This is a genomic window from Neobacillus sp. plas4, from assembly GCF_057221695.1.
The window spans coordinates 660686-718356 of sequence record NZ_CM170152.1 but is presented as its reverse complement, the minus strand read 5'-3'; the positions used below and the strand labels follow the sequence as shown (position 1 = coordinate 718356).

Genomic DNA, 57671 nt, shown 5'->3' with positions numbered 1-57671 from the left:
ATAACAACAAGGAGTTTTTTACATAAATAATATTTATTATTTTACTTTTCAGAAAATATATAATAAAATCCAGAACTACAATGAGAAATTACATTTAATAAAGATATATACATTTTCATTGCACGAATATCATTAAATTGCACAACCTTTTGAATACGATTAAATGCATCTTCTTTTTCATATCCGCAATTTTCTAAGTATTTATTAAAAATAGTAACGACCCAAGTTTCATTATCTTGATAATAAGAAATTAAGACATCTTCCTTATCTAATGGAGAAAATATTATTTGATTTGCAGCATTATCCTTTAATTCATCAACAACAAATTCTGGGTCATTATCTTTCAATTGATTTTCTACATAATATAAAATATCTTTTTTAATCATTAACGGAACCTGATATAAACTATCCATACTTGCCTCAAACATTTCTATCGAAAATTCCATATAGGTTCCCGATTGTGGTTTTGCTGAAAATAAATTTTTTATTGCTTTAAAAATAGACATTATTTATCACAACCTTTTAATTTAAATTACTTGATTATATCACTTTTTATATAATATAAAACAAAAAAGGATTTACATTATGGTGATAGATATAAAGATGAAAAAACGCTTGGTTTATCCAAGCGTTTTTGTATATGATTTAGTGTAATAATATTTATGTGTTTTAGTATGAAATCCTATCTGTAATTTCACATTTTACACTAGCAGCTTGCGTTATCCTTTTATATTTGTTTATTTTTTATTTATTTATTCATTTAAGTACGCCCAAGCATATTGCGCATAGAGTTCGGCGCCTGTTTTTAGGGCATCTTCGTCGATGTTGAATTTGCCGTGGTGGTGGGCCCATTCTGTGTCTTTTTCTGGGTTGCCGCTGCCGACGAGGGCAAAGCTGCCTGGTGCCTTTGTGAGATATTCGCTGAAGTCTTCCCCGCCCATCGTTGGTTTTTCGTGATAAATCGCATCTTTACCAAATGATTCAGATGCAACTTTTTGCACCAGGTTTGCACTGTATTCATCGTTAATGACCGCTTGCGTTCCATGGATGTATTCTACCTTAGCAGTGGCTCCGTATATTGCAGCCACCTGATCAGCGTAATGCTGTAGTTGTGTCTCAATATGATCTCTAGTTTCTGGGTGGAAACAGCGAACGGTTCCTTCTATCACTGCATTTTCCGCTATGACATTGAACCTAGTGCCAACAACCATTTTTCCAATAGTTAGAACAGCTGGATGCTGTGCGTCGATGGTTCGGGATACTACAGTTTGCACATTCATAACAAAGGATGAAGCCACGACTGCCGCATCAATACATGCATGAGGCATAGCCCCGTGGCCGCCCCTTCCTTTAAACGTGACTTTAAATAAATCTGCTGAAGCAAAAGACGGTCCCGGTGGACAAGAAACCTTGTTTGTCGGCATTTGTGACCAAATGTGGATACCAAAGACGTTATCCACGCCTTCCATGGCACCTTGTTTCACCAATGCCTTCGCACCTTCTGCTACTTCTTCCGCCGGCTGGAACAATAACCGTACATTACCCGGCAGTTCTTCTTTTATTTCATTTAGGGCTTTGGCTGCAATCATGAGCATTGAAGTGTGTGCGTCATGTCCGCACGCATGCATTTTACCTTCTTCTTTGGACGCATATGGTAAATCCTTGTTCAGTTCCTCAACCTGTAAGGCATCCATGTCGCCTCTTAATGCAACGGTTTTCCCCGGCTTTCCACCTTGAATTTCGGCAATAACACCGGTTGGTTCTGTTTTACGATAAGAGATTCCTAGTCTATCCAGATAGTCGCAGACAAACTGCGTGGTTTTGAATTCCTCCCATGATACTTCCGGTTCACTATGAAGCTGTCTGCGTAATTGTGTTAGTTCTTCACTATAGGTTTGAATCGCTTCTTTTATTTTTGTATGAATCATATCTTATTCCGCCTCCGTTAACGTTTTCGCAGCTTCAAATAGAATTTGGACTGCATTTGCAATATGACGTGAATCCGACCATTCTTCCGGACAATGACTTAATCCGTCTTTACTTGGAATAAACAGCATCCCTACATCGGTAAAATCAGAAAAGACCATTGCATCATGACCTGCACCACTGTTTATCGGACAGTTCTGAATCTCAAGCTCATTCGTCGTTTTCTTTAGCAAAGAGACAATTTCCTTGTTCATCTCTTTTGGCTGAATATATAATAGCTGCTCAACACTTATTTCCATTCCGTTGCTACTATATGAAACTGCTAATTCTTTCACTTTCTCGATAACATTCAGAACACGCTCTTCCTTCCCTGAGCGAATATCCACCGTAAACACTGTTTTATCGGGGATTACATTCGCTCCATTCGGAAACACATTCAACCGGCCTGTTGTGACAACCGTACCTTCCCCCTCTGAGCCCGCAAGCTCTGGGAATTGCGCAATCATCTTCGCAGCAGTAACTAACGCATCTGCCCTCCGGTCCATTGGAGTCGTGCCGGCATGTCCTGCTTGCCCCTTAACAGTTACTTCTAATTGAGTCAAACCGACAATCGCTTCCACCACACCAATTGGGATACCTTTTTCTTCAAGGATCGGTCCTTGTTCAATATGCAATTCTAGGTATGCCTTCATCGTTTTTGGATCTCTTTTTTTCGGAAGCGAAGGATCGAGTCCAATACTCTTCATGGCATCGACAGCATGTATTCCATCTTTATCTATTAAAGCATTAAAACCTTCCTCATCTAATAATCCGACGATTCCCCGTGAACCCATCAGTCCGCCGCCAAATCTAGAACCTTCTTCTTCGACTAAGGCAATCACTTCTAAAGGATATTTCGGTGTTAAACCTTTCTCAGCAAACAGTGCTGCTACTTCAAGGCCTGCCACTACACCTGCCGGCCCATCATAGGAGCCGCCATTCGGCACCGAGTCGAAGTGTGAACCGATAAGAACACTTGGAGCATCCTTCAACGTTCCTTCCATCTTTCCAAAAATATTGCCAAATCCATCTTCCCTGACTTGTAAACCGTATTCTTTCATTTTTGCTTTCAGATACTGACGTGCCTTCGAATCCTCATGGCTGTATGTAAGCCGGGTAGTACCTTTACCCGGCGTGGCGGTAAAGGTACTTAAAGTATCAATATGACTTTCAACCTTGGCCTGTATTGCTGCTAGATTACGATCAGTTTTTGCGTTCATTCTATTACACAACCTTTCTTACAAGAAACCTACAAAGATACCTGCTAAAATAACCGACACCATCGTAACGGTGATGAATCCGCCGACAAGCATAGGAGGCAGCATATGGCTCGTTAGCATGTCTCTCTCTTTTTCATCCTCTGTTAGGGATTTAATGACTTCGTTTGTGATAATGTAATCGGCTGGAAATCCATATAAAGCTGTTAGTGAAACAGCAAACGCCATTTCTTTACTTACCTTTAATAGTTTCCCGGCGATGAACGAGAAGATATACATTCCGATTACACCCAGTACAATAACACCTACAAGTGGATAAATGATTTCAAGCATCATACTTGGCGTAGCCTGCTTTAAACCATCAAAGATGAAGAGCATAAGCGCCATGATGGCAAAGCCGAAACCATTTGCTTTTTGTAAAACCTGCTTTTCAAGAAACCCAATACTTGTTGCGATAACCCCGAACAGTAAACATAGAACAAACGGGGAGATAGAAACGATTGGTGCTAATAATGTTGATGTTAGATAGGCAAGGTATGCAACTAATGATAACCTTAAAAACTTAAAAAAGTCTGTGTTGTATTTCTCTGGCATATTTTTAAACAACTTTAGCTCTGGCTTTGTAACTGCTGTCGAAGCTGCAACCTCTGCTGCTGCCGCTTCTTGTGCTTTCATAGCCAGCTTCCCGCCTCGATATTGCTGAAGAAGTCTCTTTCCTTCTTTCTTCAAAACGATAGAGGTAAGCGGATATCCTGCAAATCCCTGCATGACATAAATAACGATGGCAAATACCGATAATGTGGCTAGACCAGCTTCTTTCGCACCCTCTGACATGATCAACGCCGATACGACACCACCAACTAATGGAGGGATGGCAACAACGATGGTTTCAAATCCGAAGAGCAAGGTTCCAACCCCAAATAGAAGTGCGATAATTCCTACAATACCTGAAAGCGCAATGATGATTGTTTTCCACTGATTCTTTAATTCCTGTAGGGAAAGCAACGTTCCCATATTCGTAATGAGTAAGTACATCATCATCGTGGCTACCACTGGCGGTACTCCTGCCAACGCTACGATGTCCTGCGGAAAGAATGTCCAATATCCTAGAAGGAACAGAACAGCACAAACGAAAATGGACGGTACCCAGGCCTTTGTTCGAACGGCAACTAAATCTCCGATAAATAGAATAAGTAATAGAATAACTAAAGCTAACATTTGTGACATAAGGTGTCTTCCCCTCTTGGATGAATTTGGTATTATTTCGTAAATCGAAATATTTGTTATTACTAGAATAATAATATAATTATACTTTTCAGTCAATTTAAATTATTAAAATTTTTCTTGCAACCGATTTCATTACCTTTCCATTAGGATTATGTAAAATTTCCTATATTGAAATAAGGAATATTGTTATACTAGAAACTTAGTTTGACACAAGAATACAGCCAGCGAGAAAGACAAAAACTTTTTACACCATTAGAAAAAGGCACCTTCATGTTGAAGGTACCTCGCTTATAAATTATTGAGGAATGTACGAATAACATCCGCTCCCCCAATAAAGGTTCCAAATGAACCTCCAATGTTAGTAAGGATGATGACTAAAAGAACCCGTGTAAATTTATTTCGCCAAAAGCCTTTGAGTGAGAAAACATCCTCTGATAATGTTTCAAAGTCTGCTACACTTGGACGTTTGATATACGCTTGGACAATACCCGAAACCCAGCCGGCTGCCAATAACGGATGTAAGGTGGTAATCGGCGCTGCCAGGAAGGCCGATAATATCGCGAGCGGGTGCCCCAATGCAACTGCAGCACCAATCGCCGCCGTGATACCGGTCCAAAGGATCCAGCTAATTGCTTGGTCCATACCAGCCGCAGGATTCATGAAAAAGGTAAACGCAATTATGGCCACAATCAGCAATGGAATTGCCCAGCCGATGATTTGCGGTGTTTTAGATTTTGGTTTTGTTTTGGTTAAAGCATGCAAGTCCTGTTCCTTATGAATTTCTCTCGTGATACCAGGAACGTGGGCCGCTCCGAGTACAGCAACAACCTTTTTACCAGGTGCTTCCTTTATCTTTTGAGCTAAGTATTGATCACGCTCATCAATTAATGGTTTCTTTAACTTAGGAAATGCTTCCGAAATTTCAGCAAGCGAAGCATTCAAGGTATCCTGCGTTTTCATTTTCTCAAGCTCTTCTTCTGAAATTGATTCTTTATTGAAAATGCTATAGAAAATAGAAGTTAACAGCTGCCCTTTTCCCCAGATCCCAACATTACTCCAAATCCTCGAAAAAGTAATTTGAATATTTCGGTCTGCTAGTACAAGCTCCGCACCAATTTCCTTTGCCGATTCAATTCCTTGAATCATTTCCTGTCCCGGTTTCGTATCAAATTGCTTAGCCAAACGATTCTGGAAGGACGAGATTGCGAGATTCATGATGAGTAATGTCGCTTTTTTTTCTTTTATCACCTTAAAGATATCTGTTTCTCGCCACTTATTGCCTTCCATAATGGATTTATATCGCTGTTCATCCAATTCGATACAAACAGAATCAGGCTGTTCCCGATCAATAACTTCCTTAACCTGTTCTACACTTTGCTTGGAAACATGAGCGGTACCAATTAATATGATTTCTTTGCCATCCAAATCAATTCGGGTTATATTTTCTTCCGTCATAATCTACTTCCTTCATAAAAATATACTTATTCACAGAAATGTCTCTATCCTTATAATGAAGGACAGCCACCAGAATTTCAACAGAAAGAAAGAATGATGGTGCACAGATTCAAATATAAATTATAATTTATTAAACAATGTTATTTTTCGAGGTGAACCTTATTCAACAGTTACATTTGTTGCAGGAAGTAATCGATTATATTGAAGAACATATTAAGGGTGACATTAACCCTGAAGATCTAGCACAAAAGGCGGGATATTCCCCTTATCATTTTTATCGAGTGTTTCAAAAGCATACAGGTTACACCTTGATGGACTATGTCGTAAAAAGAAAGCTCCAGTATGCATTACATGAATTGGTCCATGGAAAAAAAATCATCCAAATTGCAATGGATTATGGATTTGAAACACATGCCGGCTTTACCAAAGCGTTTAAAAAATGCTTTGGCAGTCCTCCTCGATTGTATAAGATTCATTGTCCCAAATCGCTGCCGCAAAAATTGGATTTAATGAGTATTCATCAAAAACAGACAGGCGGAATCGTGATGCAGCCAATGATTGTGAAGATGCCCTCCTTCACGGTTGCAGGTAAAACCTTTGAAATTAACATGGGAAATGTAGCTTATACAAGAGAGGCGCCCGCGATTTGGGATCAAGAAGGGCTGGCAGACGGTTCTATCGAAAGATTGCTCTATTCGTCGCTTGCCCCAAACAAACATGGGGAGTACTGTATAAATTTAAGTTCTGCAAACGTTGAAGATACATTTATCTATTTGTTCGCAGTAGATTTAGACAATGATACTTCGCTTCCAGATGGCCTGACACCATTAGATATACCAGCAGCTACTTATGCTGTGTTCAGAACCCCTCTGGTAGAAGTGGAGAAGTTTGCCTCCGCGATCAAAGGAACATGGAAGTATATTTTAGAGGACTGGTTCCCACATTCCTCCTATGAAGTGGATGAAGGTGCCTATGACTTTGAATACTATGATGAACATTGCCACTACTGGGACCACGACAGAGTATATATGGAAATTTGTATTCCCATTAAAGAGCGAGGGTGAGTCTCCTCACGGATTCCGTTCCCCTCTTTTGCCAAACGTGTACTTGCGCCACTTTTGCGGTGCTTTTTCATTATAAAAATAGTAGCCCAGCTCATAGGAACCAGGCTAAACAGTAAATTTCGAACATTATTCTTTCTTACATTTCACCATGAGAAAATTTATGGAAGGTTTATTTTTCATTTCTTTATTTGGCTCATCCATTTCAGAAACCTCTACCAGTCCATACTTTCCAAATTCTTGCTTTATGGAGTCGGAATCATAAAAGAACATTTTTATGCCTTCCATAATCTCGTAATAGTCTTTATCCAATTGTCTGCCCTTCCCAAACATCGGGGCTTTTTGTGAAACAGTTGTAAAAATCATATATCCATTTGGCTTTAACTGATTATAGCAATCCATAATAAACTTTTCTCTTTCATGTTTATTTAACAAGTGAATCAGTGCATGAGAAAAAATGCCGTCGTAGAGTTTAGAATCAAAAGGCATGTCCATTACAGAACCATGAAATATAGGCATATTAATCCCATTCTTCCTTGCTAAATCAATCGCAGTTTTTGAAATCTCAATACCCGTAACATTGATTCCATTGTCAATAAAGACCTTTGCATTTCTTCCATATCCGATTCCTGGTACAAGTATGTCCGTAACATTCTTTTCAAGAAAAAATTCATTTGTTAAGATGGCAGAGTCTGTTGGTTCGAATCCCCACATCGTTTGTTTTTCTATAAAGCTTGATTCCCAGAACTCCATTCTTTGCCTCCTAGCCATTTTATAAGAAGAGGAATCTTTACGATTCCTCCCCTCTCGTTTTTCTCATCATTCGGCTATATAAGAATAGTACAGGCGTCAAAATAATTCCACTCACCAGAATCGCTATTTTAATCGTAAAGGTTGAAGCGATCACGCCAATTACCGGACCGCCGCCAATTTGTCCGATTGCATCCACCTGGCCTTTGACTGAAAAAAAGGTAGCTCGTGTAGAAGAATCTGGGATGATTTTATTCAGCCAGACACTCTCCAAAGGATACATAACGCTTCTTGAAATTTGGATGATGATATAAAAAGCGATCAACCCTACAGCGAATGTGGTAAAAGCAAAACCCATTAAGGAACATATAATTAGAATGCTCCCTATAAAAAGGGCCGTGTATATATGGCTTAGACGCTGGTGGATAGAACTATTATCAATAAAATGGAGCGCAGCAAATGTTAAAAAGACGACAATGAATTCAACCCCGCCCATCAGCAAAACTAACTGACTGTCCGACAGATTTGCTAGACCAGATTGTTCTAGAAAGTGGGATAGCCACAATCGATCGAAGCCCTCACTATAAAAACCAAAAAACAACGCAATCAGAAAGAGTATTCTCATTAGATAATTTAGTCGAGAATAATATAGAATTTGGCTCATATTTCCCTTTATGTTCTTCCAAACGGAAACTTGCTCCACCTTTTCAGCAGGTTTAAAATTTTCTTCTTTCATAAAGAAAACTAAAAGGATCGAAAGCAAGACTAACCCTATACCACCTAAAACAATTGGCAGATTGAGCAAATAATACCCTGCCAGCATACTTAATGGAATCGCAAGGACTTTTCCGAGATTGCCTGCCTTGGCACCTTTGACAAATGCTGAAGAAGCACGTTCTTCCCCAATCTCATCAGCAATCCATGCTTGATGGGCCCCACTCGTAAAGGTATAGCCAATCCCCCAAATAATTTGTGCTAAAATCACTGCCGTAAAAAACGGAAACATGCCCTCGATAATAAACCCGATTCCAATTAGGAAAAAGCCAATTATGACAGAAAGCTTTCTGCTTTTTAAATCGGACAGAATTCCAGTAGGAATTTCAAAAATAAAAACAGTCGCCTCCAATACCGTCCCCACTAACACGAGCTGCAATGCATCAAGTTGAACCATTTCCACTTGATATAACAAGTTAACTGTAAAAATAATAGTAAAAAACAATTGTGATACGAAACAAGTATAAATATATACCTGATACGGATCCTTCTTCTTTAACAGATTCATTTTCCTTCCCCCTCACCTTCATCATAAAGGGAGGACGGAATTATTTCTTTTCCTAAATTGCGATAATCTGTACAAAATGATTTATTTTTCTTTTTTCCTATCAACTTCACTTATCGGTACGCCGCCTGCTTTTATTCCCATCGATTCTCGAATCTTTATCAAGTCAGCAATTTGTGAACTATTTAATTCATTCATCTTTTTCAAAATATTAGTAGAGTACATAAGGATAGCAGCGTAATGTTCGAGCGATTCCATCCGGAAGTATGCCTCCATCAGGTCTCTTCCCCATGTAAGGGCTCCGTGATTAGCCAAGAGAACGGCATTATGTGTCTTGCAGTAAGGTGCAATGGAATCGGGAACTTCTTGTGTTCCTGGTAATGCATACGGTGCCACTGGGACATTCCCTAACAGGACAATTGCCTCTGGCAGTACTGGTTGATCCAAACTTATTCCTGCAACTGCAAAAGAAGTGGCTACTTGCGGGTGAGCATGGACCACACCATGGACTTCAGAATTTTCATTGTAAACCCTCAGGTGCATTTTCACCTCAGAAGAATGCTTTAATTTTCCGGATAGAACATTCCCAGAAAGGTCCATTTTCACCATCATGTCTGGAGTCATAAACCCTTTGCTTACCCCTGTTGGTGTCGTCAATATTTCATTGTTACCCACTTTCACGGAGATATTTCCATCATTCGCAGCTACATAACTTCTGTTATACATTCTTCTGCCGATTTCGCAGATCATTTCTCTTGCTTCGAAATCGGAATCGTATTGTTTGTTATCCTGCATAAGTATTGAACTCCTTTTACAGCAACTTTAATCATCCATTAACAATAATCTTATTTTATGTGTTCAGCAGTAAATTTGTATGTAACCTTTTTCTGTTTTTTATGATAAACTATGAACTTTTTAAAAACAAAAATCCGGCCCAATTAATGAGCCGGATTTCTTAAGACTGTTTTAATTCTAACCTTCGCGCAACTAGTGACAAAGCATAATTAACGATAAAGTACATCAACGCCACTATTACAAAAACAGGTATCACATACGATCCCTTTTGCGCGTAAATTATTTGTCCGTTGTGCAATAAATCCGGCAACGCGATGACGACCGCTAATGATGTATCTTTTAGCAGAGAAATAAATTGACTGACAATAGGCGGAACCATTCTTCTCAGTGCTTGGGGCATGATGATATAGCGTAATGTCTGGATGTAGTTCAGACCAGACGCACGTCCTGCTTCAATCTGTCCTTTTTCAATCGAGTTTAAGCCACTTCTGATGATTTCAGACAGCATCGCTGATTCAAAAACGGTCAATGCTGCGATGGCCGCAGTGGTTATTTCCATTTCAATCCCAATTTCAGGCAATGCAAAATAGGTGAAGAAAATGATGAGCAGCAAAGGAAGGTTACGAATCGTCTCGACAATCACGGCTAGTAATTGAGAAACAACGGGAATCCGCGCATATCTGAGAGTTCCAATTAGACCTCCAATAATGAAGCTGAGCACGATTGAAATTGCAGCAACCTTGAGAGTTACCCCAAATCCTTCCAGCAAAAATTTAAAATGTTCAGGTGTATATACTTCAATGAACGGTGCTAGAAAATCCATCTGCGCACCTCCTTAATTACTTCTAGCCAAGCGTTTTTCTAAATATCCTACGCCAAGACTTAAAGGTATAGTTAAAATTAAATAAAATAAGGCAACGAAAACATATGTATCAAAGGTTACGTACGTTTTTGCAGATATTAAATCCCCCTGATACATTAAATCCCCTCCAGCAACGACCGCTAACAAGGATGAATTTTTAACTAAATTGATAAATTGGTTGCCAAGAGGGGGGATAACGATCTTTATAGCCTGAGGGAGTATAACCATTCTCATTGCCTGGCCGTAAGTTAATCCTGTCGAGCGGGCAGCTTCCATTTGCCCTCTTGGTACAGACATAATTCCGGCACGGATTGCTTCAGCGATGAATGCGGCTGTATAGATGGTCAACCCGATTGTTCCTGCAGTCATCCCGCCAAAATTACCAGCCAAATAAGCGAAAAACACAATAACCAGTACAGGTATATTACGAATAAATTCAACATATGCCGTACCCAGCCAGTTAAGAGGTTTAAACGGAGCAATTCGCATAACAGCAAGAAGTGTTCCCAAAATAAAACTTCCTAATAAAGCTATTAAACTGGCAATTATGGTTACTTTTAATCCTTCTAAAAATGAATCCATATTAGTCGTTAGTATCGAGAAATCCAGCAAACGATCTCCTCCTAAATAATCAGGATGGGCCGCTCCGAAAAGATTGAATACGGATTACAGCCCATCCCGATGAGAAACCTGGTATTAATAATTAATTTTTAATCCATTTATCTTTAATCTCATCGTACTTTCCTGAATCCTTCAGGCTTTTCAATGCTTTATTCAACTCATCAACAAGCTCTGTATTACCTTTTTTTACAGCTATCCCGTATGGCTCTTCAGTAAACGTTCCTCCGACCAATTCAAATGACGGATCTTCTTCTGCCATACCATAAAGGATCGAATCATCTGTAGTCAGGGCATCACCCTTACCTGCCTTTAGTGCTGTAAAGGCTTCAGCATAGTTTTCGAATTCAAGTACTGTTGTTTCAGGAGCTTTCTCACGAATATTGATAGAAGATGTCGAGCCTTTAACAGCAAGAACTTTTGTGTCTTTTTTTAAGTCATCAATGCCCTGAATCTTACTGCCCTTTTTTACAAGCAATGATTGCCCAGCATCAAAATAAACATCAGTAAAATCAACTTCCTTTTTGCGTTCTTCCGTGATTGTCATCGTAGCGACAACCGCATCAACCTTACCATTATTTAAGAGACCTACCCTTGTTTTCGAAGTAACCTCAACGAACTCAGGCTTAACTTCCTTGCCAAACATTTCTTCTGCCAGCGCTTTGGAAAGATCGATATCGAACCCTTCCACTTCACCTGTTGATGGATTTTTCAATCCAAACAAACGCGTATCATGTTTTACGCCAAATACAACTTTTTTGTCTTCCTTGATCTGGGCTAGTACATCCTTGCTGCTACCAGTAGAAGTCTTGTCCCCGCCGCAACCGGCAAGAAATATGGCAGCCATTGCAGATACTAACGCCATTTTTACGAATTTTTTTGTTTTGAACATTCCTTTTTACCCCCTATTAATGATTTAATATACGGCTGAGAAATAAGCGAGCTCGTTCTTCACGAGGATTCTCATAAAATTCAGCCGGAACTGCATCTTCTAAAATTCTTCCTGCATCAATAAATACGATTCGGTCGGCCACCTCTCTAGCAAAGCCCATTTCGTGGGTTACTACGACCATTGTCATGCCTTCCCTAGCTAGGGTTTTCATTACATCCAGAACCTCCCCGATCATTTCGGGATCAAGTGCAGAGGTGGGTTCATCGAAAAGCATAATTTCTGGTTTCATTGCAAGACCACGGGCAATTGCTACACGCTGCTGCTGGCCTCCGGATAGCTGAGAAGGATAAGATTCAGCCTTATCCAATATCCCTACTTTTTCTAGATAATGCCGGGCTGTTTCTTTAGCCTCTTTTTCGGATTGGCCCAATACTTTCATAGGAGCCAGAGTAATATTTTCAAGCACGGTTTTATGGGGATATAAATAAAAATGTTGAAAAACCATTCCAATATTGCGTCTTAGCTTATTGATATCTGTTTTTTTATCCCCAACTGATATCCCATTTACCGTAAGTGTTCCGTCAGTGATTGTTTCCAGGTGATTGATACAGCGCAGCAGAGTACTTTTCCCTGAACCGGATGGACCTATTACTACAACTACTTCACCTTGATTGATTGTAAGATTAATATCTTTTAAGACTTGAAAATCTCCATAAAACTTATTTACCTTATTAAATACAATCATGCTTGACCTCCTTATTACAAACCTATCAATTATCGAGTTTCCACTTTTGAAAATTTTCAGAATTAAGTAAATTATAGTCATGCTTTGTCGAAACTGTCAAATAGTGACAAATTACCTGTTTTTTCATAGTCTTTTAATACTATCTTTTATAGCGGAATTAAAAAGAAACCTCGCCAAGATATGTACTGCACCTCCATTGTTAGACTCAAAACTAACAATGGAGGTGCAGTTTTTTATATGGCTAAATTCACATTTGATGACAAGTTATGGGCAGTGAACGAATTCGAAAAAGGGAGTTTATCATATCGAGATATGGCAGAGTGGGTTAATAAAATGAATGAAGTATGTAAGAGAACGTGTCTTGGTATTCCCTGCATAATCGCATCAAATTCATAAAAACATTTACTAACTGACGCACGTCAGATAAAATACTTAATATCAAGAAGGATATACATCGTACCTGAGGTGAATTTATGACTGGTCAAATCCATACGGCTTCAAAAGTAAAATTATGGACCCGCTCTTTTATTTTTATTATGATTGCAAACGGCTTGCTGTTTATGGCGTTTGAAATGCTGCTTCCGACCTTGCCGCTATTTGTTTCAAGCATTGGCGGAGAGGCTTCTCAAATTGGCCTGGTCACAGGGATTTTCACCGTTTCGGCTATTCTTATCCGCCCATTTGCAGGGATACTCACAACAAAATTCAACAAGAAACTCCTGCTAATGATTGGAATGGCCATTTGTGCACTTTCAACCGGTTTATACTACCTGTCGTCAGATATTTGGATTCTAATTTTTATCCGTTTGATTCATGGGATTGGATTCGGTCTTGCAACGATCTATATTACAACAATTGCAGCTGAAAACATGCCTAAGGAGCGAATGGGCGAGGCGATGGGTTATTTTGGTGTTGGGGAGACGGTAGCAATTTCTCTCGGACCGGTATTAGGCATCAGTGTGTTACATTGGTTCGATTTTAATGGGATGTTTTGGAGTGCTATGGCGATTTCACTTTTAGCGATCTTATTCGCTGGTTTTACTTCTAGAAAATCCGAGTTTAGTAATGACAATGAGCCTGAAACCGTCCCCTTCTCAAAATTCAAGTGGGTAGAAAAACGAGTTCTGCTCCCTTCTATTCTTATCTTGATGACGGGAATCGCTGCTGGCGGTGTCATGTCTTTTACGACTTTATACGCAGTAGAGAAAGGATTTCACCTAATTGCCTGGTTTTTCTTTATATCAGCTGCAAGTGGTTTATTGGTACGGGTTATATCCGGTAAGATGTTTGACCGTTATGGAGCTGGGGTTGTGGTGATCCCTTTTGGAGTCATTACGATTGCTGGATTTATTGTACTCATTGCAGCACAGAATGATCTCCAGTTTCTACTAGCTGGATTCTTATATGGCTCTGGAATAGGAGCTATTTTTCCAGCACTTATGACGTGGTGCTTAAACTTGGTTGAGGTATATGAACGTGAAAATGCAATGGCATCCTTTTTTAACTTTTTCGATTTTGGTTTAGGAGGAGGTGCTATTATTCTTGGTATCGTGGCAGAAGCATTTTCATACCAGGCCGTATATTACATAGCGATAGTAGCTTATTTACTGTTTCTACTTATCTATTTCATATCAGCAAGTAAAAAAAGAGGTATTATTCAAAAAAGCAATGATAAAGTTTCAACTTTTCATTAACGGAGGACAAATGAGCAAACCAGAAATAAAAAAAATAGCAATCAAGCATTTTAACCAGTTTGGATATGATGGAACGAAAATGGCTCAAATCGCTGAAGAGGCCGGAATTCGTAAGCAATCACTCTCCTATCACTATCCTACAAAAAAGGATTTACTCATTGAAGTTTATAAAGAAGTAATCGAAGAAGAGCAAGCTTTTGTTCGTTATTATTTTGAAAAACATAAAGAGGAAGCATTAGAAACACTGTTGTACGGTTTTTTAACAGAACACAAAAATCGTTTTTTAACGGAACCCAATGTCACACTTATGTATTCTTTGTCATTCATTACTCCTTTAGATGTACATGATTTCGTACTCTCTCAATTCCGCCTGTATCTAGCAACATTAAAAGAGGTAATTAGTTCGTGCTTTACCAAACATCCTTGTAGATTAAGCCCTGAAGAATGTACGATTGCTTTTATTACGATACTAGATGGCCTCGATATCCAGTTAGTATATGAAACACGCCAAGCTTATGAGAGAGTTCAAAGGATTACTTTTGATATTTTTTGGAAAGGTATTCTATAAAGGGAGCCGAAAGTGCAACCCAATTTGTACTGTGTTTTGTATCTGTTTTTGCAATAAAAGAAATGGCTAAGTTCACTATACTAAGCCATTTCTTTTTTTGATTTCTATTTGCTTGTTTGAGTAATGCACCCGCTCGTGAAACAAGAACTACTTCATAAGTTTAATAATTTCATCCAACAACTTCTTCAATAATGGAACTTCCCTCAGTATTTTCGGCATCAAGCCATCTCCATTTTTCATAAAGTCTAATTCTTCCGTCTGGCAAGATTTTAGGAATAGAAACACATTTTCCACCTCTAATTTCATTCTTATTATTCACGTGGTTGTATCTGAACTCTAGGGAACAATCATCCTGGACTACTCCAATTAAAGTACCTTGTATAATTTCTCCGCCACTATATGTCGCTGAGATTATATGTCCCTTTTGTTTATATTTAAATAAAGTTTGCGAAGAAACCTCTCCATTTTCTGTATTTTCGATGGATACAAAATTACGTCCATTATAATTTATCATTACTCGCTTCTCCTTTACCTACCAATATATTAATCATTATTTCTTAATCTAGCCTGCTTTTATTAGTTAAATATTCTAAATACTAATGTTGGCATAATATTTGAATTGGTTGAAATTTATCTTTTATCCTAATTGGATATTTTCACATAATGTTTAAGATTTGAGCAAATATTGATACACATAGACTTACAAAGAAGGTTATAAGCCAATTTATTTTTTTGGTTGTCTTTAAAAGTATATTTAGTAATGAACCAATAGCCATACAAACTAAAAAAGCGACTAAAATCATAATAAATTCCAAAAAAACCCCTCCTAACACTTACATTTTACCACAAATAACCATATTCCTTATTGTCGTATGGAATATTTAAAGCTCCCAAACTTCTTTTAATAAACGAATTCCTATATCAATTTCCGTTTCTGATAAACCTCCGAAGCCTAGTATGACTCCAGGACTTAAGCTTTCTTTTGCACAGTGATAATATATCGATATTGGATATACCTTGACACCAACATTCAATGCCTTGCTAATTAACTCATCTTCCTTCATACTGTTTTTCACTTCCAAAACAATATGAAGTCCCGAATTTCCACCCACAACAATTGCATTTTCCCCAAAATAATTTTGAATAGATACCATTAAGGTACTGTGCTTTTTACGATAAAGAGTTCTCATTTTATTTAAATGGCTTTGCCAATGTCCATCATTCATAAAGCGATAAAGAGTATCCTGGTGAAGGCGAGAAACGGTCTGCTTATAAACAGTAAAGCTCTCCTGATATTTTTTAATCAACGAGGATGGTAAAACCATATAACTTATACGAATAGACGGAATCAATGACTTGGAAAATGTCCCTAAATAGACAACATTTCCTTTTGTATCTAACCCCTGTAAGGAAGGAATCGGCTTCCCTTTAAAACGATATTCACCGTCATAGTCATCTTCAATAATATAACCGTTCTTGCCTTCTGCCCATTTTAACAATTCCATTCTTCGTGAAATTGGCATTATCATTCCATAAGGGAACTGATGAGATGGTGTAACATAAACAACACTGGCAGCACTATTTTTTAATTGATTTATATTAATTCCATCTTCATCAAGAGGTGTTGAAATCGTATGGACTCCTAGATCTTGTAAAGTAGTCCTCGTTCTATGGAGACCAGGATTCTCAAGTGCATAGATATGGTCTTTACCAATTAACAGAGATAATAATCCAATAAGTACCTGAGTACCTGCACCAATGATGATTTGATTGGCAGAGCACCTTACACCTCTAGATGCAAATAGATATTTTGCAATTTGTTCTCGAAGTAACAACTCCCCTTGCGGATTTCCATTATAAAATAATTCGCCCTTATCTTGGTATAAAGATTGAATGGTTAATTTTCGCCATATGGAATATGGAAAGTGTTCTAAATCTACCTTACCTGAATTGAAATCATATTTAATATTTACTTTCAATTCCTCATTCTCTGGCTCACATTTTTGAGAAAATATTTGGTTAGAGGGAATTTCTTCATTAAAAGTTGAAACAAATATTCCTTTACGGGGTTTACTTTCTACATATCCTTCTGCACATAACTGTTCATAGGCTGACTGAATTGTATTTAAGCTTAAATTAAGGTAACGAGATAAATTTCGCTTTGAAGGTAATTTTTCATTTGGTTTTATTCTTCCTGATAAAATTTCTTGTTTAATGTAATTGGCTAGCTGGACATACAGTGGACTATTACTTCTACTATCCAAAACGGGGGTTATTTCAATCATTATTCCACTCCCATTGTCTGACTGGTACCATTAAATTTATCGTATCTGGTACTTTCGATTATACCAGGTTGTGATTTAATAATAATTAAACAACTCTTCAAGGAGATGAAGAAAAATGGTTTTAATTAAGGAATTGAAAAATGAGACGGAATGGAAGGCAGCATTTGTTGTGATGAAGCAATTGAGATCTCATTTGGATGAGGTAAATTATCTTCAATTAGTTCAAGAAGCAATCCAAAAGGAAGGTTATAAATTGGTTGCTTTGTATGATAATGAAAAAATGGTAGCAGTAACAGGCTTTATGCCTATGATTACTTTATACAATGGAAGGTCCATTTGGGTTTGTGATTTAGTTACAGATTCAGATAGTCGTTCGAAAGGGTATGGAGAAGCACTTCTAAATTATGTACAAAAGTGGTCAAAGGAAAATGGCTATGATATTGTCTCACTATCATCAGGTTTACAAAGAGTAGATGCTCATCGTTTTTATGAAAATAAGATGGAATATGACAAGGTTAGCTATGTTTTTTTAAAAAGAGTTTAAATCAGAATTATGGTAAAAAAAGGACCAACTGAAGCTCTTTTTTTCATATAGTTCATAAAAGTGTTAACTTTGTTAAACCTTTTTGTTCAACTCACCTGCCCGTGAACATAAGAACAGACGTGTGCCAATTCACATGTCAGTTCTTATGTTCATATTAAGAAGGCAGCCGAATATAGGAGCCTTTTCTCGATAGACCTAGCTTTTATGGTTTATTTTTCAAACATCCTTGGAAGACTTTCTGTATACGGTGCATAAGCAATCCCTTTTTCCGTAACGATCCCTGTGATTAATGAATGGTCGGTAACGTCAAAGGCCGGATTATAGGTTTGAACACCCTCAGGTGCCATGGACTTTTCATACCATTTGCTTGTTATTTCCTCAGAAGGACGCAATTCAATCTGAATATCATCCCCTGTTTTACACTCCAAATCAACCGTTGACAATGGAGCACAAACATAAAACGGAATTTTGTAGTGTTTGGCTAGAATCGCTACACCAGATGTCCCAATTTTATTGGCACTATCGCCATTTTCTGCTACCCTGTCACAGCCAACCAACACTGCCTGAATCTTCCCTTCTTTCATGACAATCGAAGCCATATTATCACAAATTAATGTGACATTCACTCCTGCCTGCTGAAGCTCCCAGGCTGTTAGGCGGGCACCTTGCAATAATGGTCTAGTCTCATCTGCATATACCCTGAAGTTATAGCCCCTTTCCTGCCCTAAATAAATCGGGGCTAATGCTGTTCCATATTTGGCGGTCGCAATCGTTCCTGCATTACAATGAGTAAGAATTCCCCATCCGTGTTCAAGCAAGGATAAGGCATTTTCTCCAATCCTTTCACAGATTTTTTCATCCTCAGCCCGAATCGCATCAGCTTCCTCTTTTAGTGCAGCCTTCACCTCTACTGCACTTTTCCCTGCTTCTTGCTTAAATCGCGCTTCCATCCGATTTAACGCCCAAAACAGATTTACAGCAGTTGGACGTGAAGTGGCCAAATAATCTTTCACTTTCTTAAAATCTTCAAAAAGAGCTTCATAGGTTTCTGCTGTTGATTTTTTTGTCCCTAAATAGACACCATATGCTGCAGCAATCCCAATGGCGGGTGCTCCGCGAACCTTTAATTGATAAATGGCATCCCAAATATCTTCTAATTCCTTTAACGCTAAGAAGCTGGTCTCATTCGGTAAAACCGTTTGATCTAACAATACTAACGTATCATTCTCATCATCTAGTCTTACGGATTGAATGACAGTAACTGGATTTTGCAAATGTATTACGCCTCCTTCACCGATGTTCGTTCAGCACCATGAATGGCATTGATATAATCAGGTCCAGATTTTATTGATTCACGGTTGAGTATTAATTCTTTTCCTACGGTTAAACAGATTTTTTCCGCACGCGTTCTGGATTCTGGATTTTGAATGGAGGTAATATCCTTCACTTTTGCAAGTCCAATAATTCTGCGCAGTAACTCTAGACCTGTGACAGCAGCCGTATCTCTTAAAATTGCCTCTAAATAATATTCCTTAAATCCTTCATAACTCGCCACTCGTTCAGTTGCCTTATCATCCCAAGCATTATTAAATTTATCTGTAAATAGATTAATAACATCTCTAATAGTAGTTACAAGGTAATTTAAATAGTCATTACGTGTTTTCTCATCATCAATCGTAAATTTTCCATTGGCATAGGCAAAAATGAGATTGGCCATGATATTTCCAATATCATAACCAGCCGGCCCATAAAAAGCGAATTCAGGGTCAATCACCTTCGTAGAATCTTTTTTGATAAAAATCGACCCTGTATGGAGGTCACCATGCAGTAATGACTGAGCATTTGTCATAAACTCAAATTTTAATTTTGCACTTTCAAGAACTAATTTCTTATCATTCCAAATATGGTCTTTTACGAATTCCTTCGAGCCTTCAAACACTTCATTACGAGGACAATCATAAAACGGTTCTGTATAGACCAAATCTTCTGTTATTTCACATAGCTCTGGGTTAATGAATTGCTTAACAAGTGCTTTCTTTTCCTTATGTTCTAGTACTACGTCAGACGTACATAATAAGGTATTTACGAGGAATGAGGTAATATGGTCAGCAAAGAGCGGAAATTTCTTATGTTTTAATAGAGCGGTTCTCATTATCTCGTGATCTGATAAATCTTCCATCACACAGCAGTTCATAATCGAATCGTAGTGATATACCTTAGGTACGAACCCTGGAGCTAGTTTATTTTGTACGCCTAGTATTTCACTTTCAATTCGATTGCGGTCGGTCGAAAGTTTAAAATCATCGGAGATCCGAGCAACTGGTCCTGCCTGTTTAATAATAACCGACTTGTTGTTTTTCCCGTCTACAACCTTGAACACATAGTTTAAGTTGCCGTCACCAATTTCTTTGCAGGATAATTCAGCATCTGTTTGGAAAAAATCAATACTTGTTCTTGCGTAATCCACCGCATCCTGTTCCGTCATGGTGAAATATTCAATTGTGAAGTCTTTCATGTGAACCCCTCCAGCAACAATATCCTATAGTATATAGTTATGATTGCTGGAGTATTATCTCAAAAACCCAGAAAATCAAATAATTCGAAAAATTATTTACACAAGAAAAAACAGTGTACCTCCCTCTCAAGCTTTTAGGATTTACACTGTTTTATTTAACTACATGATTCTAATTTAGATGTATCGTCGTTCCTGATTTAATGGATTGATAGCATGCTTCAATGACACGCATATTTTGAATCGCATTCTCACCTGTATAAGAAGGTTCGCCATTTTCTAAAATGGCTTGTGAAATATGCTCAACCTCCGTTTTATAAATATCACAGCTGATTTTTTCTTCTCTTGTTACACCGGCTTTTTGGACAATGACGAGACCTTCTCCCCCATTGTTATCTGGACGAAATGCTCTTGGAACCTTAATCTGACCCTCTGTTCCAATTAATTCATATTCCGCTCTAAAAACCCTATCAAAGCCGCAATCAAAATGGGCATGAACGCCATTATCCATTTTCATATAACCAAATGCGGAGGTATCAACTTGATAGTCTGAATCAATCACAGCGTGAGCTTGGACTTCTACCGGCTCTGCACATAGTATATTTCTAATGGCATGGATGCCATAACATCCTACATCATAGATACTTCCTCCGCCTTTATTTGGATTCATTTTAATGCTGCCTTCTTTTTGGGATAGGAAGTATGAAAAGCTTGCCCGCATGTATTTAACCTCACCAATTTCGCCAGAACGGATAATCTCTCGTACCCTTTCATGCTGAGGGTGAAATTGATACATAAACGCTTCCATAAATTTAACATTTTTCTCTCTGCAGTATTCAACCATTTCATTGGTTTCTTCTGCTGTTAGGGACGCAGGCTTTTCACATAGAATATGCTTGCCGTGTTTTGCTGCCTCAATAGTCCACTTTTTATGTAAATGGTTTGGCAGCGGGATATAGACTGCATCGATCTCCGGATCCTGCAGCAATTCTTCATAACTCGTATATGACTTTGCTATATTCAATTGTTTGGCAACATCCTCTGCTTTTCCACTGCTGGAGGCAATCGCTGCCACCACTGCATTTTCGGCACGATCAAATGCAGGAATTAACGTTTTTTGTGCGATATTTGCCGTGCTTAAAATTCCCCATCTTACTTTTTTCAACCACTTTTCCTCCTTAACAAAAGGGTATTTCCTTTTGCTTTACTTATATCACTAGTCTAACATAGGCCAAATTGTGAGAATATCAATTTTTTATGTATCCAATTTTTCCGACAATGTCCTGACCTTGAGGGCTCTTCATCCATTCCAAGAAAGGTTCTATCTGCGGTTTAGGGTTATCCTTTAACGTAATCGCATAAAGGTTTGCAGTGAAAGGATATTTTCTACTCGCGATATTCTCTGGAGATGGTTCAATTCCATCAATAGCAAGAAGTTTAATATCCGGGTTGTTCCTCATTCCTGTTGCAAAAAATCGGAAGGAAAATCCAATGGAATGATCATAATTTCGATAATCGGCTACTTGCTCGATAATCCCGCCCATCCCTTCAGGAACATCTTCCTTTAAAGGCTCCATTATTGGCGTATTCCCCATTATTTTTTCAAGAAGCGTTTGGCTTCCTGAATTTTTCGGCCGCTGAAAGGCTACGATTCTTTCATTCTTTCCACCAAGCTCCGACCAATTTTTTATTTTTCCAGAATAGATGCCTTTAATCTCTGAAACTTTTAAACCATCTACTTTATTATCGGGATTAACAAAGAAGACAAATGCTTCCTTGCCAATGGGCGTCATGACTAATTCCTTACCCTGTTGTTTGGCCATTTCCTGCTGCTCTTTCGAGGGTTCTGCACCGAAGTAAATATCCACCTCACCTGATAAGAGGCGTTCATAAGAATATATCGTATTGGTAAAGCTGACAATTTCCTCTGCCCGATCCAGCTTTCCAATATCTTCGTAGACTGCATTGGCAAAGGCAGAATAGACTGGGTAGGCTGCTTCTGCCCCGTCCAATATCGGCATTTCACTTGGATTCTTAATGGTAAAGGTTTGCGCTGTTTCAAGCTTTGGCAGGATATGATTTGGATTTGTAACATAATAAGGGAATAAATCAGTTGAAGAGTAGCCGCCCCCATATTCAAAGCCATAGGATGGCAGGACCGTCTTACTCCGGTGCCACTGAACAGCTGAACCTGTACCCATTGCCAGGGCAAAAACAGTTATCAGTGTCAATACCTGCTTCTTGTTAACAGAGGTGCGAATACTTTTTATGAGAAGTGCAATGAAAATAGCAACCACAAATGCTAATTCATATGTTAGTGGCGCCCATAGAAACAATCTACCCTCGCCCATTAGCATCGTCATAAAAAAGATTGGCGCAATTGCAATATGTAGAATTCCGTAGAAAAGCCAGACATCGTCCCCGTAAAACCCGCCGCTGATTAGCATAAAAATTGCCCAAATTACAGCCGTATACGCCAGCGGAAGTAAAAACAGCAGACTAAGCCCTCTTTTATCATCCGATTTGGGCAGTGTCCTGCTGGCAATCCCGCCAGCAATACACCCGCCAATGATAAGCGGCAGGATGGTTGAAATTAAAAAATTATTTGTTGTAATAATCAGTGTGATGAATGAAATAGCAAGTGGAACTACACCAAAATACAAAAACAGTTGAAGCATATTTTTCCCCATAGAATGTCCCTCCTAAAAACTTTTTTAGGTGTATAGTGTAATTTTACACTTTTGACCATTATTTTACAATAGGCTTATTTTATGTATCCATCTTTTGTAAAAAGCAGGATTTTTATAGGAAAGATAGAATAATTAATTTCTAATCTTATATTGGGAGGAAGAGCTTAATGGCGTTTGAGAGTAATCTATCTACAAAAATAAGGCTTCGAAATCTTCAGTTACCGGAAGATTACCAGCATATAGCCACATTGTTTAACTCTATTGAACCCGGTTCTGCAACCGTTGAGGCTCTTGAGGATGAAGATCGCCATATTCCTCAAACATCTACACTCACATTAAATGATAATGGTCTTCTAACTGGTTTTGGGAGGTTAAGAGTTTTAGCAGAAAACACAGAAGGTCAGGTAATTGGCTATGGTACCTCATGGCGGGCTCCTTGGAGTGACCCTGGAGAGCTGGCAAGTACTTTTTGCGTTCATCCCTCTTACCAAAGACAAGGTGTTGGAGAACTTATTCTTTCTTATCTCGAAAATTGGGCAGCAAGTCAGAACGCATCCGTTATATTTTCAGAAGTAAAGGATTGGGTCCCTGGCTCTCTACCTTTTGCAGAGAAACATGGTTTTGTACTGGAGGCACATATTTTTGAATTAAGGTTAAACTTGAAACAACTAGATTTGACGAAATTAGCAGATCCCATACATAGATTAAAAGATACTGGTTATTACTTTGTTACCTTAGCTGATATAGCTGGTGAGGTGTCAGAAAAGAAATTATATGATTTATATGTAGAGACATCAAAAGACAACCCAGGACAATCCGGAAACCTTCCTGCATTTCCTCAATGGCGTAAGGAGGCACTTCCTGAAGACTGTTCGCAGGAAAAATGGGTATTTATCGCTCTTGATGAAGATGATTTCGTAGGTGTGTCCACCCTTTTTAGAACGGAAGAGACTGGGGTAATGCACACGGATTATACAGGAGTGAAACAAGGCTATCGCGGCCAAGGAGTTGCCAAAGCTCTAAAACTTCTTTCCATTCATGCAGCAATAAATGAAGGGGCTCATACGATGATGACGGAGACAGAAGCAGGCAATGAGGCTATGCAGAAGCTTAATAGAGGTTTAGGCTATTTGCCTGGTAAAGGTCATTACCGTATTTGCAAACCAATATTATAGGAGGATTGATGCATGGAAAAGTTGCAATTTCCTGAATTATTAGATGAGGTCAAATGGTCAGGAAGAGAAGAAAACATTGTCCAGCGTCATTTCGAGGTGCTGTAAGGATTGCTGTAAGGAAGAAAACTTATCTTAGCAGGCAGAACTTTGAACATGGATCCGTCAGGAATGGGCATTGTTATCCTTGAAGTAAGTACATTCCTTCACATTTTTTTACAATAAAAAAGGCTGCCTTCGCAGCTCTAATATATATGACCATTCTTTTCACTTTCGTGATATTTAATCATAAAATGTTCAGAGAATAGTTCATGAATCCTTAGACAGGTTCCTAGAATGAAATAGATGAACCATCATTGGCTATTGTTTGCTGAAGATGGATTTTCGATTTGACCTTGATCACTTATATCGGGATCTTGGGTCACCGTAATAATCAGGGAATTTGTTGGTGAAAAGTCTCCCATTGAAAAATTAGCACCATATAATTTTATGTTTGAAGTATGGCTATTTTGGACTGTACTTCCTATATTAATGTTTGCATTCTGTGCCATCCCGTTTACGTGCAGGTTGAAAATTTTAATTTGATTAGACATAAGATCCTCCAGTTAAAAGAACATTTTGAATTTAATATACAATATGTTGAACAAGCATAATAAGAAATGGACAAACATGGAATTCAGAATATATAGTTTTTATCCTAGCTTTCTGAAAAGTGCAATGTATAAGTATATTTCAACAAAACTGTTCGTTAGCTTGTGAATTACCTCACAATATCATTAAAAGGTGATGCTAATTCCTTACATATAAACTTATAAGTTAGGTTAAGCTTAATTATGGGAACTAACGCAAGACGAACAAGTAGGTCCAAGTTTCTGCTCCCACCGACTAAGATGAGTTTACACAATGCACGAAAAGAATAAAAATAGTCGAGGTTCCTATGGAATTACAGAGAAACAAATTTTTTAATGAAAATTTATCTATCCTAGCTTGGAAATTATCTATAGGCTCTATTTTATCTTGGGAATTATCCGAACTTTTAGGTTCCGACCATCCTTATTTATCTCCGCTTTCTGTGATCCTAACTATTCAATCTACAATGGATAAAACTGTTAGCCTTTCGATAAAACGTATGATTGGAACGATTATCGGAATATTGGTTACAGTTTTGATTGCTGGACACTTAAACATTAACGGTTGGAATTTGGGGATTTTAATTCTTTTAGGTTGTTACATCTCCATTTATCTTAAATTGGAAAAAAAAGTCCTTCATCAGGTTTCAATTACAATACTATTTGTTTTTGCTTTTGAACACCAAACAAAGCATTATGCCACAGACAGGTTGAGAGACACACTAGTCGGTGTATTGGTTGCTGGAATCATTCAATTAGTTTGGTCCCGGATCATTTTACGAAAAACTTGAACTCACTATGGTTACGATTGATCGCTATTTGCGTCAAAGGTGCATAAAGATTTTCAGCAGCGTTCGGCTTATTTTCATCTGCTTTAATCATATTCCATAGTTGATCTCATAAAAGTTAGTGAAATAGCCCTTCCCACCTTAATTTCTCAGCATATTTTATAGGGAATAAGTATATAAAGGAGGGCTAACAAATGTTTGGATACGGCGGATATGGTGGTTGTGGTGGCTACGGCTACGGAGGCGTTGGTTTCGGCGGCGGTTTTGCATTAATCGTTGTATTGTTTATCTTGTTAATCATCGTTGGAGCAGTAATCTGTTTCTAAGTAAAAACAATTACACTTTTCTAAAAATACAAAAAAGCCCTTGTGAGGGCTTTTTTGTATTTGAGAATACCTATTTAAGGTGTATGTGTAATGTAGGATAAGGGAATATGGTGCTTCGGCTGCACTATCATATGCATCCGTTTATGTGACTAATCAATAGGTTAAGCCCTAATTGAGTGTCAAATTCATATACAATTCGGCACTCTTTTAAATTACATCTCTAATGGTTGCGATAGGCAGCGGATCCCGTTAGGCTGAGCATAGTATTTTTTAGATTACAGGGTAATAAGGTTCATATCTTGAATTTGTATAATACGGCGGTCTCGGACCTATTTTTGGCATTTTCCAAGTTGTTGGATTGGAGTTATAGAGAATCTCTTCCTTGTCTTTTGAATGATTAATTAACAACAGCTTTACTTCCCGATTTAACCTATAATAGTACAAGCACATTACCTCCTTAAGGGTTACCCTTCACACTATTCATTCCACTAAAGCAATGTGAAAGACCATGCACGGTATTCGCCCATGTATCATATCTTAAACCCAAAATGGTTTTTCAAGGAGGGTTACATGTGTCACAAGATGATCAAAATTATCCTATGTATCCCCATTACGGAAAAATAACACGCTATGAAGATATACCTCTTACGGTTCCGGAACAGCGCCAGCACCGCCAGCCTGGAGTAGAAAAGTTGATGGTTCCAAGACCTATCATTGAAAATCCGAACTACAAAGGAAGCGGAAAACTGGCAGGAAAGACTGCACTCATCACTGGTGGTGACAGCGGAATAGGAGCAGCTGCAGCGATTGCTTTCGCAAAAGAAGGTGCCGACGTTGCTATCTCTTATCTGGATGAGCATGAAGATGCAAATCGAACAAAGACTCGGATTGAAGAGCTTGGGCAGCGGTGCTTGTTATTGCCTGGCGACTTACGAGAAAAACAGCAATGTATTGATATCGTAGAAAAAACGGTTCAAGCCTTTGGAAAGCTAGATATTCTATGCAACCATGTTGGAATCCAGTTTCAGCAGCTAAGCCTCCTAGATATTACCGATGAACAGTTTGATACTACTTTTAAAGTCAATATTTATTCCCATTTTTACACCACCCGGGCAGCTCTAAAACACTTAAAAGCTGGCAGCTCTATTATCAATACCGCTTCGGTGGTTGCTTTTTACGGAAATGAACAATTGATCGATTATTCAGCAACAAAGGCGGCAAACATTGGTTTCACACGTGCACTGGCGAACAATTTAGTCGATAAAGGCATTCGTGTTAACGCCGTTGCTCCTGGTCGAGTATGGACCCCGCTCATTCCCTCCAGCTTCTCTGCAGACCAAATTCCTCTAGCAGGGAATCCCATGCAGCGTCAGGGTCAGCCTTTTGAACTTGCCCCAGCCTATGTTTATCTTGCGTCGGATGATTCCCGATTCATGACCGGGCAAACCATTCATGTTAACGGCGGACAGATTACATCGTCTTAAAAAACTTTCATACTGCTTTATTGGAAAGTGGATGAAGGACAAATCACAAGAGCTTCCGATGAGTTTTGTCCTTCATAAGGTCGATGAAGGACAAATCACAAGAGCTTCCGATGAGTTTTGTCCTTCATGAGGTGGATGAAGGACAAATCACGAGAGCTTCCGATGAGTTTTGTCCTTCATAAGGTCGATGAAGGACAAATCACGAGAGCTTCCGATGAGTTTTGTCCTTCATAAGGTCGATGAAGGACAAATCACGAGATCTATTAATGAGTTTTGTCCTTCATAAAAATCTTCATGAAAATCAACTCATCTCATAGCAAAAAAAGCGTTAAACCCAAAATCAAGGGTTTAACGCTTTTTCGTACGATTAATAAGTTAGTCCATAGTTAAGTGTATAGACATTTCCATCGCTATCTTTATATGCATAGGAAGTTCCTTCAGGCATATACTTGTCTTTGTCATAGCCTGGGACATCGTTTCTTGAGAAACAGTCTCCATTTTCATCAACCGCAATGACTGCTTCACTTGCTGGCAATGTCATCGGCAGGACACCTGATGGTTTGAACTGGCCTGCAATGACTTCAAATTGCGGCTTAAAGAAAGTATCGTATCCAGCTACTAACGCGTCAGCTAATGGTTCCACATTTCCAAGAATCCATGGCAATGTGATATTCACACTCATAATGACTTTCCCGTCACGATTATGGATATGATCACAAACTTCCTTTAAATGATCCAAACGGCTCAACGTTGTTTCTTGATACTCAGAACCATCTAAAGCTTTTAGTGTTTTATCCTCAACCATTTCAAGTTCTAACAGTCCAGGTGTTGCCTGGAAATAGTTTCCGGATTTTGGCTGTAACATCAATACCGCAACATCCGCTTCCTCATGATTTTCAGTCAACGCAGCTATTCCAATTTCCTTCCATTCTTTCCTTGCTTGTTCCGTGTAAGTATCAGCAAGTTTTGGATCCTTATGGAAAACTTCAACATAAACCTTCTTATTGTTTAGCTTTTCTGCTGTTAAAGGTAATGTTTGATTTGAATTCTTAAGAACAGTTACTGATTTTAGATGTGCTTGATAAGCAGCTTCCCAGTGAGCCGGCGTGCTAACTACTTGGGTAGCTTGTTCTGGTGAAACATACGTACGATCATCGAATAATCCTAATGTAAACATTTCCTCTAGTAAACGTACATTGGCTTCGTTAATACGCTTTTCACTGATCCAGCCATTTTCGATTGCTTTTTTAAGATTTTCAATATCATTTGTATCGGCAACAAGGTCTGTACCAGCATTAACTGCTTTTGCGAAACGTTCCGCCTCAGTTTTCGTTTCTTGGCCCCATGCCATTTTATTAACAATTCCACTGTCACTATTTACATAGCCTTTGAATCCTAGTTTATCTCTAAGGATAGTTTGTAAGAAATAATGATTAAACGTAAATCCAACTTCTTCAAATGGAATATCCTCACCCTCGAATTCTTGCACCGTGCTCTTATTAATACGTGGGATTGAATAATATGGCATAATTGAAGAAGTTCCGTGTTCAACCGCTGCTCTAAATGGCGGTAAGTGATATTTTTCTAAGCTTCCAGGGGTTGGATATAGGTTCCATTTTCCTTCTTCATAGTGTGGATCGAATCCATTTTCCCTTGCACCGCCGCCAGGAAAATGCTTAGTTGTCATAGCAATGCTATTCTTTCCTAACTCTTTTCCCTGGAATTCGTCAATGATACGGCCAATTGCATCTGAAATAAACTCTGGATCTTCCCCAAATGTACCATATGTACGCTGCCATCTAGGATCTGTAGCAGTATCCGCCATGTACATATAGCCTTTTCTGATTCCAGTCGCATCCCACTCGTCATGTGCAATTTTTGCAAATTGACTAATTAATGAGGCGTCGCCGCCATTTTTGATATCGCCTTTCGCTGCAGCAGCAAGTCCTAAAGTACCTGGCCATGTAGAGAAAATACCCACCGCATCGTTCATACCGAAAATGGATTCACCATTTTCATTTCGTGAATTAGATGCCATTAAACAAGGAATCCCAAGACGTGTTTCCTCACATAATTCATTCATCTTATTGATCCACTCTGCCATTTGGGCAGGGCTATGATTGTCTCTATGAATGAAGTGACGTAAATGCATATTTTCAATCGTATGGGTCGTTCCATAGATTTTTGAAGTTGCAAAAATGTTTTCACCTTTTTCAACGATTGCTTCATCTAGAAGACCATCATGACTTGTCTTGCTCTTATCTTCTTGGGAAAGGCCCATTTTACGGGTATTGATCAGCATCATGCCGACTTTTTCATCAAGGTTCATTAAGGAAACAAGGTTTTCTGCCCGTTCTTTTGGACTTAATCGCCAATCTTTATAAGGTTCTAATTTCCCGCTATTATTTAAATCTTTAAACTTTAATCCATCTACTTCAATGATCTTTTTGACTCTGACTTCTAAATTCGGTTGTTGTTGGTTATTTTCCAAATCAAGGCCTCCTAAACTTAATCAGTCCACTTAAATAGATTGTCCTGAATGTTTATTACAGATTCATATTAACAATTTGAATCCGGTTCCACACCCAATAATGAAAACTTTTATATAAAATTGCACACTTCTCCCAATAATTTTTTAAAAAAATAGGTACAAATTCATTGTCTTTTATACAAATTTATTGAGAATTTAGATTGAGTTTTCTTGTTCCATCATTGGCGCCAGCAACTTCGGACATCCTCTAGCAAATTTGCGCTGACCTTGTCCGAAGTACTGCCATCTTCGGACATACTCTAGCAATTTTACGTTGACCTTGTCCGAAGTCCTGTCATCTTCGGACATCCTCTAGCAAATTCGCGCTGACCTTGTCCGAAGTCCCGCCATCTTCGGACATTCATCAGCAAATTCACACTGACCTTGTCCGAAGTCCTGCCATCTTCGGACATCATAAAGCAGTTTCATGCTTTCCTTGTCTAATCACCTCTTAAAAATAACAAGGAGGCCATGACAATGCCCATGTGCCTCTTTTATTGTTTGATTCCCTTATACTCTGTAGCTGTTATTCCTTTTACATCTTTAAATATTTTACAAAAATAATTATAGCTGCTGAACCCCACTTGTATTCCTATATCCGTTATGGATAACCGCCCTTGTTCAAGAAGAAAAACAGCCTCCTCGATTCGTTTTTTATGGATATAATCAATTACACTTATCTGCATTTCTTCTTTAAATTTCCGAGCGAGATAGTTCCGGCTAAATCCAATTTTATCTGCTATCGATTGCACTGTTATGGGTTCCTTAAAATAAAGGTTTATTTCCATTAATGCTTCCCTGACAACGGGACTATGGCCTTTAACGGTAAAATTCTGAACCGCTTCGCAATACTCTTCGATCATATTGAATTCAATCGCGTCTAATTCCGACATTGCCACTGCAGCTTCGATCCTAAGGGCAAATTTTTCCGAAATTGCATGTAAATATTGTGGTTCCACCCCTCCCCTACCCGCTGCCAGCCTGGACATTGTGTTACTTGAAAAAGAAAGGTTCTTTTTTGCGCGTAAAGGATTGCCTGGAACTCGATATGAAAAGTCACCGGCAAATTCAAGGAATGCTTTGAAGGCATTTTCCTTATCTCCTATTTCAATAAAATGCAAAAAAATTCTTTCTGCTTCATATCTTAATTTCACATCCATACCGCTTTGAGAATAGTCCTGCGGCTGTACAACCGGCTGAGATGGTGCGTTTTCACCTTTCACCGTCATCAATTTAGAGTCAACACGCGGGTTCACAACGATATTTACTAACAATTCACTAATGGCTAAGTACGATTGCCCCAAATAGGCTAATGATTTATAAAACTTCTCCAAAGGATTAAACCAATTATGATCTAATCGATTGTGCTTCAAAATATTCCATAAGAATAAGTCCGTGACCCGCTCATTCAGGAAAGGTCCAACCAAAACCATTCCTTGAAATTGGTCATTCTCATGCAAGGCAACTGCCAGATACGATAGTTGGAAAGAGTCTGTATGAAAACAAAAGCTATTTTTATTTGCCTCTCCTAATGCTTTTTGAAGATCGGAATAGATTGCTTTTCTAGCTTCTACTAAAATAAGAGGTTCACTATCATTTGATAGGTGATAAATCGTTTGAAATTGTTTATCTACTACTTGAACATCTATATTAAAAGCATTCTTAATAAGCCGGCATTTACTTAACAGTTCATCCACTTTCATCATCCTTTTAAAATAAAACAAAAAGCAGTGAAAACCACTGCCCTTGTTGTTTTATTTTATTTTACCTTAACGGAACGTTGACGACATACCATTTAGGGTTTTAACATATTGAAAAAGCAGCCCCAGTAATCCCCCAACGACACTTGGCAGCAGCCATCCTAGTCCATTCGAGTAAAGCGGAATAAAAGCTAAAGCAGAAGAAATAGCAGAAATCTCAAAGCCAGCTGCGGTTAAGCCATCATACACACTAACCAGTCCTGCACCAACAATGGCGCCCACATAGATTGCTCTCGTCATTGGCAGATAGGAGTGTAATAAAGATAATAGGATTAGGACAATCGCAATCGGATAAATCATGATGAGCAGCGGAATAGAAACGGAAATTAATTGACTTAAACCTAGATTTGCCATCGTAAAACTAAAGAAACAGAGAATCGTAACGGCAACAGGATAGGAAAGTTTTTTAAACCGATGACTTAAATATTCACTGCAAGCAGCCACCAAACCAATGGAGGTTGTTAAACAGGCCCCAGTAATAACTCCTGCCAGTAAAACGGACCCAAAAGAACCAAATAGCAGCGACGTTACCGATGAGAGAATGGCTCCGCCGTTGTCCTGAATTCCAATTGCGTCTGTACTGGTTGCCCCAATATAAGATAATGAGATATAGACAAAAGATAGTCCCAACCCAGCAATGATTCCTGCTTTAATGGTATAAGAGCGAATAAACGGTGCTGTTTTAAACCCCATTTCTTTTACTCGGTTAATGACAACTACTCCAAATACAAGAGCAGCGATGGCGTCCATAGTCAGGTACCCTTCAACAAACCCTCCAAAAAACGCTCCCTCTTTGTATTTCCCTGCTGCCTCACCAATCGGTCCAATCGGTGAAGCAAATCCTCTGATTGAAATAATAATAATTAATAGTAAAAGAAGCGGAGTAAGAACTTTCCCTACACGATCCACTAGCTTTGCTGGATTAAGCGCAATCCAAAAGGTTATCAAAAAGAATATGAGTGTGGATATAAATAAGCCGAAACTGCTGTCATTTGGTAAGAATGGAGCTACCCCAATCTCATAGGTGACTGTTCCGGTTCGAGGTATTCCGAAAAACGGCCCAATCGTTAAATAAATAATAACTGGAAAAACCTTCGCGAATGCGGGATGTACTCTGTTGGATAAGTCATCCAAGTCCCCGCCCGATCTTGCTATCGTGAACACAGCCAATACAGGCAGTCCTACACCAGTTACTAAGAATCCAATAATCGCTGACAAAAGGGAGTCACCAGCTTGCTGTCCCAGTAATGGCGGGAAAATGATATTTCCTGCTCCTAAAAAGAGTGCGAACATAAAAAAGCCTAATGCGATTACTTCTTTAAATGGTAATTTCCGTTCCATGAAAACCCTCCGGTGATTATATAAAAAGGAAAACCTCAATTTCCTAATTTAAATAATAATTTATTTAAACAAAAAAGCCTTAATTCAATAAATTGTTACAATATTAACTATATTAATATACAGAATATCATGCTGAACTGCAAAGAATTTTTAATCGATAATTACAACTAGCCTGTCAAGAATTTTTTTTGGATAAAACAATGGTAAAAAAATTGTTTATAATTTTCGGTTTAGTCATAACCTATGTTCGAATCTTATATGCAAAAGTTGGAGGTGTGATGATGTCAGAATTAGAACCATTGGAATATCAAACTGGTGCACCTATTCTTGATTATGATATTATTGAAATTAAAAACACAGTGAATGGATTTGAGGTCCTTCTTGATATCAATTTGGACAGCGGGTATTCATTATCTAGAACAACTTTAGAAATTACACATGAGGATTTACAAGGTTATGATACAAATGAAATTGAAGAAGGCATTAAATATGCATTGGGCTTTTTCGGAAACGAGATTCAATAACTTTTCTCTTAAAATCACCCGCAGCCTAATCTTCAATTATGATGGAGTGATTATATGCCGAAAGCAAAAGCAAAGAGTGGAGTAGGAAGAGGAACAGGTAAGAAGGGATGGAATCGTTGGCAGGCTGGTGCTAAAAAAGCAAAAAATGCTAAACCTTATGTTAGCAAAGGCGTTAAAAGAGCAAAGTCTGAACAACCAAGCGGAGACACACCTGGTACCACCGAGACCTAATTGTATTAAATATGGTTTAAACAAACGTTTGATTAGTTTACCACCCAGTCTAATCAAACGTTTGATTCGTTTTTTATCACAGTTTTAGTGTATAGTTTTGATTCTTTATTTCATTGTCTGTAAAGACACGTTCCGCATAGACCATTTCTGTTTCAGACTGCAATAAAAGTGTTGAACTCCTTGTCCCATAGTTCTTACTCTTGATAAACATCGGGGAAAGCATTCTTTCCCATTCTATCGAAACGCCTGTTTTCGGCAGCCGTTCATCGGGCGCCAGCTCTGATTTTTGAAGGAGTGTAAACAGTGGTTCTAGCAAATCTTCATTATCATTACTTAGGATTGTACTTAGTCCATCCTTGCCTGATTGCACTTTTGGCCAATCGGTATTCAATAAATGATTGCTGACTCCATAAATCCCTGGGGTTAATTTTTTTAATTCACGTCCAACGTTTGAATAATAAAACAGCTCATCCCCATCCCCGGCCAGCAAATTGTATCCAGGATACCAGTCATTCTCTCCAGCTAACCCCTGCATATAATCCTTTATATCTCCTTTAAACTGAAGTGCATTTGCTACAAGTTCCCCACGGGAACGTTTTCCCTCGGTAACTTCATTCGGATCTCGATAATTCGTTAACGCCGCAAATCTACCGCTTCTTGTAACTCCCATCCATGTCCCCATTTTTTCTAGATCACGCCCTGCCAGTATCTCAGGAGCATCCTCCCAAAAGTGTGCAGGAGTAGTCGGTCTCAGGTAAAATTCATCGCGATTCGCTGCAACCATTAACTTATATTTGGGATTTACCTTGTATGCAAATAGTATTAAACACATGACATTCACTACCTTCTAAAAAATTGTAGGCACATATTAAACACCTATTGTCTTGGAAAAAAAGCGATAGGTTGTTGTAGAACGGTATACTTCATCTGGGTTTAACAAGGTGGCAGGAAAATGGGGTTGGTTAAAGTCGATAGGAAGCCCTTGCGTCTCAAGGCACACGCCTAAGTAGTTCCTGGCTCGGACACCAGATATAGAATAAAGACCTTCAAGATGATTAGCTGTATAAAGGACCACACATGGCTGGTCTGTTGTCATTAGCAGCGTCCTTCCACTTTCTTTGTCCGTTAACACCACTGTATTTTCACCTTTTTTTGAAAAAACCAGATGATGGTCGTAACCATTGCCAGCGAGTACATTTTGTGGATGAGAGGATTTCATTCCTGATTTTAACAAACGTCCATGCTTAAAATCAAAAGGGGTATTCGCAGCCTCTAGCAATCTTCCAGTAGGAATTAAATCTGAGTCCAGCTCTAAAAAACGATCACCGTCCAATTGAAGGACATGCTCGGAACAATCTCTTTTTAGATTACCGCTTAAATTAAAATAAGAATGATTGGTTAAATTGACGATTGTTTTTTGATCTGTACGGGCTTCATAGGTAATGCTGAGCTCATTCTGATTATTTAATAGGTAAATAATCGTCGTGTCTAAATTTCCTGGATAGCCTTCTTCGCCATCCTTGCTGCGATAGAAAAATTTTAAACCAACAGCACTCTCCGTCTCAATCGGTTCCGACTTCCATATGACGGAATGAAAGCCCTTCTTTCCGCCATGTAGATGGTTGGGCTCTTCATTAGCTGTCAGTTGGAGGGATTCTCCATCTAACGTAAACTCTGCATTACGAATCCTGCCAGCTGCTCGCCCGACAACACATCCAAAATACGGGGACAAATCTAGATAATCAAAGAATTGATCAAATCCAAGCACGACATTTTCAATGTTTCCACAGCGATCAGGAACTAATATTTTCGTGATGGTACAACCGTAATTCAAACAAGAAACACTCATTCCTGAATCGTTAACAAGGGTATACTCCATCACTGGCTCATCGTTCGTATGACCAAATAATGTATCTGTCATTTTCATCTATTTCACTCCATTATCACTCACTTAGGTAACCTTTCTGTTATTCATAGCCCATCCTTCGTCTGTCGTTGTACCTTTTCCTTCATTTTAAATGATTCTGAAAATTGCATCCATTTTTTACTATACTTTTACTAAAATAGCGGTAAACAGCAGTGTATACTGCATTTCCCCAAATCTCTTTTTCAACCGGCTTTCGGTCACTCCAGCACCTCTGCATTTACCCAACTTTCTCTTTCTACCAGCTTTCGGTCACTCCAGCACCTCTGCATTTACCCAACTCTCTCTTTCTACCGGCTTTCGGTCACTCCAGCACCTCTGCATTTACCCAACTCTCTCTTTCTACCAGCTTTCGGTCACTCCAAAGTTTCCTTTATATTACCCATCGCGAAAAAGGGCAGAATCCCAATGGAAATCTGCCTTTAAATTTAATGAATATCATAAATTTTGCATTTCTCATAAAAACTTGTTTTTCCAATTTCGAGAAGCTTGGCCGCTTCCTGCTTATTTCCATTGGCAGCCGTTAAAGCATTAAGGATGGCTTGTTTTTCCACTTCCGCAAGTGTCGCTTTTAATGGCTGAACAGGGAGGGCTGCATCATGGACTGTTTCAGGCCCGTTTTGTTTTTTAGGAATATCTATGATTTCATCATCTCGTAAATATAATGGTAAATGTACCAATTCGATTATATTTCCATCCAAGACATTGATACACCTTTCTAGAACATTCTCCAGCTCTCGAATATTCCCTTGCCATTTATGCTGATTAAGCCTCTCTACAACTTCAGGAGATAATTTTATACCCTTGCGATAAAATTTCCTGCCTAATTTCTCCAAAAGATTGATGGCAATTAATTCAACATCCCCATCACGATTTCTTAGCGGGGGGATATCTATTTTTATAACATTTAATCGATAATATAAATCCTGACGGAATGTCCCCTCTTCTACCATTTTCTCTAAATTCCGGTGTGTTGCTGCAATGATGCGGACATCAACCGCAATTGGTTTTTGACCGCCGACTGGCAGGATTTCACGCTCCTGCAGGACTCTCAAAAGTTTACTTTGCATCGCGAGCGGCATATCGCCGATTTCATCAAGAAAAATCGTTCCACGATTGGCCAACTGGAAGTGGCCTTTCTTACCGCCTTTCTTTGCCCCTGTAAAAGCGCCTTCATCATATCCGAACAATTCAGATTCCAGTAAATGCTCCGGAATAGACGCACAATTTATTGGAACAAAAGGAAAAGATGCACGCGTGCTGTTATTATGAATAGCAGAAGCAAACAATTCTTTCCCCGTACCTGATTCTCCAAGTAATAAAACCGCTGACTGACTGCTAGAAACTCTTTCCGCTAATTTCTTGACTGCAGTGAAAGAAGGGCTATCCCCAATTAGGTGACTAAAATAATATTTGCTTTTACTATTTCTTTCTGCTTTTGTTTTATAATAATTCAATTCTTCAACGAGATGTTGAATTTTATTTTTGTATAATAACCAATCCTCAGGATTTCGGAACATTACCGTTCCCACTGCTCCTACTAATTCACCATTAATGATAAGCGGATATCGGTTGGCAATCATCTCACTGCCATTAATGGGCTGAAGGGAGGCAAGCTCTTCTTTTCCAGTTTGGGCAACGATATGCATCCTCGAGTTTTCAATTACATCCTGAACAGGTCTTCTGATTGCTTTTTCGACGGTGGTCCCTAAAAATTCACAATAAGCTGCGTTGATATAAAGAATAATCCCTTCCCGGTCTACAACGACAATGCGCTCACCCGCCAGATTCACAATTTCTTCAATCCAGTGATGAGGGATATTTTCTATTCCTAGTTTCATATCTTTTCACCCTAGTAGTTTTATTTGTCCATTATAACAAAGTGGTATTGCTTTTAATAAAAGAATCCTGACCGGAAATTCCGACCAGGATTTTTACTTTATTGGACAGTATATCCACCATCGAGAATTACGGCTTGACCTGTTATTCCTCTTCCTTTTTCACTTGCTAAGAAAGATGCATAATCCGCAATTTCAGATACAGCTAAAAGCCTTTTTTGAGGAACAAGCGTTAGAAGGACATCATCGATTACACGATCTATGCTTACATTCCTTGTAATCGATAAATCTTTCAGCTGGTTTCTAACAAGCGGCGTATCCACATAACCCGGGCATAGGGCATTGACAGTAATACCGTGTGTTGCGCCTTCTAATGCAGCTACTTTTGTTAAACCAATAACTCCGTGCTTGGCACTATTGTAGGCAGCTTTTCCAGCAAACCCAATTACACCGTTAATAGAAGCCATATTGATGATTCTTCCAAAGCCCTGTTCTTTCATAATCGGGAATACATGCTTAATCCCAATAAACGGAGCTGTCAACATTACTTTTATCATAAACTCAAATTTTTCAGTAGGAAATTCCTCAATTGGAGAAACATACTGAAGGCCAGCGTTATTAACCAAAATGTCAATTCTGCCAAACCTGCTGTGTGCAGACTCAAGAGCGCCCTTGAAAGCTTCCTCATCGGTCACATCACATGGGGCAGAGAATGCTTCATACCCCTGATCTCTTAATTCCCCTGCAACGATATCACTTTTTTCTTGATTTAAATCAGAAATGACCACTTTTGCTCCTTCTTGTGCAAAAGTCTTAGCGATTTCTAAACCAATTCCACTTGCAGAGCCAGTTATAAACGCTACTTTTCCTACTAACATATTAAAACCTCCATATTCGAACTCTATTGAAAATTGTTTCCTTCTATACCAGACCAAAAAGTGAATAAATTCCGATAATAACGAAAACAGCTACAGTTTTGATAATCGTTATGGCAAAAATATCGCGATAGGATTGCTTGTGTGTTAAGCCTGTAACAGCTAAAAGGGTAATAACCGCACCATTGTGTGGAAGTGTGTCCATACCGCCGGAAGCCATCGCAACAACACGGTGCATAACTTCAGGCGGAATATTAGCTGCAGCAATTGCTTTATTGTATTGATCAGCCATGGCACCTAATGCAATTCCCATACCGCCAGACGCAGAACCAGTAACACCGGCAAGTGTACTTGTTGTTACAGCACCATTTACAAGCGGATTGGTGAACGTAGTAGAAATTCCATCACTAATTTTTGCAAATCCCGGAAGTGCAGCAATAACGCCGCCGAAACCATACTCAGCACCGGTATTCATGGTTGCAAGAAGTGAACCGCCAATACTTTGATTGATTCCTTCTTTAAATTTATGTGTTACTCGTTTCCAATCATATAAAAGAGAAGAAATAATACCGACAACTAATGCCATTTCAATCGCCCAAATTGCTTGATTCGCTGTTACGTCGATTGTGTACGGTAAACCTATTGCTTTAAAATCAAAGCCATTTGGATACCACTTAGGGATATATGTAATAAATAGTTTATTGGTTACCCCTACAAGGATAAGTGGAACAAAGGCTAAAATTTGTCTTAAAACCGATTGATTTGAAGTTAAATCAGGTTTTCCTTCTTCTTTTTCTTCAACTAGATCTTTTGCTAAAGCAGCAGCATTCTCTTCACCGAAGCCGTAATAGCCTTCTCCAGCCTTTTCAGCCTTTTTCCTTCTCATTTCCAAATACAATAAACCAAGGGTTAAGACGAATATGGCACCGATGATACCAAGGACTGGTGCTGCATAAATGTCGGTTTTGAAGAAAGCGATGGGAATAACGTTCTGAATTTGCGGCGTTCCCGGTAATGCGTCCATCGTGAATGTAAATGCACCAAGAGCAATCGTTCCTGGAATAAGTCTTTTTGGAATGTTTGCTTCTCTGAACATTTGCGCAGCAAACGGATAAATCGCAAATACGGCAACGAATAAACTTACACCGCTGTACGTTAAGATTGCACCTAGTAGAACAATCGTTAACATTGCGCGTTTTGCACCAAGCATACGAACAATAGTTTTTGCAATGGATTCAGCAATCCCGGACATTTCAACAACCTTACCGAAGATCGCTCCTAATAAGAAGACTGGGAAGTAAGATTTGATAAATCCGACCATTTTTTCCATAAATATTCCAGAGAAAAACGGCAAAACTTGACTTGGATCAATTAGTACAACAGCTAAAATGGCACATAGTGGTGCGAATAAAATGACAGAAAAACCACGGTAGGCGGCAAACATTAACAGTCCGAGCGCCAATAGAATAATAATTAAATCCATTTAAATCCCCCTATACATTTATTTTTGTAAGCTTCCAAAACACATCCCCTTAGTAAGCGTTTTCACTAAATGCTTACATGTTTATAAATGCAATTTCTGTGCCAAGTTGTATTAAGTTCGAAATAATAAGAAAATTCTCCCTTATTATACTATTTAACTAGTAATTAAAAGAAAATAAGTTAGATCCTAACAGAATCCGATTTTAGCTAAAATTCCGGTTTTACGGAATTTTAAGTATTTACCATTCCGCAAAACCGGAATTTTCCGTATTTACGGAATGGTTTATTTCTCTATTTCTTTTCCAATTAAGCAATTGTTGTGATACCTTGACCATTTAATCACTATGCTGGTATTAACATCGTTGAGCTAATCGTAAATGAAGCTTCTGTTTTTTCCTTCACTGTTTGAAGGTCAACACCTTCTTGAAGATCCTCAAGTATGAGTCCTTCTTCTGTTACACGAAAGACTGCCAGTTCCGTTACAATCATGTCTACTACCCCTTTACCAGTCAGTGGTAATCGACATTCTTCTAGAATTTTAGAAGAACCATTCTTGGCTGTATGTTCCATGGCGACAATTACTTTCTTTGCTCCGGTAACCAAATCCATCGCACCGCCCATACCAGGGACCATTTTTCCTGGGACCATCCAGTTTGCGAGGTTTCCTTTAACATCAACTTCAAGTCCCCCAAGGACCGTTACATCCACATGCCCGCCGCGAATTAACTCAAAAGAGAAAACGCTATCAAAAAATGCACCACCTGGAAGGATTCCCGATGGCTGTCCACCTGCGTTTACTAAATCGGGATCAATCTCTCCCTCTAAAGGACCTAATCCAACGTAACCATTTTCCGATTGTAGAATAACATTTACACTATCAGGCAAGTAGCTTGGCACCATTGTTGGCAAGCCGATTCCTAAGTTTACTACATCCCCGTCTCTCATTTCCTTTGCCACACGCGCAGCGATCATTTGTTTTGGACTCATTAATGTTGCAATCATTAGTTACTACCTCCCTGAACAAATATTTTATCTACAAGGATTCCCGGTGTCATAACATCATCTGGATCAATTTCTCCAACTTCCACCAATTTTTCGACCTGAACAATGACGAGATCTGCTGCCAATGCCATGAAAGGATTAAAGTTGCGGGCTGAGCGATGGTAAACCAAATTCCCAGATTTGTCGGCTTTATATGCTTTAAGAAGAGCGACCTCTGCACGAAGTGGTTTTTCAAGCAAGTATTCAACCCCATCTACCGTCAGCTTTTCCTTTCCATCTTCGACAACGGTTCCTACTCCAGTTGGAGTAAGGATTCCGCCTAGACCTGCGCCGCCTGCACGAACTCTTTCAGCAAGTGTACCTTGGGGAACTAATTCAACCTCCATTTCACCTGCAATCATTTGCCGGCCAGTCTCAGGGTTTGTACCAATGTGTGAAGCAATCACTTTCTTCACTCGATGGTTTACAATTAACGGTCCTACGCCGCTCTCTTTGAAAGCGGTGTCATTTGCGATCAATGTTATATCTTTAACGTCTGCTTCTAGCAAGGCATTCACTAGGTCTTCTGGTGTACCAACTCCCATAAAGCCGCCTGCCATAATCGTCATGCCATCATAAAAAAAAGAAGGGACTTCTTTTAACGAAATCAATTTATTCACGTAACAGCACCTCCTGAAAAAATAGGTGAGTATATTGCTCACACCTTAACAAAATGCAAGAAACGTGCCAAAATAACAAGGGACACTCTCCTAATGAGGAAAGCGCCCCTTGTTATTAACTAGCCAATGGTAACACGATTTCTACCAAGGTACCTTGCTGTGCTTTACTTTGATACGTAATGCTGCCATGGTGCTGTTTAATAATTTTATTACAAATCATCAATCCAAGTCCTGTTCCCTTTTCTTTTAAACTATAAAAAGGTTCACCTAGGCGAGGCAGCAGTTCTTCTGGTATCCCAACGCCTTCATCCTGAACAGAAAGAACACATTTATTCGCTTCTGCCTTTTGGAGCCTAATATGTATATTTCCGCCATCGGGCATTGCTTCTATCGCATTCTTAAATACATTTAAGAAAACCTGCTTTAATTGATTTTTCTCTCCGATTATATCAAATAACGCTTCCTCTACACTTAGAATGAATTGGATATTCTGCATATGCGCTTGCGGAGAAAGGAGTTCAAGCGTATTCTCAAGCAATTCTCTTACATTGGTACGATGAAGCTGCACAGCCTGTGGTTTTCCGAGTGTAAGCATTTCACTCGTAATGGTTTCAATTCGTCCAAGTTCACTAAGGAGGAGTTCATTGATTTCGTCTACTCCATTTTCCCATTTATATAGTTGAACAAATCCTTTGATTGTTGTGAGCGGATTGCGGATTTCATGTGCCACCCCTGCCGCTAATTCGCCAACAATGGATAATTTCTCGGATTGAATGAGTATTTCCTCTGACCTTTTGCGCTCTGAAATGTCACGGCTGATGATTACAATATGTTCAATGTCATCATTTTCTCCCTTAACTGGCATACATCGAGATTCAAATTCAATCCAATCGCCATTCTTATGACCAAGACGAAACTCAATGGATTCTGATTTTTTCGTTTCAAACATCCTGTCTAATGTATCTTTAAATAATTCAATATCATGAGGGTTAAGGAACTTGCATAATTTCGCCTCTTGCAGTTCACAGCATTGAAAACCTAATACCACCTCATGCGATGGAGAAAAATAGGTAAGGGAATGTTCTTTATCCATCACCATAATAAGATCAGATGTATTTTCAGCAATCAGCCTATACTTGGATTCACTTGCCTCTACCATTCTATACATATCCGACAATCTATTGTTTAGTCTGTGAAGTTTAACATAGGACTCTATCAGTAATACACCGATAGCAACTCCTAGCATGACAAACAAGATATATTGAAAATGAAAGAATGGGTTATCTCTAAAAATGTTGAAAGCAATTGGTACCGTCACGACATAGATAATGATATAAGCTGCAATTAAAAGTATAGCTTTTCTAATGGGGGTAAATTTTTTAAAATTATAACAGATGAAGGTAAAACAAATCATTTGAACAATCCAGCCGATAATGGCAGGTTCCCAGTGGCCGCTTGATAATAGCCGTGCCATTAACCCGAATACTGCCGTAATTATTCCTGCAATCGGTCCCAGGTATGCAAAAACCAGAATGATTGGTGCGTAGCGTATATCGTAAGTATAACCTTGCTCTTGTATTGCCAGTAGAATGAGAATTACGGATACAATTCCACCATAAATCCCCACCCAAAGGTTGACATGTTTTATTGGTTTATGATTAATAAAAGAACGAATTACTAATGGAGTACTAACCAGGAGCGAAAAAATTGAGAGATTGACAATATAATCTAGTAAAAACAATGAACTCCCACCCATAAAAAGTCTATTTTTTCCTCTATCATAAACTAGAATATTCGCCATGGCTATATGTAATAAATTATTTTAAATGTAAATTTACGCCAGAAAAAAGAAGGATCAAATCCCAGGGTTCTTTGATCCTTCCTTTTGTAAAATCACTTTATTAAACGCTCTTTTCTACGGCAGGTTTATCTTTTTCCAATAAAACAATTAATGCTGGCAATAAGATTCCACGTATTAAGAATGTATCTAATAAAATACCGACCGCCACGATGAAGCCGAATACAAACAATAATTGGATTGGCTGTGTCATCAACACCGCAAACGTTGCTGCTAAAATAATCCCAGCAGACGAGATCACACCGCCCGTATTGGCTACCGCAATTTCCACTGCTTTTTTTACAGAATGCTTTTTCCGTTCTTCCATAAATCGAGATATTAATATGATGTTATAATCAATACCCAGCGCTACTAAAAAGACAAACGAGTATAGCGGAACTCGATTACTAATCGTATCTATATCAAAAAACAGTTTGCTTAAAAACATTCCCAGCCCAACAGCCGCTAAGAATGAAATTAAAATAGTCCCCATCATATAAATCGGCATTTTAAATGATTTTGTCATGACAATTAACATGGTAAAAATTAATAATGACTCGAGTATAACAATCACAATCAAATCTCTATCATTTATGGCGCGGTCATCCACTTTTTTCGCCGTTTCCCCAGCGAAGTGAAGTTCTCCTTCGAGATTATTATCTGCTAACAGTTTATCTGCCTGATCTCTCATCTTTTCCAATGCATCCATGGTTTCTGCTGCGTATGGACTTTCCTTAAAAGTGAGACTATATTGGATTACGGCATTATCGTCTGTGCTTCCATTCGGACGAACATTGCTGACTAGTTCTTGATCTGCCAGTTCCTCCAGCAAATCGGCTTGCTGTTCAGGTGTTACCGCTTCTTTCGATTCAAACAATACCGTAGTGGCAGCTAAATCACCTTTTTCAAACTTTTCTTCTAATATTTCATAGCCTTGCCTTGAAGGCATATCCTTCGGAAACGACTTCATCGTATCAAATTCATATTTCAAATTAAACATGTTAAGTGCCGAAGCTAGGAGGATTAATCCTATAATTGAAGCTGAAAGGATTGGTTTTTTCACCACAAAGCGGCCAACTTTACTCCATAGAGAGCTGGATTTAACGGTTTCCTCTCCAACTCTAGGAATTTTGGGCCAGAAAGATTTTCGTCCAAACAAAGTAAACAAGGCTGGCACCAGCGTAATCGAAGCGAGCATTATAATGAGCATGGCTGCTGCGAAGACCGGTGCAAAGTTGCGATAGTCCCCAAACTCCGCAAAAAACAATACCAACATGGCTGCTAAAACTGTCCCGCCTGAGAAGAATACAGGCAGACCCGTTTCTCTCATGGCAAATTTCATCGCGTCAAACTTGCTTTCGGATTTTTTTAATTCCTCTCGGAAACGGGAGAAGACAAATAAGGAATAATCAATGACGGCTGCAAACAAAAGAATCGTCATGATCGAAAAGGTTTGATTGCTTATGACTAATCCAGCTGCTCCCATCAATCCTAATACCTGATTCACTACCTCATATACAAATGCAGCTGCAATCAGTGGGATTAGCGCTAATAATGGTGAACGATAAATTACTACCAATAAGATAAGAATAATTCCTACAGTGGATAATAATAAAACAATATCAGCACGGGAGAACAAATTGAGAGAATCCACAGCAATACCTGCTGGACCTGTAATATTTAGCGTTAAGTCCGTATTTTTTTCCACAATTTCAGTTACTTCCTCTAGGACCGTCCTCATTTCCTTTGATTCTAGAGAAGGGTCTAATGTTAATGGAAGAATGACTGTACTTTGATCCTCAGAGAAGAAATTAGCTGTCGCCTGTGGCGGCATCTTTGTTAAGGGAACATATTCCTTGATCCCCTCTACCTGATCGATTTTTTCAAACAGGGGATCTAAGTCCGATAGGGTAACATTGCTGCCATCCTTCTGAAAAACCAATATGGCAGGTGTTCCTTCATTATTTTCAAAGTATTTATCTTGCTTTTCTTGGGCAATCATCGATTTTGCATCTGAAGGAATAGAATTAATACTTGAGACCTCGTATTCCTTAGCACTTGGAGCGAGGACTGCCAATAACATTGTTATTAAAAGCCACATTCCAAGCGTTATCCACATTCCCTTTTTTGAGGTTGCCCGGTCAGTTATTGATCGTAAAAATGAGTTCATTCATTTTCCCCCTTCTTTATAAGTGACACTTGTGTAACTTTAATGAAAAAATAATTAACACAATGCACTTTTATTATCAATCATAGTGACACATGTGTCAATTATCAATTCATGAACATTCCTTGACTAATTATTTCCTTTATTGATGTTAACCATTCTCGTTGAGGGACCGCGAAATGATTCGGAATTGCCACGGTTTGGAGGATAAAACCGATGATAAGACTATCCGGAAGGTGTTTTTTCAAAACTCCTTCTTTCTTCCCCAAAAGGATAAACCCATGTAAATACTTGTACATTTCTAATGGCAGCTTTTTGAGTTTTGCTTTGCTTTCCATAGAATGCTCTATTCTTGCCAAGACTTGTTGAGCCGCTTCAATCAAATGATGTACTTCCGTTTTCTTAAAAATAAGATCCATAAGAAAATCAAATTGCTTTTCAAACCCGTCTAGTTCTTCCATTTTCTTTAAATCGTTCAGAAATTCTTCCATTTCATAAATCATGAAGTCGGTAATTAACTCTTCTTTATTCTCGTAGTATTTATATAGAGCTGCTCTCGATACTTCCATACGTTCCGCCAAAAGACTAAAGGTAAACCCGTCATAACCATGCTGCAGTAGCAGCTGCTTTGCTTCATGAAATAATTCCACTGTATTAAATTTTCGTTCCCGTGCCATTTATGCACCCCCAGTCACTATATAAAAATAGTATACCATATTGACCAAAAATTTTTTGATCGGTCTATTCTGTTGTTTATTGACCTGGTTTGAGGATTTGTTATAATTAAAGTGAGTAATCACTCACTTTCTGGAGGGGACTGATTTATAATGTCATCAACCATCGTGATCAATGATGTGAGCAAAAGTTTTGGGAAGAAGTTAGTTTTAAATCATATTTCTCTAAACGTGGAATCAGGAAGTATTTTTGGGCTGATCGGGCCTTCTGGTTCAGGTAAAACAACCCTGGTAAAGCTTATTGTAGGCATGGATTCTCCTGACCAAGGGAATGTTGAGGTATTGAATTCTGCTGTTCCAAATTTAAAATTGCTGCAGAGAATCGGTTATATGGCCCAGGCTGACGCTCTTTATTCTGATTTAACAGGAGAAGAGAACCTTGCCTTTTTTGCCTCCCTCTACAAGCTTAAAAAGGACGTTAGAAAAGAACGTATTTCCTATGCGGCAAACTTAGTGAATTTAACAGGTGAATTAAAAAAGAAGGTTGAAAATTATTCCGGCGGGATGAAGCGCCGTTTATCCCTTGCTGTTGCGTTAATCCAGGACCCAGACATACTTATTCTAGATGAACCGACTGTAGGGATTGACCCTGAGCTGAGACAGTCGATATGGGCAGAGTTATTTCGTTTAAAAAATGCCGGTAAAACCATTTTAGTCACCACACATGTAATGGATGAAGCTGAAAAATGTGATGTTCTTGCTATGGTCCGTAACGGTGAAATACTCACGATTGGATCTCCATCAGAATTAAAAGACAGATACGGGATTACCTCTCTAGAAGAGGTATTTTTAGCTGCGGGAGGTAAACGGTGATGAGTATACTGGCAATGGTTAAACGAATTTTCCGCCAAATGCTACGTGATAAGCGGGCGCTCGCATTGATGATGGTGGCTCCATTATTGGTTCTTACCCTTTTAAATTACCTTCTAGCTGGTAATACCGTTGACCCGAGACTGGGTGTCATTCAAGGTGATGACAAACTAATTGAAAGATTAGAAGATAACCACATTACCGTTTTACAGGTGAATGGTCATACAAATAAAATGCTGCTTGAAAAAGACCTGGATGGCATTCTTGAATTTGATGGAGAAGAAATTTCTTTGACCCTTACCAACGACCAGCCTAATGCTGCAAAAGCATTGCAAATAAAGGTTCAACAGGCGATTGCAGCCGAAAAGTCAAAAGAACAAGCTGAAAATTTAGCTGTATTCATGGAAAACATTCAAAGTAAGCTTCCCGGAGTTCCGTTAAACATGGAGCAAGTAAAAGCACCTGAAATCAAAATGTCTTATCTCTATGGCAATAAAGATACCATCTTTTTTGATCAATTAAGTCCCATTTTAGTCGGTTTCTTTGTCTTCTTCTTTGTATTCTTAATCTCTGGGATTGCCTTGCTGCGAGAACGAACCACCGGCACCCTGGAACGATTACTGGCAACACCTATTCTGAGAAGAGATATTGTCTTTGGCTATATACTCGGCTATGGATTATTTGCAGTAATTCAAACCATCATTGTCGTTACGTATGCTGTTAAAGTATTAGATATTAATCTTGCAGGTTCATTCTGGAATGTTGTACTGATTAACTTAACCCTTGCTCTCGTGGCATTAACACTTGGCATTCTTTTATCAGCATTCGCTAATTCAGAGTTTCAGATGATGCAATTTATTCCCTTAGCGATCATTCCACAGGTCTTCTTTGCAGGGATCTTTCCTTTTGAGTCTATGGCTGGCTGGATGCAGGTCCTCGCGAAATGTATGCCGATGTATTACGGGGGCAGTGCTTTAGTGGACGTCATGTATAAAGGTTTAGGCTTTATTGACATTATGAACGACCTTTTCGTGTTATGGGGATTTGCCCTTGTCTTCATAGTTTTAAATATAGTAGCATTGAAAAAATATAGGAAAATTTAGATTGTGTGAAGGAGCAAGCAATGACTGAAGACGAATTAATGCTTGAGCAGTTATTTGATGAGGATAAATTAACGGATAAACAAAAGAAAATCATTGTGGCCGCAATTGAAACCTTTTCGGAAAAAGGCTATGCAGCCTCTTCCACAAGTGAGATCGCTAAGAAGGCCGGTGTGGCAGAAGGAACAATTTTTCGTCATTATAAAACCAAGAAGGAATTATTAGTTTCTATTGTGGCACCTTTGATGACAAAGTTCATTGCACCGCTAGTGGTCAAAGACTTCAATAAAGTACTCGACCGGGAATATGAAACAGTTGAGGATTTTCTACGAGCTACAATTGAAAATCGAAGGGACCTTCTCATCCGAATGCTCCCTGTGGTGAAAATCATGTTTCAAGAAATTCCCTTCCAGCCGGAATTGCGTGAACAATTTCTTGAACTTGTGGTAAAGAATATTTTTAACCGGGTTGAAAAAGTTATCATTAGCTATCAGGAAAAAGGGCTATTAATCAATATGCCGCCAGAAAGTATCGCTAGGTTAACGATTACCAATATTCTTGGCTTCTTATTTTCCCGATACATTCTATTTCCTCATTTGGAATGGGAAGATGAGCTTGAAATTGAGCGGACGATACAATTTATTATGCACGGGATAGGGAAAAAGGAATAATATAAAAAGCAAGCCCCTCAGTATACAATAGTGAGGGGCTTGCTTTTTATCCTATTAACAAAAACTCATTACCATCTTCAACACTGAACTGTTCAATGTCCCCCCATCAACTTGTTTAAGCTTCAACAATGTTTGGTTGTTGGTATACTTCTTGATCGAATTCGCCTGTTGCTTTGCTTGTTAGGACTCCGGATGTGATTGCACCGCTTACGTTTAGGGCTGTACGTCCCATGTCAATGAGCGGCTCTACTGAGATTAGCAGACCTACAATTGCAATTGGAAGGTTCATGACGGATAGCACGATAAGTGCAGCGAATGTTGCACCGCCGCCAACACCTGCTACCCCAAATGAACTAATGGCAACTACGATAATCAAGGAAATTATAAAACCTGGGCTGAGTGGATCAATACCAGCTGCTGGTGCAACCATAACCGCTAACATTGCAGGGTATACCCCAGCGCATCCATTTTGACCAATGGAAAGTCCAAAGGAACCTGCAAAGTTGGCAATCCCTTCAGAAACACCCAGGTCTTTCGTTTGTGTTTTAATCGTTAAAGGCAGTGTTCCTGCACTCGAGCGTGAAGTAAAAGCAAATGTTAACGTTGGTAATGACTTTTTCACGAAATTAACTGGGTTAATTTTTGCAATTGTTAGCAAAAGTAAATGAACAATAAATACAAGAATAAGTGCTACATACGAAGCGATAACAAACTTTCCTAATTTTACAATTGCATCATAGTTGCTTGTTGCCGCAACCTTTGTAATAATTGCTAAAATCCCATACGGTGTTAGGCGAAGAATCAATGTTACAACTCGCATGACAACCGCGTATATGGAATCAATAATTTTAGCAAAAAGTTCAGCATTCTCAGGGTCTTTACGTTTTACGGCAAGGTAAGCAATCCCGATAAAAGCGGCAAAGATAACCACTGCAATGGTTGAGGTTGCACGAGCACCTGTTAAATCTAAAAATGGATTCGCAGGCACTAATTCAAGGATTTGCTGTGGGATGGTCATGGATTCAACAGTGCCGACTCTTTCTTCTAAAGCCGCATTTCTCGCTGCCTCTGCTTCCCCTTCCGTCAGCTCAATACCATCCAGACCAAATCCTAATGATGTACCAATGCCAATCGCTGCAGAAATAGCGGTTGTTCCAAGTAAAATTCCAATTACAAGGATGCTGATTTTCCCGATGTTTTTGGTTAATTTTAATTTTGTAAATGCTCCTACAATTGAAATGAATACAAGCGGCATGACCACCATTTGCAGTAACTTAACGTACCCTGTTCCTACAATGTTAAACCACCCAATCGATTCCGTTGTAACCTTAGAATCAGCACCATAAAGTAAATGAATAATAAAACCAAATATAAGTCCTAAACCTAATCCAGAGAATACACGTTTTGAGAAAGATACATGCTTCTTTGCCATAAACCGCAAACCGGCCATGAGTAAAAGCAAAACGGCGACATTCACAATAATAAGTATTGTGTTCATCCTTCTTCCCCCTATTTATAATTTTTATATTACGCATTAATATATGAACATACTAAGGTTGATATTCTTATAGTAAAGTGAGAAGTAAGTATTTTGAATAAAATCTCCAGATTGAAGAATACTACCTGCTAACAATAAAAACAGAAGGAGAATTAAATATGGAGTTTAATTCCTATTGGTATCTGGGATTAGGTGTCTTAAGTATTCTTCTGTTAATTTATGTGTATCTAAAAACTAGGAACCCTCGAAGTATACTGCTTTTTCTTACTATGGTGGGTCTAGGATATATAATAGAAGCTGTGATTTATAATTTCGGACATAGTTATCGGTATTACCCTAAACTTCTTATGTACGATTCTTTTTATGACAGTAATATGGGCGCCATTGCCTCCAATGCGCTGGCATTACCTATTGCAGCAACATTTATAGCCGTACTTCGAAAGAATTGGCTCTGGATTCTATTTTTTGTCTGCCTTTTTGCCGGTACAGAATGGTTATTCTTGAAGCTTGACATCTATAAACATAATTGGTGGAAAATCAGATATACTGTTTTAGGACTTCTTCTTGTTTATTTTCCTTTAGCAAAAGTGTTCTATTCCTTGCTTCTCCAATCGCTACAAGGGAAACTTCACTCCATTTTACTGTTTCTAATTATCAGTCCAATATCAGCAAGTTTCCAATTTACACCAATTATGTTCTTCTCAAATCGTTATTATGAATTGGGCTGGTTTGAGACCTTTTCAGAAGATACCACTGCTTTTAGTGCTCTCTATTACATATCCGCTTGTCTTTTCTATGTTTGGATAGCCAAATTTCCTTGGAAGCTAAAATGGTTAAAGTATGTGGTAACACCATGTTTAATGTACCTCTTAAACCTTTTCCTACAAAAAGCCGGTATCCTCCACAGCCAAGTCTGGTGGGATCCATGGTTTTACCTCATCCTATCTGTTTTCGTATTAAAAATTACCGTTACCATTAGCAAGCACTTAACAAATGGACCACAAAAAAATACCTAACCTATTATAAAGATTAGGCATTTTTCGTTCGGACTGTCCGCCTGGGGTGGAAAGTGTCCACGAGCGGTGCCTGTCACCAAGGTGTCACCATTTTAATCTTCTTAAGTAGTTCTACTCTTTTTACTACGATTGAATTATTATAGGTTTAGTAGAAGAATAAAAAATATAGATTGAGAGAACTGCTTATGTGGCGAAATAGAAATGTATGGATATTATTAATGGGGGAGTTTATCGCAGGTCTTGGGTTATGGCTTGGGATTATTGGGAATTTAGAGTTTATGCAAGAGAAAATACCTTCTGATTTTTTAAAATCACTTCTTATGGCCACCGGACTATTAGCTGGAATTGCAGTTGGTCCTTACGCAGGCAAAATCACCGATCAGGTAAGCAAGAAAACGGTTATGTTATGGTCTGGCTTACTGCGTACAATCAGTGTGATCTTTATGCTTATTGCAATTGCCACTGGCTCCGTTTGGTGGATGGTTGTTTTTTTCGTTACGATACAGATTTCTGCTGCCTTTTACTTTCCGGCTTTGCAAGCGGCGATCCCTCTTATTGTTAAAAACAAGGATTTGCTTCAGATGAATGGAGTTCATATGAATGTCTCGACCCTTTCCAGAATTATTGGTACCTCTGTTGCGGGTATACTTTTGGTTGTACTTCCGTTGTCTATGCTCTATATCGGTTCTTTGGCTGCCTACCTTGGGTTACTAATCCTAACTTGGTTCCTCAATTTCGAAGAAACCAAGGAAGAATCGTCAGCTGCGTCAAGTGCCCAGGAAAAAGCGAGTTTTAAAGATGTTTTACCAGTTATTAAGGGATTACCGGTTGTCTTTATAACTCTGTTGATGACACTTGTTCCACTTTTATTTCTGGGCGGCTTTAATCTTCTCGTCATCAATATTAGTGAATTACAGGACAGCTCGGCTATAAAAGGATGGATTTACGCGGCTGAAGGAATTTCCTTTATGATTGGTGCCTTTTTCATAAAAAAAATAAGTGACAAACTTTCTCCACACCGAATATTAATAATCAGTTCTATTCTCTGTGGTTTGTCACAGCTTCTGCTATATTTTGCAGATGTTCCGTTCATTACGATTGCAGCGTTCCTGATTTTTGGATTCTCAGTTGGCTGCTTCTTTCCAACAGCCTCTACTATCTTTCAAACAAGTGTACCAAAGGATTTTCATGGAAGATTTTTTTCGTTCCGCAATATGCTCGATCGCGTTGCCTTCCAAATCGTACTGCTTATAACTGGGTTCTTGCTAGACTTTATCGGGTTGCAGCTCATGTGTGTACTTTTTGGCGGCCTCACCATTATGACAACGTTACTTTTTTATGTTAAAAACAAGCAAATTCTTCGTGAAAACTGACAAAAGGCACCTGCATTTTTATAGCAGGTGCCTTTCGATTATTTTTTAACATCAACTTTCTGGATGGCCGCCTTACTAAATCCTTGGTATACATCAATGACTGCGAATAAAAGGAAAATAAAAATAGCACCCCCAAAAATCCAATTATCTAGATTACCTGTAATACTAAATAAATCAGTCATATAAGTAACGAATCCTGAATTAAATAACTGGTTGTTACTAGCGATGACAATAAATACAATCGAAGCTGCACCATGTATGACAGTATTGAGGATTGCAAGTTTCCTAGTCCATTGGCGGGTTTTCAATTTATATAAGGCCATGGTAATATCGAGCACAATAACAAGAACCACCAATGGCCAATATGATTGTAAAACCTCTTGATTGAATACCGGCATTACAAATTCAAGACCATTCCTTCCTTTTTCATAGACTCCAAGAAGACTTGATGCATTAAAATAAACACTTGCCCAAATCGCCGTCCATAGTAAACCGAGGAATACTTCTCCCTTTGGTATTGCTTTTTCCTTTAGAATGTAAGGGATGTTGTTCAAATCCTCAGGTGTCCACTCTTTAAAGCATGGTGTTAAGGGAACTTGAGTTTTCTTGTGATCCGTACGTTCTATGATTGCAAACACAACCGTTGCCCAGAAAAACACTTGAATTCCCGTGCTCAAGATCTTCCATATGCCCAAGCCAATTAGGTTCAAAATGACGTTTAATAATGCTTCATCCGATGAATGTGTAATAATCGTTTCTGCAATCATGGAAATCAGTGTGATTGCTGCTGCAATGGGAAGGATCATTTTTAATAGATTTATATAGATGTCATAGTAACGTGGTCCAATTAAATGCAGCGGTCGATCTAAATAACCGCTGGCAAGGAGCACAGGATTGCCCATTTTTTTAAGGACATCCTTAACATCTTCCTCTGAAAAATCATCTGGCAGCATATCCTCAATGGTTGAGCGCAGCTCCAGGGCAATATCGGCACGACTTTTTTCAGGCAGTCTGCGCGTAACCTCTTGAATATAAAGCTCAATCAACCTCATCCTTTTCAACTCCTTTTTAATAATAGGGTAAGTTCTTGGGATGTTTTCTCCCATTCTCTCTTTAATTGCTGGAATATCTCTGTTCCGTATGGTGTTAACACGTAATATCTGCGCGGCCTGCTTTCTGTTGTATCCCAGCTGCTCGAAACTAATTCTTGTTTCTCCAAACGGCGAAGCAATGGATATAGTGTACTTTGTTCGATGGTAATCCCACACTCCTCTAATAATTGGACAAGAGAATATCCATATTGAGGAGTTTTCAGCTGACTTAACACAGCCAACGTTAAAGTTCCTCGCCTAAGCTCTGTCGTCAACGAATTCAGTAACGTACTCATCCTTCCACCTCCTTCGGTCACAATGCTGTGCGTCGTACACTATGCTTTATACTATGCGTCATACACTATTGTTGTTCCTAAAATAATTCATACTGAACAATATTTCTTTATGAAAGGTAATTGGTAATATTCTCTAAATGTAGTGAATATAAAACGGTGACAGGCACCGGGGTTGAAACGTAGTTTTAACCATTTATACATCTATGTATATTTTTTGAGGGGGAATGGATTATGAGTACTTCTGTATTGGAAAATTTAGTTACGGCAAGGGATTGTTTATTAAAGGAGATTGAGTTATTAAGCTATGAGGATCTCAACAAAAAGCCTGATTCCAGTACCTGGAGTATCGCTCAGGTTTGCCACCATTTGTATTTAACAGAAAGTGTCTTCACGCAAGCGATTATTTACGGACTTAATAAAAGTAATGGAAAAAAGGCAGAAGCAAAGGAGATCCAGGTTACAGCTGACCGGACACAAAAGATACAAGCACCCGAAATAGTCATACCTGGAGATGGACCATGGGAAATGCAGCAAATTAAAGACCTATTAAATCAATCAAGAACTATATTTTTGGACTTTTATAATCAAATCGAAGACAAATCCGTGCTTGCAGAAAAATCCACAAAGCACCCGCTCTTCGGCTACCTGCCGCTAAATCAATGGGTTGATTTAATCTACCTCCATGAAGAGCGCCATATCGAGCAAATTAAAGAGCTTAAACTGGTGAAGTGATGTAATGTTTTAAATGGAATGGTGCCTGTCACCATTTATACATCCATGCATAAACATCCATATTTTTACAACAACAAAAAAAGAGGAGCCTGCAGCTAGTAATGCTGCATGGCTCCTTCTTTTAGGCTCTGATCAAGGTTTCCGCTAGTATCCGGGCACCAACGTCAAGTGCAGATTTATTAAAGGTCATATAAGGGTGATGCAAACCTGGCTGAAGATCAGCACCTACACCAATCATAGTTGCTTTTAATGCTGGATTCTTTATGGTGTAGAAATGAAAATCATCACTTCCAGAAGTGATTACTGGCGGGGCTAATACTTCATCACCGAATGTATGTCGAATTGCTTCTTCAGCAATGGCTTCTGCCTCAGGAGAAACCTCTGCCCCAGGTGTAAAGTCATTCCAATTCCATTCAATCTTTACACCATATAAATCACATAAACTGGCTAGCCCAGTTTCTATTTTGTCCTTCAGTTTTTTCAGTACCTCATTCTTTTGAGCACGGACATCGATGGCAAATTCCGCCGAACCCGGGATAATGTTTAAGCTCTCTCCGCCAGCTAGGACCTTCGTAAGTTTTGCAGAATAGGCCTCGAATGGGGATAGGTAGATAGATTTGATGAATTGGTGCAGCCCAAAAATCACATCGATCGCGTTTTTGCCTTGATGCGGTCTCGCCCCGTGCGCGTCCTCACCAAAGACTTTTCCTTCTAAGAAGAAAGCCGCACCATGATGAATAGATGGTGAAACTCGTCCCATTGAAAGCTCCTCAATAGGGCGAAGATGAATACCGAATAAGTGGCTCACGTTTTCAATCGCCCCGCGCTCAATCATGGCTAAAGATCCGTTCCCCTTCTCCTCGGCAGGCTGAAAGATAAAACGTATCTTCTTAGTCAGCTTCTGATCTTTCAAATAAAGCAGTGCTCCAAGCACCATTGAAATGATCGCATCATGGCCGCAGGAGTGGTTACCCTGCCAAACGCCATTTACCTCTTGCCATAATGCGTCGATTTCTGCCCGTACCGCAATTACTTCGTCCCCATCGCCTATTTCAGCGATAAGCCCAGTAACATCTGAAAACGTCCTGTATGTAACACCCAAATTATCTAATATACCAGCAATAGCCTGCGTAGTTTTAAACTCCTTCCAGCTTACCTCAGGGTTTGCATGGAAATGCTCAAACCAAGCCAAAATTTGCTTCTCAAGATCCTCCCTCACCACAAAAACACCCCTATCCTTCTAAAAAATCATTATACAAATAGTACAACAACAAAGCCTGCCCTTACAATCATTTTTAGAAAGGAAAGATTATAAAGAGGTGACAGGCACCACAGAAAGACACTGTCCACCTCAGGCGTACACTCCTTTACGAATAATTAACCATATCCATTGTGTGTTCAAAAAACTTTTGGGGCTTGGTTCATTTTGTGTTGGACAAGTTTGTTGTGAACAAGGTGCACAAGAATAATTTTTATTCCATAAAATAATATTAAGAATTGTAGAAGTAAATATAAATTGTGAAGGGAAAGATGTGGTGTTCGTAATGAAAAATTATCAGGTTTTTGATTATTCGTTTCAGAATCTTCGTGAGAAGAGCATGTCGTTTGAAGAGGTATTTGAACATATCATCAAATTCATGAACTTGGCGCCCAGCGGGAATTACCGTTTAATGGTCGGAACGGATTCCCAAGTTCATAAAAGACACACCATTTTTATAACGGGTATTGTGATTCAAAATGAAGGCAGGGGAGCATGGGCTTGCATAAGGAAAATCATCATTCCAAGGAAAATGACGCAGCTTCATGAAAGAATTTCCTTTGAGCTCTCGTTAACCGAGGACATCGTAGCATTATTTACGGAAGAGAGAAAAGATCGGTTAATCAATATCGTACTTCCCTTTGTCTATCAGGGAGCTACATTCACCATGGAAGGGCATATTGATATTGGAGCGGGAAAACGAAACAAAACGAGGGAGTTCGTAAAAGAAATGGTTTCGCGAATGGAATCGATGGGAGTAGAGCCTAAGATAAAGCCAAATGCCTTTGTTGCCTCAAGCTATGCCAATCGCTACACAAAATAGGGACCTGAGCCATGTTGCGTTCACTACAAATACGCACCAGGGCTCAGGTCTCTACTTTTTTCCTCGAACTATACAAAGTCTTTACATTCTTTTAACACCGGGTTAAGAAAGAATTCAAATTTTTCAGATAAGATTAAACAAACGACACTAATCCGGGAGGGACAAAATGAAGATTACAGTTGCGGGTGCAGGAAATGTTGGATTAGTCACAGCCGTTTGTCTGGCCGATGCGGGTCACCAAGTAACCTGTGTTGACACACAAAAAGAAAAAATAGAAATGCTCAGAAAGGGAATTACCCCATTCTTTGAACCTGGATTGGAACCTTTGTTAGAAAAAACACTCTCCAATGGGCAACTCCGCTTTACGACTGATCCGAAGCTTGCCTATTCCAATGCTGAGATTATTTTTATTGCAGTTGGAACACCTGCTAAAAAAGATGGTTCTGTGGACTTATCCTATATTTATGCTGTCTCCTACACCATTGCCGAAAATATTCAAAATGACGTAATTGTCTGTACGAAAAGTACTGTCCCCGTTGGC

At 38.9% G+C, this 57671-nt stretch carries 55 protein-coding genes (1 of these 55 cut by a window edge); 18 read left to right on the top strand and 37 right to left on the bottom strand.

Going from position 1 to position 57671, the window contains the following annotated elements; translation table 11 throughout:
- Positions 1-41: 41 nt before the first annotated feature.
- From AC2TFD_RS03460 to AC2TFD_RS03440, 5 genes are all read right to left on the bottom strand, one after another.
- Entirely contained in the window at positions 42-506 is a 465-nt protein-coding gene (locus AC2TFD_RS03460; RefSeq protein WP_335567386.1) for a hypothetical protein, read from the bottom strand.
- A 246-nt stretch (positions 507-752) separates the two neighbouring features.
- A complete protein-coding gene (locus AC2TFD_RS03455; protein WP_335512636.1) occupies positions 753-1928 on the bottom strand; it encodes an amidohydrolase in 1176 nt (391 codons plus the stop codon).
- Between the two features lie 3 nt (positions 1929-1931).
- A complete protein-coding gene (locus AC2TFD_RS03450) occupies positions 1932-3185 on the bottom strand; it encodes an allantoate amidohydrolase (RefSeq protein WP_484674976.1) in 1254 nt (417 codons plus the stop codon).
- 18 nt (positions 3186-3203) lie between these two features.
- Positions 3204-4409 carry a hypothetical protein gene (locus AC2TFD_RS03445; RefSeq protein WP_484674975.1) on the bottom strand — a complete coding sequence of 402 codons (1206 nt, stop codon included), beginning with the start codon at positions 4407-4409 and terminating at the stop codon, positions 3204-3206.
- A 288-nt stretch (positions 4410-4697) separates the two neighbouring features.
- Positions 4698-5864 carry a TraB/GumN family protein gene (locus AC2TFD_RS03440; RefSeq protein WP_484674974.1) on the bottom strand — a complete coding sequence of 389 codons (1167 nt, stop codon included), beginning with the start codon at positions 5862-5864 and terminating at the stop codon, positions 4698-4700.
- Positions 5865-6043: 179 nt separating this feature from the next.
- On the opposite strand from AC2TFD_RS03440, the gene AC2TFD_RS03435 reads away from it, so the two are divergent.
- Entirely contained in the window at positions 6044-6928 is an 885-nt protein-coding gene (locus AC2TFD_RS03435; protein WP_484674973.1) for an AraC family transcriptional regulator, read from the top strand.
- A gap of 126 nt (positions 6929-7054) precedes the next feature.
- Here the strand turns inward: AC2TFD_RS03435 and AC2TFD_RS03430 are convergent, their stop codons facing one another.
- From AC2TFD_RS03430 to AC2TFD_RS03400, 7 genes are all read right to left on the bottom strand, one after another.
- The gene (locus AC2TFD_RS03430) at positions 7055-7678 is read right to left on the bottom strand and encodes a class I SAM-dependent methyltransferase (RefSeq protein ID WP_335567384.1); all 624 of its coding nucleotides are present in this window, start codon (positions 7676-7678) and stop codon (positions 7055-7057) included.
- Positions 7679-7715: 37 nt separating this feature from the next.
- The gene (locus AC2TFD_RS03425; RefSeq protein WP_335512649.1) at positions 7716-8957 is read right to left on the bottom strand and encodes an MFS transporter; all 1242 of its coding nucleotides are present in this window, start codon (positions 8955-8957) and stop codon (positions 7716-7718) included.
- Between the two features lie 81 nt (positions 8958-9038).
- On the bottom strand, positions 9039-9749 hold the full coding sequence (locus AC2TFD_RS03420; RefSeq protein WP_335512651.1) for a class II aldolase/adducin family protein: 711 nt from the start codon (positions 9747-9749) through the stop codon (positions 9039-9041).
- Positions 9750-9909: 160 nt separating this feature from the next.
- Entirely contained in the window at positions 9910-10572 is a 663-nt protein-coding gene (locus tag AC2TFD_RS03415) for an amino acid ABC transporter permease (RefSeq protein ID WP_335512653.1), read from the bottom strand.
- 12 nt (positions 10573-10584) lie between these two features.
- Positions 10585-11223 (bottom strand): amino acid ABC transporter permease, encoded by a 639-nt coding sequence (locus AC2TFD_RS03410; RefSeq protein ID WP_335512655.1) that lies wholly within the window; start codon positions 11221-11223, stop codon positions 10585-10587.
- 91 nt (positions 11224-11314) lie between these two features.
- Positions 11315-12121, bottom strand: coding sequence for a transporter substrate-binding domain-containing protein (locus tag AC2TFD_RS03405; RefSeq protein ID WP_335512658.1), 807 nt, complete (start codon positions 12119-12121; stop codon positions 11315-11317).
- Between the two features lie 16 nt (positions 12122-12137).
- On the bottom strand, positions 12138-12866 hold the full coding sequence (locus tag AC2TFD_RS03400; protein ID WP_335512661.1) for an amino acid ABC transporter ATP-binding protein: 729 nt from the start codon (positions 12864-12866) through the stop codon (positions 12138-12140).
- Between the two features lie 473 nt (positions 12867-13339).
- Here AC2TFD_RS03400 and AC2TFD_RS03395 point away from each other — a divergent pair, with 473 nt between their 5' ends.
- Positions 13340-14560: an MFS transporter gene (locus tag AC2TFD_RS03395; protein ID WP_335512663.1), complete on the top strand. Its 1221-nt coding sequence runs from the start codon at positions 13340-13342 to the stop codon at positions 14558-14560.
- A gap of 10 nt (positions 14561-14570) precedes the next feature.
- Positions 14571-15128, top strand: coding sequence for a TetR/AcrR family transcriptional regulator (locus AC2TFD_RS03390; RefSeq protein WP_335512665.1), 558 nt, complete (start codon positions 14571-14573; stop codon positions 15126-15128).
- A 169-nt stretch (positions 15129-15297) separates the two neighbouring features.
- Here AC2TFD_RS03390 and AC2TFD_RS03385 read toward each other — a convergent pair whose 3' ends face one another.
- Together AC2TFD_RS03385 and pdxR are read right to left on the bottom strand one after the other, a co-directional pair.
- Complete coding sequence (locus AC2TFD_RS03385; RefSeq protein ID WP_335512667.1) at positions 15298-15642, bottom strand: avidin-fold protein; 345 nt, start codon at positions 15640-15642, stop codon at positions 15298-15300.
- Between the two features lie 367 nt (positions 15643-16009).
- Positions 16010-17413 carry a MocR-like pyridoxine biosynthesis transcription factor PdxR gene (gene pdxR, locus AC2TFD_RS03380; protein ID WP_335512669.1) on the bottom strand — a complete coding sequence of 468 codons (1404 nt, stop codon included), beginning with the start codon at positions 17411-17413 and terminating at the stop codon, positions 16010-16012.
- Between the two features lie 115 nt (positions 17414-17528).
- On the opposite strand from pdxR, the gene AC2TFD_RS03375 reads away from it, so the two are divergent.
- Positions 17529-17957, top strand: a complete 429-nt coding sequence (locus AC2TFD_RS03375; RefSeq protein ID WP_335512670.1) for a GNAT family N-acetyltransferase — start codon at positions 17529-17531, stop codon at positions 17955-17957.
- A 209-nt stretch (positions 17958-18166) separates the two neighbouring features.
- Here the strand turns inward: AC2TFD_RS03375 and mtnA are convergent, their stop codons facing one another.
- The 4 genes from mtnA to AC2TFD_RS03355 form a co-directional block, all read right to left on the bottom strand.
- Entirely contained in the window at positions 18167-19231 is a 1065-nt protein-coding gene (gene mtnA, locus AC2TFD_RS03370; RefSeq protein ID WP_335512672.1) for an S-methyl-5-thioribose-1-phosphate isomerase, read from the bottom strand.
- Between the two features lie 5 nt (positions 19232-19236).
- Positions 19237-20472, bottom strand: coding sequence for an S-methyl-5-thioribose kinase (mtnK, locus tag AC2TFD_RS03365; protein WP_335512674.1), 1236 nt, complete (start codon positions 20470-20472; stop codon positions 19237-19239).
- Between the two features lie 169 nt (positions 20473-20641).
- Positions 20642-21634: a Gfo/Idh/MocA family protein gene (locus tag AC2TFD_RS03360; RefSeq protein ID WP_335512675.1), complete on the bottom strand. Its 993-nt coding sequence runs from the start codon at positions 21632-21634 to the stop codon at positions 20642-20644.
- 82 nt (positions 21635-21716) lie between these two features.
- Positions 21717-23159, bottom strand: a complete 1443-nt coding sequence (locus AC2TFD_RS03355; protein ID WP_335512678.1) for a PstS family phosphate ABC transporter substrate-binding protein — start codon at positions 23157-23159, stop codon at positions 21717-21719.
- A gap of 167 nt (positions 23160-23326) precedes the next feature.
- On the opposite strand from AC2TFD_RS03355, the gene AC2TFD_RS03350 reads away from it, so the two are divergent.
- Positions 23327-24334, top strand: a complete 1008-nt coding sequence (locus AC2TFD_RS03350) for a GNAT family N-acetyltransferase (protein ID WP_335512680.1) — start codon at positions 23327-23329, stop codon at positions 24332-24334.
- 350 nt (positions 24335-24684) lie between these two features.
- On the opposite strand, the gene AC2TFD_RS03345 is transcribed toward AC2TFD_RS03350, so the two are convergent.
- Positions 24685-24924: a spore germination protein gene (locus AC2TFD_RS03345; protein ID WP_335512682.1), complete on the bottom strand. Its 240-nt coding sequence runs from the start codon at positions 24922-24924 to the stop codon at positions 24685-24687.
- A 344-nt stretch (positions 24925-25268) separates the two neighbouring features.
- Here AC2TFD_RS03345 and AC2TFD_RS03340 point away from each other — a divergent pair, with 344 nt between their 5' ends.
- Both AC2TFD_RS03340 and AC2TFD_RS03335 read left to right on the top strand, forming a co-directional pair.
- Positions 25269-25751 (top strand): FUSC family protein, encoded by a 483-nt coding sequence (locus AC2TFD_RS03340; protein ID WP_335512684.1) that lies wholly within the window; start codon positions 25269-25271, stop codon positions 25749-25751.
- Between the two features lie 191 nt (positions 25752-25942).
- A complete protein-coding gene (locus AC2TFD_RS03335; protein ID WP_335512686.1) occupies positions 25943-26074 on the top strand; it encodes a YjcZ family sporulation protein in 132 nt (43 codons plus the stop codon).
- A 270-nt stretch (positions 26075-26344) separates the two neighbouring features.
- On the opposite strand, the gene AC2TFD_RS03330 is transcribed toward AC2TFD_RS03335, so the two are convergent.
- Entirely contained in the window at positions 26345-26524 is a 180-nt protein-coding gene (locus AC2TFD_RS03330; RefSeq protein ID WP_484674972.1) for a hypothetical protein, read from the bottom strand.
- A 98-nt stretch (positions 26525-26622) separates the two neighbouring features.
- Between AC2TFD_RS03330 and AC2TFD_RS03325 the strand changes: the two genes are divergently transcribed.
- Positions 26623-27558 (top strand): SDR family oxidoreductase, encoded by a 936-nt coding sequence (locus AC2TFD_RS03325; protein WP_335512690.1) that lies wholly within the window; start codon positions 26623-26625, stop codon positions 27556-27558.
- A gap of 367 nt (positions 27559-27925) precedes the next feature.
- Here AC2TFD_RS03325 and AC2TFD_RS03320 read toward each other — a convergent pair whose 3' ends face one another.
- From AC2TFD_RS03320 to brnQ, 3 genes are all read right to left on the bottom strand, one after another.
- Positions 27926-30049, bottom strand: coding sequence for a glycoside hydrolase family 3 protein (locus tag AC2TFD_RS03320; RefSeq protein WP_484674971.1), 2124 nt, complete (start codon positions 30047-30049; stop codon positions 27926-27928).
- Positions 30050-30582: 533 nt separating this feature from the next.
- A complete protein-coding gene (locus tag AC2TFD_RS03315) occupies positions 30583-31785 on the bottom strand; it encodes a helix-turn-helix transcriptional regulator (protein WP_335567381.1) in 1203 nt (400 codons plus the stop codon).
- A 72-nt stretch (positions 31786-31857) separates the two neighbouring features.
- Positions 31858-33189 carry a branched-chain amino acid transport system II carrier protein gene (gene brnQ, locus AC2TFD_RS03310; RefSeq protein ID WP_484674970.1) on the bottom strand — a complete coding sequence of 444 codons (1332 nt, stop codon included), beginning with the start codon at positions 33187-33189 and terminating at the stop codon, positions 31858-31860.
- Positions 33190-33470: 281 nt separating this feature from the next.
- Between brnQ and AC2TFD_RS03305 the strand changes: the two genes are divergently transcribed.
- Positions 33471-33713: a hypothetical protein gene (locus AC2TFD_RS03305; protein WP_335512700.1), complete on the top strand. Its 243-nt coding sequence runs from the start codon at positions 33471-33473 to the stop codon at positions 33711-33713.
- 54 nt (positions 33714-33767) lie between these two features.
- Complete coding sequence (locus AC2TFD_RS03300) at positions 33768-33944, top strand: DUF3934 domain-containing protein (RefSeq protein WP_335512702.1); 177 nt, start codon at positions 33768-33770, stop codon at positions 33942-33944.
- A gap of 76 nt (positions 33945-34020) precedes the next feature.
- Here the strand turns inward: AC2TFD_RS03300 and AC2TFD_RS03295 are convergent, their stop codons facing one another.
- The 10 genes from AC2TFD_RS03295 to AC2TFD_RS03250 form a co-directional block, all read right to left on the bottom strand.
- Positions 34021-34776: an NRDE family protein gene (locus tag AC2TFD_RS03295; protein ID WP_335512704.1), complete on the bottom strand. Its 756-nt coding sequence runs from the start codon at positions 34774-34776 to the stop codon at positions 34021-34023.
- A 36-nt stretch (positions 34777-34812) separates the two neighbouring features.
- Positions 34813-35871 (bottom strand): aldose epimerase family protein, encoded by a 1059-nt coding sequence (locus AC2TFD_RS03290; RefSeq protein WP_335567379.1) that lies wholly within the window; start codon positions 35869-35871, stop codon positions 34813-34815.
- A 425-nt stretch (positions 35872-36296) separates the two neighbouring features.
- Positions 36297-37709, bottom strand: a complete 1413-nt coding sequence (locus tag AC2TFD_RS03285; RefSeq protein ID WP_335515546.1) for a sigma-54 interaction domain-containing protein — start codon at positions 37707-37709, stop codon at positions 36297-36299.
- A gap of 98 nt (positions 37710-37807) precedes the next feature.
- Positions 37808-38584, bottom strand: coding sequence for a 3-hydroxybutyrate dehydrogenase (locus tag AC2TFD_RS03280; protein ID WP_335515549.1), 777 nt, complete (start codon positions 38582-38584; stop codon positions 37808-37810).
- 43 nt (positions 38585-38627) lie between these two features.
- On the bottom strand, positions 38628-40064 hold the full coding sequence (locus AC2TFD_RS03275; RefSeq protein WP_335515552.1) for a GntP family permease: 1437 nt from the start codon (positions 40062-40064) through the stop codon (positions 38628-38630).
- A 341-nt stretch (positions 40065-40405) separates the two neighbouring features.
- Positions 40406-41065 carry a 3-oxoacid CoA-transferase subunit B gene (locus tag AC2TFD_RS03270; RefSeq protein WP_335515556.1) on the bottom strand — a complete coding sequence of 220 codons (660 nt, stop codon included), beginning with the start codon at positions 41063-41065 and terminating at the stop codon, positions 40406-40408.
- Positions 41065-41724, bottom strand: a complete 660-nt coding sequence (gene atoD, locus AC2TFD_RS03265) for an acetate CoA-transferase subunit alpha (RefSeq protein ID WP_335515559.1) — start codon at positions 41722-41724, stop codon at positions 41065-41067. The genes AC2TFD_RS03270 and atoD overlap by 1 nt, the downstream gene beginning before the upstream one ends.
- 115 nt (positions 41725-41839) lie before the next feature.
- A complete protein-coding gene (locus AC2TFD_RS03260; RefSeq protein WP_484674969.1) occupies positions 41840-43465 on the bottom strand; it encodes an ATP-binding protein in 1626 nt (541 codons plus the stop codon).
- A 160-nt stretch (positions 43466-43625) separates the two neighbouring features.
- Positions 43626-45731, bottom strand: a complete 2106-nt coding sequence (locus tag AC2TFD_RS03255) for an MMPL family transporter (protein WP_335515564.1) — start codon at positions 45729-45731, stop codon at positions 43626-43628.
- A gap of 104 nt (positions 45732-45835) precedes the next feature.
- Complete coding sequence (locus AC2TFD_RS03250; protein ID WP_335515567.1) at positions 45836-46405, bottom strand: TetR/AcrR family transcriptional regulator; 570 nt, start codon at positions 46403-46405, stop codon at positions 45836-45838.
- Positions 46406-46555: 150 nt separating this feature from the next.
- Here AC2TFD_RS03250 and AC2TFD_RS03245 point away from each other — a divergent pair, with 150 nt between their 5' ends.
- From AC2TFD_RS03245 to AC2TFD_RS03235, 3 genes are read left to right on the top strand one after another with little or no spacing between them, the layout of a single operon-like run.
- Positions 46556-47275 carry an ABC transporter ATP-binding protein gene (locus AC2TFD_RS03245; RefSeq protein WP_335515569.1) on the top strand — a complete coding sequence of 240 codons (720 nt, stop codon included), beginning with the start codon at positions 46556-46558 and terminating at the stop codon, positions 47273-47275.
- On the top strand, positions 47275-48375 hold the full coding sequence (locus AC2TFD_RS03240; protein WP_335515573.1) for an ABC transporter permease: 1101 nt from the start codon (positions 47275-47277) through the stop codon (positions 48373-48375). The genes AC2TFD_RS03245 and AC2TFD_RS03240 overlap by 1 nt, the downstream gene beginning before the upstream one ends.
- Positions 48376-48395: 20 nt before the next feature.
- Positions 48396-49043, top strand: a complete 648-nt coding sequence (locus AC2TFD_RS03235) for a TetR/AcrR family transcriptional regulator (RefSeq protein WP_335515575.1) — start codon at positions 48396-48398, stop codon at positions 49041-49043.
- Positions 49044-49158: 115 nt separating this feature from the next.
- On the opposite strand, the gene AC2TFD_RS03230 is transcribed toward AC2TFD_RS03235, so the two are convergent.
- On the bottom strand, positions 49159-50541 hold the full coding sequence (locus tag AC2TFD_RS03230) for an L-cystine transporter (RefSeq protein ID WP_335515579.1): 1383 nt from the start codon (positions 50539-50541) through the stop codon (positions 49159-49161).
- A gap of 158 nt (positions 50542-50699) precedes the next feature.
- Here AC2TFD_RS03230 and AC2TFD_RS03225 point away from each other — a divergent pair, with 158 nt between their 5' ends.
- Together AC2TFD_RS03225 and AC2TFD_RS03220 are read left to right on the top strand one after the other, a co-directional pair.
- On the top strand, positions 50700-51557 hold the full coding sequence (locus AC2TFD_RS03225; RefSeq protein ID WP_335515581.1) for a hypothetical protein: 858 nt from the start codon (positions 50700-50702) through the stop codon (positions 51555-51557).
- A 185-nt stretch (positions 51558-51742) separates the two neighbouring features.
- Positions 51743-52930, top strand: a complete 1188-nt coding sequence (locus AC2TFD_RS03220; RefSeq protein ID WP_484674968.1) for an MFS transporter — start codon at positions 51743-51745, stop codon at positions 52928-52930.
- A gap of 38 nt (positions 52931-52968) precedes the next feature.
- Here the strand turns inward: AC2TFD_RS03220 and AC2TFD_RS03215 are convergent, their stop codons facing one another.
- The gene (locus tag AC2TFD_RS03215; protein ID WP_484674967.1) at positions 52969-53982 is read right to left on the bottom strand and encodes an HAAS signaling domain-containing protein; all 1014 of its coding nucleotides are present in this window, start codon (positions 53980-53982) and stop codon (positions 52969-52971) included.
- 5 nt (positions 53983-53987) lie between these two features.
- Positions 53988-54317, bottom strand: a complete 330-nt coding sequence (locus AC2TFD_RS03210) for a PadR family transcriptional regulator (RefSeq protein ID WP_335514582.1) — start codon at positions 54315-54317, stop codon at positions 53988-53990.
- 231 nt (positions 54318-54548) lie between these two features.
- On the opposite strand from AC2TFD_RS03210, the gene AC2TFD_RS03205 reads away from it, so the two are divergent.
- Positions 54549-55049: a DinB family protein gene (locus tag AC2TFD_RS03205; RefSeq protein WP_484674966.1), complete on the top strand. Its 501-nt coding sequence runs from the start codon at positions 54549-54551 to the stop codon at positions 55047-55049.
- A gap of 121 nt (positions 55050-55170) precedes the next feature.
- Here AC2TFD_RS03205 and AC2TFD_RS03200 read toward each other — a convergent pair whose 3' ends face one another.
- Positions 55171-56268, bottom strand: coding sequence for an amidohydrolase (locus AC2TFD_RS03200; protein ID WP_335514576.1), 1098 nt, complete (start codon positions 56266-56268; stop codon positions 55171-55173).
- Between the two features lie 325 nt (positions 56269-56593).
- Between AC2TFD_RS03200 and AC2TFD_RS03195 the strand changes: the two genes are divergently transcribed.
- Positions 56594-57130 carry a ribonuclease H-like YkuK family protein gene (locus AC2TFD_RS03195; RefSeq protein WP_335514573.1) on the top strand — a complete coding sequence of 179 codons (537 nt, stop codon included), beginning with the start codon at positions 56594-56596 and terminating at the stop codon, positions 57128-57130.
- Between the two features lie 166 nt (positions 57131-57296).
- On the top strand, positions 57297-57671 hold the 5' portion of the coding sequence (locus AC2TFD_RS03190) for a UDP-glucose dehydrogenase family protein (RefSeq protein WP_335514569.1). It continues 954 nt past the right edge of the window; 375 of the gene's 1329 nt are visible here — the first part of the coding sequence; it begins with the start codon at positions 57297-57299; its stop codon lies beyond the right edge, outside the window.

Bases quoted from the DNA above. Each gene is read 5' to 3' on its own strand.
- AC2TFD_RS03460 (WP_335567386.1), bottom strand. From the start codon at position 506: ATGTCTATTTTTAAAGCAATAAAAAATTTATTTTCAGCAAAACCACAA.
- AC2TFD_RS03455 (WP_335512636.1), bottom strand. From the start codon at position 1,928: ATGATTCATACAAAAATAAAAGAAGCGATTCAAACCTATAGTGAAGAA.
- AC2TFD_RS03450 (WP_484674976.1), bottom strand. From the start codon at position 3,185: ATGAACGCAAAAACTGATCGTAATCTAGCAGCAATACAGGCCAAGGTT.
- AC2TFD_RS03445 (WP_484674975.1), bottom strand. From the start codon at position 4,409: ATGTCACAAATGTTAGCTTTAGTTATTCTATTACTTATTCTATTTATC.
- AC2TFD_RS03440 (WP_484674974.1), bottom strand. From the start codon at position 5,864: ATGACGGAAGAAAATATAACCCGAATTGATTTGGATGGCAAAGAAATC.
- AC2TFD_RS03430 (WP_335567384.1), bottom strand. From the start codon at position 7,678: ATGGAGTTCTGGGAATCAAGCTTTATAGAAAAACAAACGATGTGGGGA.
- AC2TFD_RS03425 (WP_335512649.1), bottom strand. From the start codon at position 8,957: ATGAATCTGTTAAAGAAGAAGGATCCGTATCAGGTATATATTTATACT.
- AC2TFD_RS03420 (WP_335512651.1), bottom strand. From the start codon at position 9,749: ATGCAGGATAACAAACAATACGATTCCGATTTCGAAGCAAGAGAAATG.
- AC2TFD_RS03415 (WP_335512653.1), bottom strand. From the start codon at position 10,572: ATGGATTTTCTAGCACCGTTCATTGAAGTATATACACCTGAACATTTT.
- AC2TFD_RS03405 (WP_335512658.1), bottom strand. From the start codon at position 12,121: ATGTTCAAAACAAAAAAATTCGTAAAAATGGCGTTAGTATCTGCAATG.
- AC2TFD_RS03400 (WP_335512661.1), bottom strand. From the start codon at position 12,866: ATGATTGTATTTAATAAGGTAAATAAGTTTTATGGAGATTTTCAAGTC.
- AC2TFD_RS03395 (WP_335512663.1), top strand. From the start codon at position 13,340: ATGACTGGTCAAATCCATACGGCTTCAAAAGTAAAATTATGGACCCGC.
- AC2TFD_RS03390 (WP_335512665.1), top strand. From the start codon at position 14,571: ATGAGCAAACCAGAAATAAAAAAAATAGCAATCAAGCATTTTAACCAG.
- AC2TFD_RS03385 (WP_335512667.1), bottom strand. From the start codon at position 15,642: ATGATAAATTATAATGGACGTAATTTTGTATCCATCGAAAATACAGAA.
- pdxR (WP_335512669.1), bottom strand. From the start codon at position 17,413: ATGATTGAAATAACCCCCGTTTTGGATAGTAGAAGTAATAGTCCACTG.
- AC2TFD_RS03375 (WP_335512670.1), top strand. From the start codon at position 17,529: ATGGTTTTAATTAAGGAATTGAAAAATGAGACGGAATGGAAGGCAGCA.
- mtnK (WP_335512674.1), bottom strand. From the start codon at position 20,472: ATGAAAGACTTCACAATTGAATATTTCACCATGACGGAACAGGATGCG.
- AC2TFD_RS03355 (WP_335512678.1), bottom strand. From the start codon at position 23,159: ATGGGGAAAAATATGCTTCAACTGTTTTTGTATTTTGGTGTAGTTCCA.
- AC2TFD_RS03350 (WP_335512680.1), top strand. From the start codon at position 23,327: ATGGCGTTTGAGAGTAATCTATCTACAAAAATAAGGCTTCGAAATCTT.
- AC2TFD_RS03345 (WP_335512682.1), bottom strand. From the start codon at position 24,924: ATGTCTAATCAAATTAAAATTTTCAACCTGCACGTAAACGGGATGGCA.
- AC2TFD_RS03340 (WP_335512684.1), top strand. From the start codon at position 25,269: ATGGAATTACAGAGAAACAAATTTTTTAATGAAAATTTATCTATCCTA.
- AC2TFD_RS03335 (WP_335512686.1), top strand. From the start codon at position 25,943: ATGTTTGGATACGGCGGATATGGTGGTTGTGGTGGCTACGGCTACGGA.
- AC2TFD_RS03330 (WP_484674972.1), bottom strand. From the start codon at position 26,524: ATGTGCTTGTACTATTATAGGTTAAATCGGGAAGTAAAGCTGTTGTTA.
- AC2TFD_RS03325 (WP_335512690.1), top strand. From the start codon at position 26,623: ATGGTTTTTCAAGGAGGGTTACATGTGTCACAAGATGATCAAAATTAT.
- brnQ (WP_484674970.1), bottom strand. From the start codon at position 33,189: ATGGAACGGAAATTACCATTTAAAGAAGTAATCGCATTAGGCTTTTTT.
- AC2TFD_RS03305 (WP_335512700.1), top strand. From the start codon at position 33,471: ATGTCAGAATTAGAACCATTGGAATATCAAACTGGTGCACCTATTCTT.
- AC2TFD_RS03300 (WP_335512702.1), top strand. From the start codon at position 33,768: ATGCCGAAAGCAAAAGCAAAGAGTGGAGTAGGAAGAGGAACAGGTAAG.
- AC2TFD_RS03295 (WP_335512704.1), bottom strand. From the start codon at position 34,776: ATGTGTTTAATACTATTTGCATACAAGGTAAATCCCAAATATAAGTTA.
- AC2TFD_RS03290 (WP_335567379.1), bottom strand. From the start codon at position 35,871: ATGAAAATGACAGATACATTATTTGGTCATACGAACGATGAGCCAGTG.
- AC2TFD_RS03285 (WP_335515546.1), bottom strand. From the start codon at position 37,709: ATGAAACTAGGAATAGAAAATATCCCTCATCACTGGATTGAAGAAATT.
- AC2TFD_RS03280 (WP_335515549.1), bottom strand. From the start codon at position 38,584: ATGTTAGTAGGAAAAGTAGCGTTTATAACTGGCTCTGCAAGTGGAATT.
- AC2TFD_RS03275 (WP_335515552.1), bottom strand. From the start codon at position 40,064: ATGGATTTAATTATTATTCTATTGGCGCTCGGACTGTTAATGTTTGCC.
- AC2TFD_RS03270 (WP_335515556.1), bottom strand. From the start codon at position 41,065: ATGATTGCAACATTAATGAGTCCAAAACAAATGATCGCTGCGCGTGTG.
- AC2TFD_RS03255 (WP_335515564.1), bottom strand. From the start codon at position 45,731: ATGAACTCATTTTTACGATCAATAACTGACCGGGCAACCTCAAAAAAG.
- AC2TFD_RS03250 (WP_335515567.1), bottom strand. From the start codon at position 46,405: ATGGCACGGGAACGAAAATTTAATACAGTGGAATTATTTCATGAAGCA.
- AC2TFD_RS03245 (WP_335515569.1), top strand. From the start codon at position 46,556: ATGTCATCAACCATCGTGATCAATGATGTGAGCAAAAGTTTTGGGAAG.
- AC2TFD_RS03240 (WP_335515573.1), top strand. From the start codon at position 47,275: ATGAGTATACTGGCAATGGTTAAACGAATTTTCCGCCAAATGCTACGT.
- AC2TFD_RS03235 (WP_335515575.1), top strand. From the start codon at position 48,396: ATGACTGAAGACGAATTAATGCTTGAGCAGTTATTTGATGAGGATAAA.
- AC2TFD_RS03230 (WP_335515579.1), bottom strand. From the start codon at position 50,541: ATGAACACAATACTTATTATTGTGAATGTCGCCGTTTTGCTTTTACTC.
- AC2TFD_RS03225 (WP_335515581.1), top strand. From the start codon at position 50,700: ATGGAGTTTAATTCCTATTGGTATCTGGGATTAGGTGTCTTAAGTATT.
- AC2TFD_RS03220 (WP_484674968.1), top strand. From the start codon at position 51,743: ATGTGGCGAAATAGAAATGTATGGATATTATTAATGGGGGAGTTTATC.
- AC2TFD_RS03215 (WP_484674967.1), bottom strand. From the start codon at position 53,982: ATGAGGTTGATTGAGCTTTATATTCAAGAGGTTACGCGCAGACTGCCT.
- AC2TFD_RS03210 (WP_335514582.1), bottom strand. From the start codon at position 54,317: ATGAGTACGTTACTGAATTCGTTGACGACAGAGCTTAGGCGAGGAACT.
- AC2TFD_RS03205 (WP_484674966.1), top strand. From the start codon at position 54,549: ATGAGTACTTCTGTATTGGAAAATTTAGTTACGGCAAGGGATTGTTTA.
- AC2TFD_RS03195 (WP_335514573.1), top strand. From the start codon at position 56,594: ATGAAAAATTATCAGGTTTTTGATTATTCGTTTCAGAATCTTCGTGAG.